This window comes from Nocardia bovistercoris (assembly GCF_015674855.1).
Classification (GTDB): domain Bacteria; phylum Actinomycetota; class Actinomycetes; order Mycobacteriales; family Mycobacteriaceae; genus Nocardia; species Nocardia bovistercoris.
In genome coordinates, this window is record NZ_JADMLG010000008.1 from 254,365 (window position 1) to 308,982 (window position 54,618).

Sequence of the window (54,618 nt, forward strand, 5' to 3'; positions counted from 1 at the left end):
GGCGGGTTCACCCCGTGGGGGGGGGGGGGCGGGGGGGGGTTGTTCCCCCCCCCCCCCCACACCCCCTCCCTGCTTTTCGTCTCTCGATTTCGTTGGTTGTTGCTTGTCGTCTCGGAAGGCATCGAGTTTTGATCACTGAATTTCTGACCGACCCGGTTCACCCGTCCGAGGTGGCGGGTTGGCTGTGGGCGCGGTGGCCGTGGGTGGTGCTGGCGACGGGGGTGTCGCTGTTGGTGAGTACGGGGGTGTCGGGGTGTGCGCGCGGGTGGCGGGCGCGTGAGGCGCGCGGGGCGGTGTGGCTGGATGTCTCGGTGCCGGCCACGGTGACCGCCGAGGCGGGCGCGGTGTTCGCCCGCCGCCTGGCCGGTGGCCTGCACCGTACCCGCCGTGTCGGTATCGGTGCCCGCCACCTCGCGCTCGAGTTCGTGGCGACCGGGGCGGGAACACGGGTCGGGGTGTGGATACCGCCACGGGAGAACCCCGCCCCGATCGCGGCGGCGATACGCGACGCCTGGCCCGGCGCGACGGTCACCACGACCACACCGCCCGCCCTGGCCGGGCGGGTGACGGCGGTGGAGATCACCGCCCGCAACGGGGCGTGGGCGACCTGGACCGACCCCCGCCCCGCCACCCGCGCTGGGACCGGGGGCAGGGGTGGCGCGGTGGTGTCCGATCCGCTGGCGGCGGTGTTGGAAGGGCTGGCCGATCACTCGACCGGACACACCGGGTTCACGCAACTGGTGCTGACCCCCTACCACCGCCGCACCGTGACCCGATTCCTCGGCAAGGCCCTGCTGTTCGGGGCGAGCGAGATACTCGCGATGGCGCGAATGCTGTTACGTGACAACGGCACCCGCGCTGTTCCCGTTCGCTCGGCCGTGCCGCCCTCGGCGGTACGGGAGGCCGGCGAGCGGGCGCAGAGAGTGAAGATGGCGACGGCTCCGCATTTCTCGGCCACGTTGCGGGTCGGGTTGGTCTCGAGGGCGCGGGTGGCCGGTGGGCGGGTGCTGGTGTCGGCGGTCGCGGGCGGGTTCGACGCCATCGCGGACTCACCCGATACCGGCGGACTACGCACCCGCCGTGTGCGTGACCGGTATCGGGTCTCGGCGCGGCGTCCGGGGCGCGGGTTCGTCGCCACGGTCGCGGAGGTGGCCGCGTTGTGGCATCTGCCCGCCGACGCGGCGCGGTTCGCGATACCGGTGGTGCGTGCCCGCACCCGCACCGCACGCCCCAGCGTCCCGCGCCTACACCACCCCGCCATACCCGCCGCACCGGCCGAGGTGGCGATATCGGACCCGGCGCCCACCGGTCCGGTCGCGTCGGGACCGGTGGGGGCGGGGCAGCCCGGTGCACACCTGTCGTTGCCGGATTTCGTGCGGCGTCCCGTCCGCGGAAGGTCACCGCGGCCTGTCCGTCGCACCTTCTTCCCGACCGATTTCCGGCCACGACCGTGAGGAGTCCCGCCATGCCCACACCACAGTCACAGCCCGTCCACGATGCCCGCACGCCGGATCGTCGGTTGCGGTTGGCGGCGGCGGGTTCGCCGCGACGACGAGCGCCGAAACCGCTCGGGATCGGTGCCGATGGCGCGATGCTCGGCCTGCCGGTCGAATCCGCCCGTCACCACCTACACGTCCCCGGGGTCACCGGGGCGGGGAAATCCACCTGGCTCGCCCACCTGGCCCTGGCCGAAGCGGCAGCCGGGCGCGGGGTGGTACTCATCGACTGCCAGGGCGACATGGCCGACAACGTCCTCGCGCGCCTACCGGCCGAGGCGGCGGACCGGTTGGTGGTGCTCGATCCCGCCGAACGGACAGCGCCCGCCGCCTGGAACGTGCTCGCCGCGACCGGACGCGACGGTCCGGAGGGACGCGAGTTCGCCGCCCGTACGGTGATCGGCACCTTCCGCAAGATCTACGCCCGCTGGTGGGGGCCGCGCATGGACGAGATGTTCGGCGCGGCGTGTCTGACCCTGGCCCGGCGTCCGGGGTCGACCCTGGCCGATGTCGTCTCGATCCTGACCGATCCGGGTTTCCACCGCCCGATCGTGGACCGCCACGGCGAGCCGGGCGGGTTCGCCGGCTTCTGGGCGGGGTTCCGGGACATGAGCCCACCGCAACGCCAGCAGTTGTGCGGGCCGGTGGTGTCGCGGCTTCGGGATGTCCTCTCGCACCGCTTCGCCGCCGATCTGCTCACCGCCCCGGCATCCACCTTCACCCTGTCGGAAATACTGGACGGAGGAATTCTGATCGCTCGGATACCGAAAGGTGAAATCGGGGAACACGGCGCGCAACTGGTCGGATCACTGCTGCTGTCCGGGCTGTGGCAGGCCACCACCCGCCGCGCCGCGATACCGGCCGAGGACCGCGCGGACGCGACCATAATCGTGGACGAATGCCACAATTTCCTGCACCTGCCCATCGGTATCGACCAGGTACTCGCCGAAGCACGCGGATACCGGCTGTCGCTGGTATTGGCCCACCAACACCTCGCCCAACTACCCCCCGACATTCGAGGCGCGGTCGACGCCAACGCCCGCAACAAAATCGTATTCACCGTATCCCCCGACGACGCGCGCGTACTCGCCCCGCATTTCGAACCCGCCTTCGACCATCACGACCTGAGAAACCGCGACGGATACGCCGCATCCGTGCGCATAATGGATGGAGGAATAGCGATAGAACCCTTCAGCATAACCACCCTGCCGTTACCGCAGGCGACGCCCGGAAATATCGAGAAGATGCGGACCGCCGCCCGCACCAGAGCCGGTCTCTCAACCCAGCAGCGCGGCGACCTGCGCCACCGCGCCGACCTCGCCGCCGCCCACCACCAACACCGCGACAGCGCCGACAGCGGTGGCTATTCGGTGTCCCGTCCGGTGTCCCACCCGGTAGCGCGCTCGGTGTCCCACCTAGAACGCGACACCCACCGGGACACCCCCACCGACGAGTTACCGCAGCTCAGGGGGTGGAAGTAGTGGTGATCCCCGAACCCCGACTGGCTTCTATAGCCACCCCCCGCACATCCACACGCGCCTACAGCCCCGCCGACGCGCTCACCGCCCAACACCGACTCACCGACAGGGACCTGCGGTTGCTGTCCCTGCTCGATACCCACCACGTCCTCACCAGCCCACAAATCGCCGCACTCCTGTTCGCCAGCGAGAACGTGGCGCGTAAAAGGCTTGCCAAGCTCACCACACGCGGAATCCTCGCCCGATTCCGCACCTGCCCCGGTCCCGGCTCCATTCCGTGGCGCTACACACTCGGCCCACTCGGCGCGATGATCACCGCCGCCGACAAAGGACAACCCACCCTCCCCACCCCCGCCAAAACACAGGAGAAAATGCTACGCCTTTCCCGATCACAGAAACTCGACCACCTACTCGGCGTGAACGAATTCTTCTCCCGGCTCGCACTACAAGCCAGAAATTCGAACGACTGTGCGCTGCGGGAATGGTGGAACGAACAAAGAACCACCGAATACTGTGCGCGCATCGTACGCCCCGACGGATACGGGAAATGGGAAGAAAACCAATGGACCGTTGAATTCTTCCTCGAATACGACAACGGAACCGAGAAAATACAGGACGTAGCCGACAAACTCGACCGATACCGCGAGCTGTCCCGCGCCGGACTCGCGAACCCGATCCTTTTCGTGTTCGCCCACCCCCGCCGACACACCCACTTCCGCCAACACCTCACCCCGCACCAAGCGGCGGGGGTGAACGTCGCCACCGCCACCACCGCCGACATCACCACGCACGGTCCCGCCGCCCGCATCTGGCAACCCACCAACACCCCCACCCGCCGCCGCCTGTCCCACCTCGCCCACCACCCCGCCACCCACCACCACACCGCCGCCCACCGCCCCGCCGCCTGACAGGAGCCGACCGCGATGCCCACACCCCGACCCCACCACCCCGCCGCCCCCGCCGACCTCGCCGCCCGCCGCAACCGACGTGAGGACTGGCTCACCACCGCCGAACTCGCCCACGAGTACAAGTTCAACGTCGGCACCCTGCGCTACTGGCGACACATCGGCTACGGGCCGGCCTCCTTCGCTCGAGGCCGCAACGTGGTCTACCGCCGCGCCGACGTCGAGGCATGGATCGCCGAACAGGAACAACACACCCGCCGAGGAGGCACCGCCACGGCAGCATAAGTATTGCCAGAGATTAGCATCTATTTCATGCAATAGTTTGGTAGGGTGGTGTCGTGCAGCAACAGAGCGAGCCGGACTGGTCCCGCATCGACTTCACGGCACTATCCTTCGACCAGCGCAAAGGGGTAGCCGAACACGTCAGTCGCGAGCGGAAAGCCCGCAACATCACACAGGAGGACCTCGCGCGCCTGGCCGGCGTTCCCGTCCGCACCATCGCGAACCTCGAGTCCGGCAAGGCCCCCCAGGCCGCGACGTTGCGCAAGCTCGCCGACGCGCTCGGTTCCGCCCCGCGCGGCAAACCCGACGACGACGCCGCATTGCGAATGTTCACCGACGTGACCGCACCCATGTATCTGCAACTGTCCGAGCGAGAACGCGCGAAAGCCTTGCGCGACATCGTGTTACTACTCGGCGCGGCCCTCGACAACGACCGAACCGACACCACCACCGGCCACCCCGAACAACCCTAGAAAACAAGTCGGCCCCCACCGGAGAACCCCGCTGTTAGCGCAGCGGGCGACGGGAGCCGACACCGCCCCAACCCACCAAGGAAAGAGCAGCATGAGCAACCCTAGTCCCGCCCCCGCCGCCGCGCGCCGTGTCCCCCCGATCCGGGCGTGCAAGTCCCAGAAACTCGGCAAAGACAAATGGCGCGGCAAATACCAGGACGGATCACGATTCTCCCCCCACACCAAGGAATTCCCCACCAAGAAAGCCGCCGACGACTGGGCAGGCAAACAAGTCGCCGCACTCGAGAACGGAACCCACGTCACCACCACCGCCGCGAAGAAGACACTCGGCCCCTGGTGCGACGAGTGGCTCGAGCTGCAAACCTGCAAGCTCAGCACCAAAAAACTCTACCGGTGGGCACTCAACGTCATACTCACCCACTTCGGAAAGGACACCCCCGTCTCGCAGATCCAGGAACGCCACCACAAAGCCTTTCTCATCCACCTCAGCGGCCGATACAAATTCGACACCGCGATCATGGTCAACAAGATCCTCGGCCGCGTACTCGGCGAAGCACACCGCAACGGACTCACCCCCACCTGCGTATGGTCACCATCCAACCGTGTCGCGGCCCCCGTCGCGTTCGACTACGACGACGAAGAACACGACACCGACGACCAGGCCAACCGCTACTACCCGACCACCGAACAGGTCTGGCAGATCTACGACACCATCGCGGAGCCCTACCGGGTCGCGGTCCTACTGGGCGCGTTCATCGGCCTACGCATCTCCGAAACCGCCGGAGCCCGGATCGAAGACATCCGCGACGACTCCGACGACGACAACCCCCTGCCCGTGTTCCACCCCAAACGGCAATGGATTCGCCCCGGCTGCCGCCCCACCCCCGACAAGGTATACGGACCCCTCAAAACCCCCGCCTGCCGCAAAACCGTTCCCGTACCCCCACCCATCGCGGACATGATCGGCGAACTGACCAGCGACCGCACCAGCGGGCAAATCGTCCTGCGCGAGGACGGACAACCCGCCACCCCCACCGACATCAACAACGCCATCACCGAAGCCGTCACAGCCATCGGCGGAGACCTGGCACGCCTACGGTTCCACGGCCTACGCCACTACCTCGCATCCATCGCGATAGCCAACGGCGAAGACATCGCGACCGTCTGTGACCGTATGCGACACAAGAACCCCACCATCACCCTCAAGACCTATACCCACCTGGTCAAAGCCGCCGAACGACGCGCCACCGACGCCATCGGACGCGAAGCCATGCGCGGCCGGAAAGCCACCCCGCTAGCCGTCGCGGCCTGACCACCGCAAAAATCGTAGGGAATCCGTAGAACCGAGGCCCTGTGACCAGCCAAACCGCTGGTCACAGGGCCTCACTCATTACCAAAACTCTTACCGACCCGTTTTGTTCGTTGCGTCGGGTTTGCTGTAGCGCCGCGCTCTGCGCGAGCCGCCGATCCGGGCCACTATCGTTGAAGCGACCCGCACGGTGCGGGTCGGTGTGCAGCCGGGAGGACGGGTCGTGACGAGCGAGTCGAGCGCCGGGAGTCGCGACAGAGGCAGACCCCGTGGCAGCGAGGTGGGGCTGCGTCAGTTCCTCGGCCAGCGTCGCGCTATCGAGTCCGGGCAGGAAAAGCCCCGATCCGGCGACCCAGCGGCACCGACCCGACCGATGCGACAGTCCCCACCTCGCCCCGACGCGATACCGAACCAGTCGTCCGACAGGCCCGCGGCCTTCGATCAGAACGCGGCCTTCGATCAGAACGCGGCCTTCGATCAGAACGCGGCCTTCGGCCGGAACGTCGCACCGGATCAGCGCACCGCGTCGAGTCGGTACGGCGCACCCGATCAGCGCGATGTACCGGCTCCGGACGTCGCGCCGGAGCAACGGACGCTCCCGACCCGACAGCCCGCGCCGGAGCGGTACATCGAGCCGAGCCGGTTCGATGCGTTCGGCAGGCGCTCGACGCCGGACCAGCACCATCCGTCCCCGGACCGACCCGGCATATCGAGCGGGCATGAGGCGCCGGGGCCGAATACCGCGCTGAACGGGCGTGGCGCACCGAGTCAGCCCGGTGCGCAGACCTGGGACGTGGCACCGGATCAGCGGTCGGCCACGGGTGGCGTACCGGTGCCGGAGCAGTATGCCGATCCGGACCGAAACGGTGCGCAAGGCCAGTACGGTGCGCCGGGTCAGCACCCGATGCCGCACCGGCACGACCCGTCGAGCGGGCACAGCACACAGGAGCGGAACACCGCGCCGCACCGGGCCGGTGCGCCGGGTCGAGCCGCTGCGCCGAATGAGCAGCTGCCCGCGAATCAGCCCACGGAGCCGGATCAGTACGCCGAGCCGGGCCGGTACGAAGCGTCCGGCCGACCGGCGCCGTCGAGCCACGACGGTGCGTCCGACCGGTCCGTCGCGCCTGATCAGGCCGGTGCGCAGGCTCGCGACGCGGCGCCGAGTCAGCACACGGCGCCGAGCCCCTACGACGCACCCACTGTTTTCACGCCGCTGACCAAGCAGGATGCCCCGGGTCGGGAAGTCGCGCCCGGCTCGCACGATGCGCCGACCGCGTACATGACGCCGAACCCGAACTTCGCGCCGAACCCGAACTTCGCGCCGAATTGGGATACCGCGCCGAATCGGGACACCGCGCCGGGGCAGCATGTGCCGCCGCATCGGAACAGCGCTTCGAATCCGGATTCCGCGACCTCCGCTCTGCCCGGCGGGGTCGCCTCGACACAGAATTCGCGTACCCAGCGTCCCGGCGTCCAACCGCCGCGCCCGCGCCCGCCGGTGCGCAGGCAGTCACCCGCCGCGCGCCCGCCCGAGCGGCCGTGGTGGAAATCACCGAACGTCACGCGCGCGGGGATCGTGGTCGGCGCGCTGCTCGCGGTGGGTGTGGTCGGCTATCTGGTCGACCGGGTCGTCAATTCGGGCGAGGTGCCGCGCGGCGTCGTGGTCGCGGGCATCGATATCGGCGGGATGGAACCGGCCGCCGCGGACGCGAAACTGCATGCCGCGCTCGGCAATCGGGCCGATGCCGAACTGCCGCTGCGCATCGGTGACGTGCGGGAGTCCGTCGTGCCCGCGCAGGCCGGACTCACCATCGACTGGGACGGCACCTGGCAGCGCGTCGGCGGCCAGCCCGCCAACCCGTTCACCCGGTTGGTCTCGCTGTTCGGCACCCGCGACGTGCCCGTGGTCTCCAAGATCGACGCCGCCGCGCTGGACCGGCAGCTCGCCGCATTGCACTCCCACGACATCGCCACCGTCGAGGGCATGATCCGTTTCGAGAACGCCAAACCCGTCGCGGTGCCGCCGGTGCCGGGCAGGCAGCTCGACACGGTCGCCGCGCGGGCCGTGCTGGTCGATTCCTGGGTGTTCGGCGCTGCGCTCGACCTGCCCGAGGTGCCCGCTCCGCTGACCGTGCGGCCGGAGTCGGTGGACCGGGCGCTGCGCGAGATCGCCCAGCCCGCCGTGAGCGCACCGGTGACCTTCGCGGGTAAAGGCGGCGCGGCCGTGCTCGACCCGGCGCAGATCGCCGCCGTCCTGTCCTTCGTCCCGGACGGGCAGGGCGGGCTCACCGTCACCTGGGACCAGAACGCCGCGGTCGCGTTGCTCGGACCGCAGGTGGCGAGCACCGAGGTCGAGCCGAAGGACGCGTCGTTCACCGTCGGCGGCGGCAAGGCCACCGTGGTGCCCGCGGTGATCGGCGACAAGATCAACTGGGCCAAATCCTTGGAGAAGCTGCCCGCGCTGCTGGTGGCGACGCAGGGCCGCACCACCGAGGCCGTCTACGAGAAGGTCGACCCGGCGCTCACCACCGAGGCCGCGCAGGCGCTCGGGATCGTGGAGCCGATGGGTTCGTTCACCACCGGCGGTTTCAGCGGTCCTTCCGGGGTGAACATCCGGGTGGTCGCGCAGAAGGTGAACGGCGCCTTGGTCCGTCCCGGTGACACGTTCTCGCTCAACGATTTCACCGGCCCGCGCGGCACCGCCGAGGGATACGTCGAATCCGGCATCATCGATCACGGCAGGCCGAGCACCGCGGTCGGCGGCGGGATCAGCCAGTTCGCCACGACCCTCTACAACGCCGCCTATTTCGCCGGTCTGGAGGACGCGGGCCATACCGAGCACAGCTATTACATTTCGCGGTATCCGGCCGCCCGCGAGGCCACCGTGTTCGACGGCGCGATCGATCTGAAGTTCCGCAACAACACCCAGGGCGGTCTCTACATCGAAACCATCGCCACGTCTTCGGATATCACCGTGCGCATCTGGGGCACGAAGACGGTCGAGGTCGAGTCGGTCACCGGTGACAAGACCAAGCCGACGGAGCCGAATACCATCACCCTGCCGAAGGGCAAGGACTGCATCGCAGCCGACGGCGGTCCCGGATTCACGATCTCCGACACGCGAATCATCAAGGACCGCAAGACCGGTCGCGAGGTTTCGAGGCACACCAGGACGGTTAAATACGACCCCATTCCGGTCGTGAAGTGCGAGGAATAGCTCCGCGCCTGCGCTGACCGTCGCGCCGCCGTGTCCGATTCTCGGAGATGTCCGCGGCGGAATGTGCGCCGGGTGCGTCCGCGGGGATGTTCACTTACTCGATGGTAACCGGCCGTGGCGTGGGATTCTCGCCTCGATCGAATTCGAGGCTTTCGCGTTACGTCTGAGTCGAGTGAATTTTATCTCAAAGTAGCGGGCAGATTGCCGATTAGGCGTGCGCGCCTTTGGTCGGATGCTCGACGCGGATCGAATTCAGCGACCGCCCGGTATGCTGCGCGGCGCGCTGTCGGGGTGGGCGAGTATGAAATCGCCGGTAGTGGTGAGTAAGTCGACGCCGTCGGCGGTCGCAAGGTATTCGCTTCGCGTCCGATAATTCGTCCGGAAACGTGCGCCTGTCGTCGCGGGGCAATTCTGCGGAATGCCCGACCTTTGTTGTGGGCCGCCGAGATTCGAATCCGCGGCGGAACTCGGCGCGTGGATCGCTCCGGTGGGCACGCCGCGACTGGGCGGCGCCTTCGGCGAAAACTGGGGCTGCCCTTGGTGACCCGTGCGCGCATGCGGTTCGGGGTGGCCGCAATAGCGAATGACAGGCAAACCGGTCGGATTGCTTTGCTACTTTGAAGTAGTAGGAAAGTTCGCATACCCGGCGCTCTTTGATCCCCCGGCGTCGGTGCCGTGCGATATAAATACCCTGATTCTGGGACGTGGGTCCGATTCTGCAACCCGGATCGACTTGCCCGATGGTGGGCAGAAGAGCTGAAGGGGAGCTGAGTAATGGAGACCATCGGTGCCGTTGTGGGGCAGGCCGCGATTCGGGATACGGGAGTCGCGTTGGTCTTGGGGGATTCCATCGGCAAGGCCGCCGAGCGTCGTTTGCTACACGGCGGCGCGACCATTTGCGACATCGTGCTCGCGTCATGGGCGCTCGGGGTCGATTCGGTGCAGGCCGTGGTCGACTATGCCGAGGTCGCGGTCGGATCGCCGCGGTAGGAGGCCGAGGGTGCGGGGCTGTCGGCCCCGCCGAATCCTCGGCGCTCATTGACCATCGTCGGACCGCGGCGAGGCGGGCGGCGTCCGCCGCGGCCGCCGCACGGGACTGACGCTCGCGGGGAATGTTCAGTCGTTCGGGCGCTCGATATCTCTGAGCGCCGAGCTGACGAACTCGCGCATGGGGATATCCAGTGCGCCGCATAAGGCGTGCAGCTGCTGCATGTCCGGCGAGCGCTCGCCGTTCTCGAAACGTTGGATCGTGCTGACGGCGAGGCCGGTCAGGTCGGCGAGCTGCTGCCGCGTGAGGTCGCGACGCGCCCGTGCGGCCCGCAGCTCGTTGCCGACTGCCCTGTTGATTGCCGTTGCCGTCTCTTTCGCGCCCATACGGACTATTCTGAGGTCCGAACGGCGTTGTGGCAAACGACTCGCCGCGCGTCCTGCGGTTTTGGCGCACATTTGCCACTGGGGGACGAATTCAATCTGTACGGAGTTGCAGCTAGTCCGTTTGGACCATAACCTGTTCCGCATGGAGCAGTTGGACAAGTTGGTCGCGGATGGAGTGCGCAGGGCTCTGGCCGAGACCGGATTAGATGTGAAAGACCTGGTCAGGGGCACGTCGATACCTCCTTCGGTGCTGCGGCAGCAGCTGGCCGCCGAGACTCCGTTCCTGCTGTCCGACCTCGTTCGAATCGCCGCCGCGCTCGGTCGCCGCACCATCGACCTGCTGCCCGACCTGGTGCGTGGGCAATGAGTCGGGGTCGCGGCACGAGTGCGGTTGCGTGGTCGGGTGATCGAGGTCTGGAAACATTCTGTGATACGAATCACCATTTGCGTTCGGACGGAACCGATGTGCTGAGCGACCGACCAGCAACCGACCGGACGGCGACGTTGGAGGAGTTCCGGCGCCACATCGGAGCCCGCGTCCGCTACGCGCCACCCGTGTCGGGACCTCTCGAATACGGATTCGTAGCCCGCGTCGACCACCGCATGGTCTACGTCGACTACGGCTATCCGAACCCGGTCTGGCCGCGACTCGGCAATGTCATCGCGACGCACCCGAGCAATCTGCGAATGGAATCCGCTGCACCACAGCAGGTTCCGAATCCGCGAATCGTCGCACCGGTGTTCTCCGACGCGCCCGCGTGCTGAAGACCCATCCTGTCGCGGTCCGCGCCGCCCATCGGCGCTGTACGAGGCGGGTTCGGGTACGAACGGGGAGTGCGCCTGTATACGATGCATCCGGTCCCGAAACGGACAACTTTCATTGGGGGAGTCCATGAAAAGCGAGTTGGAGTATCTGCTCGGGATCATGGACCTGGAGCTGGTCAACGACTGGTCGGCAATCGCATGGGATGTCGTCAACAGGCCCGGCGCGGACTTCGCCGAAATGTATCCGGACTTCTCGGACGAAGTGCGTGAACAGTTCGCCGAGGTCTTGGCGGCCGGGTCGCGCTTCGGCGTTACGGATGTTGGTGAGATCTGTATCACCGGTGTGTATTCGGTGTTGTCTTCGAGTATTCGTGTTGTCCGATCCGATGACTCGTGATGAGAGTCGTCAGAATCGTTGTCGGTGGGCGAATTAACATCCAGTTCCCCCGGTGTTCACCGTTGCTTCGTGGGTGGCAAATCTTGCGTGATAGACATGTCCGGGTCGGCTGACGATCGCCGCCGACCCGCGACTTTTCAAGGAAGTGTTATCTCCATGCGCATGATTCGCCTGTTCGGTACCGCGCTCGCGGCGGCCGGAATCGTTCTGTCCGGTGCTGCCGTGGCGTCCGCCGACGTGCCCGCCGCCGCGCCCGTCGAAATCGCCGACGGGTACCAGAACCCGTGGCTGGACGGTTTCGGCAACGGTTCGGGCAACCTGGTCCTCGGCATCGCGAAACTGTTCTCGACCGGTTCGGGCGATGTGAAGCCGCTGCCGACCGCCGCGCCGGTCGCCGACACCGGTTCCAGCGGCTGGGGCACCGGTTCGGCGAACCTGGGCACCGCCTTCCAGAACCTCTTCAACACCGGCTCGGGCAATGTGAAGCCGCTGCCCACCGCCGCCCCCTCCGACGTCGCGACCGACACCGGTTCCAGCGGCTGGGGCACCGGTTCGGCCAACCTCGGCACCGCGTTCCAGAACCTGCTCAACACCGGCTCGGGCAATGTGAAGCCGCTGCCGGTCGCCGACAACACCGGTTCCGCAGGCTGGGGCACCGGTTCGGCGAACCTCGGCACCGCGTTCCAGAACCTGCTCAACACCGGCTCGGGCAACGTGAAGCCGCTGCCGGTCGCCGACAACACCGGTTCCGCAGGCTGGGGCACCGGTTCGGCGAACCTCGGCACCGCGTTCCAGAACCTCTTCAACACCGGCTCGGGCAACGTGAAGCCGCTGCCCACCGCCGCTCCCGCCGACGGGTACCAGAACCCGTGGCTGGACGGTTTCGGTAATGGTTCGGGCAACCTGATCCTCGGTATCGCGAAGCTGTTCACCACCGGTTCCGGTGGTGTGAAGCCGCTGCCCTGAATCTGAGCCCGGCGGTTCGCGCTCGAATGATCCGAGCCTGACCCGCCGACAGCGCGGATTATCCAAGCGAACGAGAAACGGCCCGGAGTGATCCGGGCCGTTTCGTCGTTTCCGTCGCGAGGATTATCCCAGCGGTGTGCGCATGAGCACCACGTTGTACTGGGAGTGCACGGTGAGCAGGAAATACAGATCGCCGCCGGTCTGATAAGGGAAGATCATCGGCGCGTACGCGGTCGGCAGCGACGGCGCGTCGATGAGTACGCGCGGCGGACCCCACGGACCCTGCGGCGCGGACGCGGTGCGCAGCACCACCGAATTCGCCGGGTCGGTGGTGAGCATCACGTACTGCCCCAGATAGTCGTTCCACATCACCGAAAGCTCGGCGACGCCGTCGACCACCGGCGCGGAAACCTTGATATCGGGCTTCCATTCCTTGCCGTCCCAATACTCGTAGGTATCGAGATTCGCGATATCGGCCTCTTTGGTGCGGGAGACGAATCCGGGATTCGCGCGACCCGCGGGCGTGCCGTACCGGTATACGTAGCCGTCGGCCTTCACGAACGCGTTCTGCTGGAAGTTCTGCCAGCCGTCCACATTCGCGCGCCGGGTGTTCGGCAGTTGCGCCCAGCTCTGCCCGCCGTCACCGGAGACCGCGAGGGTGGAGAAATTGGTGGTCCATTTCCCGTGGTCGCCCCAGCCCTGCACCGACATCATGCTCATGTACTGGACACCGCCCACCGAGATGCCCGCGGTGGGAATGAAACTGATCTCGATTCCGGGAATCTTGGGGCTCGGCAGCGGATTCGGCACCACGCTGTCGAAGTAGATGCCCTTGGACGGATCCCTGGTGGTGCTGCGGAAAAGCACATTCGACGTCCACGCCCACATGCTGCCCGCGAGCAGATTGGGGAAGCCGAGGCCCGCGGTGTCGCCGAAGGCGGTGATCATGGCACCGCGACCGTCGTCCCACATGATGCCGAGGTCGGTGCCGAGGACGTTCATGTTCTGGGTTCGGTTCGGGCTGTCCATGCCCGTCATCTGGAATACGGCCTTGGTCGGCCCGGACAGCTGCGGCAGGCCGCGCCATCCGTTGAGGACCGGAATCGGGTTGACGTTGTTCGGGTCGGCGACGGCCGGTCCGGCAATCGCGATCGAGAGCGCCGCACCCACCGCACACGCTCTGACGAATGCCGACAGCGATCGTTTCATCCGGACGAATCCCTTCTGTGGCGCGCTGGTCTGCCGAACATTGTGCCCGGTTCGGGCCGGATCCGTGGCGGGGGGAGCTCGGTGTTTCGACCTATGACCGTATCCCGCGCTATGCCTTGGAACACATACGCGCGCGTCGGGTATGAGTGTGACGGGCCTAGACTACTTCGAGCGAGCTGGTGAGATTCCCCGGAATTCTCGCACTGGGCACGAGCGACGGTGGGTAGACGCGGTCGGGACCGAGGGTGAGTCGATGAATGACGGCAAGACGCTGCGGGCCTGGTGGCACGACCCGGTCGACTATCTCTGGCTGGTTCGCATGCTGGCCGAGCGGCGGGCGCTCGCGCCGTTGCGCATCCTGATCGGCGCGGGCGGCGCGGCCATCGCGATACTGGGCGCGGTCATCGCGGGCACGCCGATCGGCCCGCCCGGAGATCCCGGTGTCGCGTCCGCGTTCGGTGTGATCTCCGGTGTGCTGTGGACCTTGCGCTGGTGGCTGCGGCCGTGGCCGAGCAAAACCGAGTCGCTGTTGCTGATCGGGTTCGCCGACATCCTGTTCACCATCGAATTCCTGCAGGTTCCCGACCGTCTGTTCGGCGCGATGGGCGCCATGTTGCTCGTGGTGACCGGCAGCTACCTGTCCTTTTTCCACAGCGCGCGGGTGCTCGCGCTGCACACGGCGTGGTCGTTCCTCTCGGTGGTGCTGTTCTCGGCGCGGATCGTGACCTCGGGCGGCGATGTGCGCCTGGCGTTGGCGGTCGCGTTACTGCTGCTCGCGGGCGTGGTCGCGGCGCTGCCCGCCCTGCAATTCCTGTACTGGCTGTTGCGCACCGAGTCGCTGTCGGATCCGCTCACCGCCCTGTTGAACCGCCGCGGCCTCGAGATCCGGCTCCCGCACCTGGTGGCCCGCTATCCCGCGGTCAGCGTGATGACCCTCGACCTCGACCGCTTCAAGAGCGTCAACGACACCTGGGGACACCGGGTCGGCGACAGCGTCCTGGTGCGGACCGCACGACGGTTGCAGGACACGGCGGCCTCGACCGCGTTGGTCGCGCGCACCGGCGGCGAGGAGTTCGTGGTGGCCGCGCCCATCCCGGCCGCCGCCGCCCGCGCGGCGGCCGAACGCCTGCGCAGTGCGGTCGCCGCGACCACCGACACCGCGGTCGAGGTGACCGCGAGCGTCGGCGTCGCGGTGTTCGACGCGACGATCTGCCCCGAATGTCCGCGCCCGACACCGGAACGCTTGCTGCAATCGGCCGACGCCGCCATGTACCGGGCCAAGCAGTCCGGTGGGAATCTGGTCGAGGTCGACGAGTTGACACCGCCGCGTGATCATCATCATCCGGTGCCCGGATAGGCGATCCGGCTGTAGAGTGCTCGGTACTGGGTCCTCGAATGCCAACGGCCCCCGCGGGTATCGCACCTGCGGGGGCCGTTGTTTTGTCTACCTCGATAGACCGCCTATCAGAATGCCGCCTCGTCGAGTTCCATGATGTCGTTGTCGAGCGCGGACAGGACAGCGCGGGTGGCCGTCAACTCCGGCAGGATGTTGCGGGCGAAGAACTGCGCCACGGCGAGTTTGCCGTTGTAGAACGCCACATCCGAACCGGACGCGCCGCCGTCGAGCGCCTTGATCGCGACATCGGCCTGCCGCAGCAGCTGCCAGCCGATGAGCAGGTCGCCGACCGAGAGCAGGAAGCGCACCGAGCCGAGCCCGACCTTGTAGAGCTCGCTGGAATTCTCCTGCGCGCCCATCAGGTGACCGGTGAGGGTCGCGGCCATGGCCTGCACGTCCTCGAGCGCGGTGGCGAGCAGTTTGCGTTCGGCCTTGAGCCTGCCGTTGCCCGCCTCCGAGTCGATGAACTTCTGCACCTGACCGGCCACGTGCGCGAGCGCCACGCCGCGGTCGCGGGCGATCTTGCGGAAGAAGAAGTCCTGCGCCTGGATGGCGGTGGTGCCCTCGTAGAGGCTGTCGATCTTGGCGTCGCGGATGTACTGCTCGATCGGGTAGTCCTGCAGGAAGCCGGAGCCGCCGAAGGTCTGCAGCGATTCGGTGAGGTACTGGTAGGCGCGTTCGGAGCCGACGCCCTTGACGATCGGCAGCAGCAGGTCGTTGACCCGGAAAGCCAGGTCTTCGTCGGCGCCCGAGACCAGTTGCGCCACGTCGGAGTTCTGGTGCGCGGCGGTGTAGAGGTAGATCGCGCGCAGGCCCTCGGCGTAGGCCTTCTGGGTGATCAGCGAGCGGCGCACGTCGGGGTGGTGGGTGATGGTGACGCGCGGCGCGGTCTTGTCGGTCATCTGGGTGAGGTCGGCGCCTTGCACGCGGGTCTTGGCGTAGTCCAGCGCGTTCAGGTAACCGGTGGACAGCGTGGCGATGGCCTTGGTGCCGACCATCATGCGGGCGTTCTCGATGACGTCGAACATCTGCGCGATGCCGTTGTGCACCTCGCCGACCAGCCAGCCCTTTGCGGGGATGCCGTGGCCGCCGAAGGTGACCTCGCAGGTGGCCGAGACCTTGATGCCCATCTTGTGCTCGACGTTGGTGACGAATACGCCGTTGCGCTCACCGAGGGTGTCGGTCTCGAAGTCGTAGTGCCACTTCGGCACATAGAACAGCGAAAGGCCCTTGGTGCCTGGGCCCGCGCCCTCGGGACGCGCCAGTACCAGGTGCATGATGTTCTCGAACAGATCGTCGGAGTCGCCCGAGGTGATGAAGCGCTTGACGCCCTCGATGTGCCACGAGCCGTCGTCCTGTTTGATCGCCTTGGCGCGGCCCGCGCCCACGTCGGAGCCCGCGTCGGGCTCGGTGAGGACCATGGTGGCGCCCCAGTTGCGGTCGGCGATGGTCTGGGCCCACTTCTTCTGTTCGTCGGTGCCGTTGTCGTAGAACACCTGCGCGAAGCCCGCGCCCGCGGCGTACATCTGGGCGGGCGGGTTGGCGCCGAGGATCATTTCGCTCAGCGCCCAGCCGACGACGCTCGGGGCGCCGAGGCCGCCGAGCTCCTCGCGGACCGGTACCTTGGCCCAGCCGCCGTCCTCGAGCGCCCGGTAGGACTTCTTGAAGGATGCGGGCAGGGTGACGGTGTGGGTGTTCGGGTCGAAGGTCGGGGGGTTGCGGTCGCCGTCGGCGAAGGAGTCGGCCAGCGGGCCCTCGGCCAGGCGACGCACCTCGCTCAGCATCTCCTTGACGGTTTCGCTGTCCAGATCGCCGTAGGCGCCGGAATCCAGCAGCGAGCCGAGGCCGAGTACCTCGAAGAGGTTGAACTGCAGGTCGCGGACGTTGCTCTTGTAGTGACCCATGTCGGTACTCATCTCTCCATTGAGTGGGTGCGGTCGGTGTAGGTGCCGTTCCCGCCCGTTTTTCGTCTACCGGTGGCGGTCTCTGTCGCCGTATCGGTATTCCGCATACTACTCGCGGGTAACTTACTGACCATATTACCGGCCGGTAATGGGTCGGCAAAGAGGTGGCCGAGCATTGTGACGCGAAGTACATTTCGTGCCTTGACAAGGTGACTGCTCACAAGATCGACAGTCTCCCGTGCGCCGTTCCCGACCGCCGCCGCGGTGGCCGGGGCTACCGTGAGGTGTGCTGATCGAGACGAGTGCCGGACCGGCCGAGATCGACCTCGACAAACCGCGCGGCGCGCGATTCCTGCTGGTGCTGACCCACGGCTCCGGCGGCGGCGTCGACGCCAAGGACCTGCTCGCGGTCCGCGACCTCGCACTCGACATCGGCGGCGCCGTTGCCATGGTCACCCAGCCCTACCGGGTCGCCGGGCGGCGCGCGCCGGGATCGGCGGCCGTGCAGGACCTGGCCTGGCTCGAGATCGTCGCCGCCCTGCGCAGGAAGGCGCGCAAACCGCTGATCCAGGGCGGGCGCAGCAACGGCGCGCGAGTCGCCTGCCGCACCGCCCTCGCGGCGCGCGCCGTCGGCGTGCTCGCCCTTTCGTTCCCGCTGCATCCGCCCGGCAAGCCCGAGAAGTCGCGGCGCGCGGAACTGCTCGCGGCGGGCCGGGTCGAGGTCGTCGTGGTCAACGGGGCCAACGACCCGTTCGGCATCCCCGAATCCGCCGACGCCGCCGAGGTGGTGATCGTGCCGGGCCAGCCGCATTCGTTCCGATCCGGATTCGACACCATCACCGCCGCCGTCGAACCCTGGTTGCGCCGCTGGGCGCCGTGAGCCGGTTCAGAGCGGGGTGTCGTCCTCGTCGGGTCGATTCGCGACGACCAGCGCGTCGATGGCGTCGCGGCCCTCGGTGGAACGCAACAGCCGTTCGGCCAGACGGATGCGCAGCCGATCCGGTTCCGGCGCCAGGTCGGCGACGATGTCGTCCGGGGTGAACAGGATCGCCGGATCCTGCGGTCCGCCGTAGCCGTCGGTGAGATTGCGGGAATCGTGCCCGATCACGAACAGCGTGCCGCCGGGACTGAGCAGCTCGCTCACCCGGCGCAGCAGGGCGCGGCGCTCGGGTGCGGGCAGATGCAGGAACACCATCAGGATCAGTTCGTACCGCCCGGTGATCTCGGCGGCATCGGTGTCGGTGACGTCCGCGCACCGCCAGATGATCCGATTGCGCACCGACCGCGACAACCGCGTCGCCACGGTGCGCCCCTTGTCGATGGCGACCTGCGAGAAGTCCACCGCGTCCACCTGCCAGCCGTGGGTGGCCAGCCACAGCGCGTTGCGCCCCTCGCCGCAGGCCAAGTCCAGCGCCCTCGGTAGATCGGGCACCGGCCCGCCGGGAACGTCCGGGCGTAGCGGCGCGGTGCGCTCGAGCCCGTACACGTGTGCCACCACCGTGGCGTTGGGCGGTGCGCCCCAGATCAATTCACGCTGCGCGTACCGCGCGTCCCAATCGGCCGCGTCCATGCCGTCGAGTCTATTGACCGCCCGCCCACGATGGGGCCGCGACCGCCCCGACAGACGACGGGACCGGCGCTCGCGCATGGCGAACGCCGGTCCCGGACACGCGGCTCAGAGCGTGGTGCGCATCAGGACCACGTTGTACTGGCTGTGCACGGTCGTGAGGAAGTACAGGTCGCGGCCGGTCTGGTACGGGAAGATCGACGGCGCGTACGCGGTGGGCAGTTCGCGGGTGTCGATCAGCACCTCCGGCGGGCTCCACGGCCCCTCGGGGGCCGAGGCGCGGCGCATGACCACCGAGTTGAACGGATCGGTGGTCAGCGAGATGTACTGGCCGAGGTAGTTGTTGTACATCACCGACAGTTCGCCGACGCCCGCCATGATCGGCGTCGCGGCGTTCACATCACCCTTGTCCGACCACTTGTCGTGCGCCCAGTACTCGTACTCGCCGAGGTTCTGGACGTCGTGCTCGCGCACCCGCGCGATGAACGCCTCGTTGTTGCGCCCGGCCGGAGTGCCGTACTGGTATAGGTAACCGCCGCTCTTCAGGAACGCGCTCATCTGGAACTTCGCATTGCCGCCTTCGTTCGGGCGACGGGTGCCCTGCAGGTCGGCCCAGGTCTCACCGTTGTCGGCCGAGGCGGCGAGCCCGGAGTAGTTCGTGGTCCACTGGCCGACGTTGTCCCAGGACTGCACCGACATCATGCTCATGTACTGCACGCCGTCGACCGAGATGCCCGCGGTGGGAATGCGGCTGATCTCGATGAACGGGATCTTCGGGCTCGGCACCAGGTCGCGGGCCTGCCCGAAGATGTCGCGCACCACGCTGTCGAAGTAGATCCCGTTGGACGGGTCGGTGGTGTGGCTGCGGACCAGGATGTTGCTGCGCCAAGCCCACGTGCTGCCGACGAGCAGGTTGGGGAAGCCGATACCCGCGGTGTCACCGAAGGCGGTCAGCATCTCACCCCGCCCGTTGTCCCACATGATGCCGAGGTCGGTGCCGAGCACGTTGTAGTTCTGGGTGTTGTTCGGGCTGGCCATGCCGGTCACTTGGAAGACGGCCTTGGATCGCCCCGGCAGATTGGGGAGGCCGGTGGTGCCGTTGAGTACGGGGATGGGGTTGATCGCGTTCGGGTTCGCCGCGGCAGGGGTGGTCGCCGTGAGGAGCAAAACCGTGGCACCTGCCAGCGTCGACAGCAGGATGGAAGCGGTCTTGTTCAAGGTCTGAGGGCCCTCCGGTATCTCGCCGAAGAGAGCCCGATCCACGCCTCCCCTGATGTGCACCGGGCCACAATTCGACTGGCTGGCAAATCGCCGCTGATGCTAGCAGTCGAACGGTCGAATGTGGTGGCTTGCAACCCGAACCCAGCAGAATTGATAATCGATCCGAGGATTCGTTGTTACGAACACGGCCGGATCGCGGAATCAGGTCCCGCGTTCCATAGCCCGCGCGCGGCGCGGTGCGGAATGCCAGATCCCTTCGAATACGCGCTCGGCTGCCGCCACCACGTGCGGTTCGCAGGTGCGAGGCGGTCGGCTAGCCCGCGCCGCGGCCACCGGATCGCCGTTGACCTCGATAATCAGGCCGATGCGCGCCGCGTGTGCGGTGTAGACGGTGTCGTCGGTCGACGTCGACAGCAAGGCTCGGTCGGCCTCGAGGCGCCCGGGCAGAGTTATCGTGCCGCTCATATCCGACACCGGCCCGTATTCGTTTCCCAGCATCGAGAATTCGGTGGTCAGGAGCCCCGATCCGGATATCGGCGACCGCCCCGCCCCGAAGTCCGTCGCCATAGCAGCGACCATGTTTCCCCGCTATCACCGAAATACGAACACGCCCATTGGGTAGCTGTACCTTCGGGTCGCCCCATATCCCCGACAATCTCAGCCCACCGCACCCATTTGGCAGCCGTACATCCAGCTCGCGTCATCCCCGAAAACCCCAGCCCGACACCCATCGGACAGCCACACTCCACCCCGACGAACCCCCACCCCCGAGAGTGAGCACGAACCCATGCTGCCAGCCGGAATAGATCCACGAACCCCAGTGATCGTCGGCGCGGGCCAAATCGTCCACCACGCAACCGACCCCGCCCTACCAGGCCCGATCGAGCTGGCCGCCGAAGCCCTGCGCCACGCAAGCCTCGACAGCGGATCCACCGGCCTCCTACGCTCGGCCGACACGATCGCCGCCGTCGCACCGGTGAGCAGGCCATACCCCGACCTCGGCGCCCTCGTCGCCGCCCATCTCGCCATCACCCCGAAACGGACCATCCAATCGGTCCGCTTCGGCGGTGACGCGCCACAGCGCCTACTCAACCTGCTCGCCCAGTCCATAGCCAACGGCGAATCCGAGATCGCGCTGCTGGTCGGCGCCGAAGCCGTCGCCTCGGGAAACGCGGCGAGCAAGCGCGGCATCGTCGTCGACTGGCCCGTGCAAGCCGAACACGCCGCGCCGACCCAGCTCGTCGGTTCCGACCGAGGACCGAATTCCGACATGGAGACCGCCGCCGGACTCTGGGGCCCGGTGTACTTCTACGCGCTCATGGAAACCGCCCTGCGCGCCCGCCTCGGCCTCGGTGTCGACGCGCATCGGCGGCGGATCAGCGCGCTGTGGTCCCGGTTGTCCGAGGTCGCCGCGCACAACCCGTACGCATGGCAGCCCGTCGCGCACAGCACCGAAGACCTGCTCGAAATCTCACCCGGCAACCGGCGCGTGTCGAGCCCGTACACGAAACTGCTGGTCGCCAACCTCGCCGTCGACCAAGGTGCGGCCCTGATCCTGTGCAGCGCGGCCGCCGCCGACGCCGCCGCGGTGCCGAGGGACCGCTGGGTCTTCCCACACGGCGGCGCCACCGCCACCGACGAATGGCATGTCACCGAACGCGCCGATATGGGCGCGTCCCCCGCGATCCGCGCCGCGGGGTCCGCCGCCCTCGCCGCCGCGGGCATCGGCATAGACGACGTCGCCCACATCGACCTGTACTCCTGCTTCCCGGTAGCGGTGCAGGCCGCCGCCGAAGCATTCGGCCTCCCGATCGACGATCCCGGCCGATCACTGTCGCTGACCGGCGGACTCACTTTCGGCGGCGGACCGGGCAACAACTACAGCACGCACGCGATCGCCACCGCGACCGGCTTGCTGCGCGAACAGCCCGATAGCTACGGCCTCACCACCGCACTCGGCTGGTACATGACCAAACACGGCGTCGGCGTGTACTCCGCCCGACCGCCGCACCGTCTGTTCCGCGCCGTCGAAGTCGACCCCGAACCGGCGCGCCGCGAAACCGCACCCGACTACACGGGGCCGGGAACCGTCGAGGCCTACACCGTCGCCTACCGCAAGAACCGCGACCGCGGCGACGAACCGGAAGCGGCCGTCGTCAGTGTCCTGAACCCGGACGGCGCACGCATACTGGTCCGTGCCCGCGACACCGAAACGATCGCGGCATGCACCGAAGCGGACCCGCTCGGCGCCCGCGCCGACATCACCGCCCCCGATCGACTCGCCCTGAGCTGAGGAAGAGGACCCACAGATGACCGAACCCGTCCTGATCGAACGGCGCGACGCGATCACCGTCCTTACCGTGAACCGCCCCGAAGCGCGCAACGCGATCAACCTGGCGGCGGCGAAGGCCATCGAGTCCGCCGTCGACGAATTCGAGGCCGACGACAGCGCCCGTGTACTCGTATTGACCGGCGCGGGCGGAACTTTCAGCGCGGGCATGGATCTGGTGGCCGCTTCCAAGGGCGAGCTGCCGATGACCGAGCGACGCGGCCCGCTCGGCATCACCGCACGCCCACCGGTCAAACCGATGATCTCGGCCGTCGAAGGTTTCGCGCTCGCGGGCGGTTTCGAACTCGCCCTCTCCGGCGACCTGATCGTCGCCGCCGCCGACGCCAAGTTCGGCATCCCCGAAGCCAAACGCGGACTGGTCGCGGCGGGCGGCGGCGTCCTACGGCTGACCCAGCGCCTGCCGCGCCCGATCGTCGCCGAACTGGCTTTCACCGGAAACCGGATCAGCGCCGAACGCCTCTACCAACTCGGACTGGTCAACCGCGTGGTCGAACCCGGCGGCGCACTCGCCGCGGCACTCGACCTCGCAGCCGAAATCGTCGCCACCGCACCACTTTCAGCGGCGGCGAGCAAACGCATCATCGACGAGTCGCCGGATTGGTCGATGGCGGAAGGTTTCGCGAAACAGGGCGAGATCGCGCTGCCGGTGCTGGCATCCGAGGACGCCGCCGAAGGCGCTCTCGCCTTCGCCCAGAAGCGCGAACCACAGTGGCGAGGCCGCTGATTCGGCCGCACCTGCGACGATCGGCTGTAGGTACACCGGCCCGTATGTGGGACCGCTCGCCGGATAGGTCACCCTCGCGCCGCGACCCCCTTCGGCATTATCGTTGCGGCGCGTCCGCGTGGCGCGTGTCACTAGTGAGAGAAGAGGGATCAGGTTGCGGATCGTGCTCATCACCATGGCCATCGCCGCACTGCCGCTGGTCGCGGCCTGCGGTGACGACAAAGCGGACCAACCGCAGGTGACCGCCGCCGACCTGTCGCGGTCCCTGCAGGAGAAGGGCATCAAGGACGCGAACCTCGCCGACTGTGCCGCGAAAGTCTATGTGGACGAGGGTATTTCGCAGGCGGGTCTGCGTATCTTGCTGAAGAGCGACGACACGAAGGCCGTCGACCCGGAAACCCTCGGCATGAGCAAGCAGGACGCCGACCTCGCCCGCTCGGCGACCCGCAAGATCGCCGGAGCCTGTATCGGCAAGTCCTGAGGAAGCCGTGGTGACCGAGCGAACACCGGCTTCGGATCGCCCGGATTCGAATCGCGCTGCGCGCAAACCGTGAGCGTGCGCGGACCGGAGTCCATCGTGGGGTGATGACATCCACCGAGGCGAAATCCACCACAGACACGGAACTGGACCGGGTCTTCGGTCCGATCTTCGAGCGGATCGCAGCGGGCGCGGTCGCGCGGGAAATCGACAGGACGCTGGCCTACGAGGAGATCGGCCTGCTGCGTGCGGCCCGATTCGGCGCGCTGCGGCTACCGGTCGAGGACGGCGGCCACGGTGCGTCGGTCCGCCAACTGTTCCGCCTGCTGATCGACCTCGCCGCGGCCGAATCCAATCTGCCGCAGGCCCTGCGCGTGCATTTCGTCTTCGTGGAGGATCAGTTGCTCGCCGAACCGGGCCCGGCTCGGACGCAATGGTCGCGCGCGGTGAGCGAGGGCACGCTGGTCGGCAATGCGATCACCGAACCGGGTGTCGGCGCGGTGGATCGGTACCGGACCAGGCTCACCCGCGACGGCGACCGCTGGCTGCTCAACGGCACCAAGTACTACAGCACCGGATCGCTGTACGCCGACCACATCCTGGTGGCGGCCGACCGCGACGGCGAACGGCTCGGCGTCCTCGTCGATGCCCGTGCCGATGGCGTGCGTCAGCACGACGACTGGGACGGATTCGGCCAGCGGCTCACCGCGAGCGGCACCACCGAATTCACCGACGTTGTCGTCGCCGAGGAACAGATACTCGGACCCGGTTACGGTGTGCCCGGACCCACGTACGCCACCTCCTACCTGCAACTTTTCCAGCTCGCGGTGTTGGCGGGGATCGCGGCGCGCGCCGAGCGCGACACCAGGGAATGGGTCGCGGCGCGCACCCGCAGCTACACCCATGCCGCGGCCGGGCTGCCGCGCGCGGACCCGCTGGTCCAGCAGGTGATCGGACGGCTGTCGGCGGCGGCGTTCTCGGCGCGCGCCACAGTCCTCGCGGTCGCCGACCTGCTCGACGAGGTGCTGGGCGCGGGCGCGAAAGAAGCGGAGGCGCTGGTCGCGGTCGAACTCGCCGCGGCGCAGGCCCAACTCGCGGTGATCGACACCGTACTGCCCGCGACGAGCCTGCTCTTCGAGGTCGGCGGCGCGTCCATCGTGTCCGAACAGCTTCGGCTGGACCGGCATTGGCGCAACGCACGCACCATCTCGGTGCACAATCCGGCGATCCAGAAGGCGCGCGCCATCGGCGATCACCTGCTCAACGGAACCGAACTGCCTTTCGGATGGAGTGCCGGGGAGCGTTCGGCCACCGTGTCGCCGAGTTGAGGGGGCGCGGATACGTCCGAATGCGGTCGGGCGTATCCGCGTATCACTCGCTCAGGTCAGTGATTCCAGGTAAACGCGAGCGATTTGTTCCAGCCCTTGTCGATCCGTTTCATCGAAGCGCGCGGGATCCGGGCTGTCGATATCGAGCACCCCGACCAGTTCCCCCGCGCTGACCAGCGGGATCACGATCTCCGATCGGGAGTCGGCATCGCAGGCGATATGGCCGGGAAATTCGTGGACATCCGGTACCAGTTGGGTCTGCCGCGTCCGCGCCGCCGTACCGCACACGCCTTTGCCGAGCGCGATCCGCACGCACGCGGGTTTCCCCTGGAACGGGCCGACGACCAGTTCACTGCCGTCGTAGAAATAGAAACCGGCCCAGTTCAGCCGCGGCAATGCGTGGAAGAGCAGTGCGGAAAGGTTGGCGGCGTTGGCGATTCGGTCGTGCTCACCCGCCAGCAACGCTTCGGCCTGCGCGATGAGTTCCCGGTACTGCTCGGTCCGATCCCCGGACAGCGGTGCGACGGTGAAGGACATGCAGGCATGGTAGGGCTTCGCACCGTCGCGGACGTCCATCTACTCCGGGTGATCGCAACACTGCCCCCGCGAGCATCCCTCCAGCATCATGCGGTTATGACATCGCAGAATCCCGTATCACGTTCCACGCGGTCGGCCGCGATCGTCGGCGCCGGTCAGACCGGCGTCACCGCGGCCCTCGGATTGCTCGACGCAGGTTTCACGGTCACCCTCTACAGCGACCGCGATCAGCGTTCCCTGCGCGACGACGTGCCCGCCACCGGCACCGCACTCGAATTCGGCGTCACCCAGCAGGCCGAACTCGCCCTCGGCCTCGACACCTACACCGCGCGCGCCCCGCGTCACACCGGGCTGAGCGTGCGGATCGCCGGACCCGAGAACGCCGAATTGATCGCCTTCGACGGCGATTTCGACGGTTACGTCGGCGTGGCCGTCGACACCAGGCTCAAGGCCGACGAACGGCTCACCGCGTTCCAGGAGCGCGGCGGCGTCTTCGTGGTCGGGCAGGTCGGACTCGACCGCCTCGACGCCATCGCCGCCGAGAACGACCTCACCCTCGTCGCGACCGGACGCGGCGGACTGTCCGAACTGTTCCCCGTCGACGACGCGCGCACCGTCTACGACGCACCGCAGCGGTCGCTGCTGACGGTCACCGTCACCGGTCTCGGCTTCGGCCCCGACGTGTTCGCCCACCGCGGTCCGGCGGGCGGCGCGCACAGCGGATTCTCCATCTTCGCCGAGCACGGCGAAGCCTGGTGGGGACCGTACCTGCACAAGGACGCCGGACCGAGCTGGGCTTTCCTCGGTTGGGCGCGCCCCGGCGGCGAATGGGATCGCCGTTTCTCGGCCGCCGATTCCGCCGAGTCCGCGCACCGCGTCGTCACCGAGTTGTATCGCGACCACATCGACTGGGACCTGCCCGAGGTGTCGCGCACCGAGGTGATCGCCGACGATCCGCATTCCTGGTTGAAGGGCGCGGTCCGGCCGGTCGTCCGCGTCGGGGTCGGTCGCACGGCGAGCGGTCATGTCGTCGGCGCGCTCGGCGACACCGCCGTCGCCTACGACCCGATCGCCGGTCAGGGCGCGCAGAGCGGCCTCATCCAGGCGCAGCGCCTGGTCGCGGCCGCCGCCGTGCACGAAGGGGCCTTCGACGAGGCGTGGCTTTCGTCCCGCTACGCCGAATTCCTGGCCGCCCGATCGGACGCGGCGAGCCGGGCCACCCGCCTGTTCCTCAGCGATCCCGAACTCGGCCCCGTCGCCGAACAGTTCTTCGCCGCCGCGGCGGTCGACCCGCGTTTCGCGTCCGCGCTGGTCGGGCTGCTGCACGAGCCGCGCCCGATCCTCGGCATCGAGACCGCCGCCGACGCGGCCGCCTACATCACCCGCGTCACCGGGCAATCCGCCGCCGACCTGCTCGCCCGTTTCGAGCCCGCGGGTCGCTTCACACGTTCGGCCTACGCGGGCGCGCTCACCAGCGCCTGACCGCCGAACCCACCGGGATCGGATCGCACGGATTCAAACCCTCCTGCCGATCCGGTCCCGGTGTTGAAGTGGAACACAGACCGGGACCTATTGGAGTAGCTATGACCACCGAGCAGATCGCCGATCAGATCCGATTCGCCTACTGGGTGCCCAATGTGAGCGGCGGCCTGGTCACCAGCGATATCGAACAGCGGACCAGCTGGGATTTCGACTACAACAAGAAACTCGCGCAGACCGCCGAGCGCAACGGATTCGACTACGCGCTGTCCCAAGTGCGCTACACCGCCTCCTACGGCGCGGAATACCAGCACGAATCCACCTCGTTCAGCCTGGCCCTGCTCGGCGCCACCGAGCGGATAAAGGTGATCGCCGCGATCCACCCCGGACTGTGGCATCCGGCCGTGCTCGCCAAATTCGGCGCGACCGCCGATCATCTGTCCAACGGCCGGTTCGCCATCAATGTCGTCTCCGGTTGGTTCGCGGGCGAATTCAAGGCGCTGGGCGAACCGTGGCTCGAACACGACGAACGCTACCGGCGCAGCGCCGAATTCCTCGAGGTGATCCGCAAGATCTGGACCGAGGACGACGTGAACTACGGCGGCGATTTCTACCGCATCCGCGACTTCACCCTCAAGCCGAAACCGCTGAACACCCCGGAACGACCGAATCCCGAACTGTTCCAGGGCGGTAACTCCACCGCCGCGCGCCGCAACGGCGGCCGCCACGCCGACTGGTACTTCTCCAACGGCAAGGATTTCGACGGCGTCACCGAACAACTCGACGACCTGCGCACCGTGGCCCGCGAGAACGACCGCGAGGTGAAATTCGGGCTCAACGGCTTCATCATCGCCCGCGACACCGAACGCGAAGCCCGCGACACCCTGCGCGAGATCATCGAGAAGGCGAACAAGCCCGCGGTGGAGGGGTTCCGCGACGCCGTCCAGCAGGCCGGCGCCGCTACCGGCGACCGCAAGGGCATGTGGGCGGATTCCTCTTTCGAGGATCTCGTCCAATACAACGACGGATTCCGCACCCAGCTCATCGGCACGCCCGAACAGGTCGCCGAACGCATCGTCGCCTACAAGGAACTCGGCGTCGACCTGATCCTCGGCGGCTTCCTGCATTTCCAGGAGGAGATCGAATACTTCGGCGCGAAAGTGCTCCCGCTGGTGCGTGAACTGGAGGCCGCCCGCAAACCCGTGGCGGCGGTGCGCTGATGACCGCGGTCGCCGCCGACCGCGTCGAATCGGCCGAGCAGGCACTCCGGATCGCGCACGAGCTCGCCGCGGAATTCGCGGTCGGCGCGGCCGCGCGCGACCGTGACCGCACACTTCCGCACGCGGAAATCGACCGCTTGGCGGCCAGCGGCCTGCTCGCGATCACGGTGCCCGCCGCATTCGGCGGCGCCGACCTGCCCGCGTCGACGGTCGCCGACGTGGTGCGAATCCTGGCGGCGGCCGACCCGAATATCGCCCAGATCCCACACAGCCATTTCGTCTATCTGAATCTGCTGCGCCTGGCGGGCGACACCGCGCAACAGCGACGCTGGTTCGGTGCGGTTCTCGACGGCGCGCGGATCGCCAACGCGCAATCCGAACGGCGCGGCGCGACCGTGGCCGATATCGCCACCACCGTGCGGCCCGACGGCGCGGGTTTCCGCGTCGACGGCGCCAAGTACTACTGCACGGGGTCACTGTTCGCCGACCTGCTGGCCGTCCTGACCAGGCTCGATGATCCCGAAGGTCGTTCCGGGCTCGCCGCGGGGGAGTATGTGGCGTTCCTCCCGGCCGATGCGCCCGGCGTGCGGATCGTGGATGATTGGCAAGGTATGGGCCAGCGCACGACGGGGAGCGGAACGGTCGAATTCGACGCGGTGTCGGTCGACCGTGGTCAGCTGGTGCCGCGAGCCGCCGCCGTCGACGCGCCCGCCGGATACGGGGCGTTCGCGCAGCTACTGCACGCGGCGATAGATACCGGAATCGCGCGCGGAGCACTGACGGCGGCCGTGGGATTCGTGCGCGAATCGAGTCGGCCGTGGTTCGAAGCCGGTGTGGAACGCGCCATCGATGACCCGTTGACGATTCAGCGTTTCGGAGAGCTGGCTGTGCAGGTCACAGCGGCGGAGTCGACTCTGGCATCGGCAGGCCTCGCCGTCGACCGGGCGATAGGCGGCTATGCGCCATCGGAACCGGTCGCGGGCAGCGCGGTGGGCACGACACGTGGCGGCATGGACGCGCCTTCGGCGTCGGAGGAACTCCCGGACCGTCGTGCGGTGCGCGGCGGTAGTGATGCGTCGGGTGGTGGTCGGGCGATATCGATTTCAGCGGCATCCGCGCGGGCGGGCGTCGGTGGACCGGCGGACGGCATGAGGCCGGAGTCCGAATCGACAGCGGAAGGCGGAACGGTGCACGGTACTCGCGTCGCCGACTCGGTGCGGGTGGTCACCGAGAAATCGGCGTACGCTACGGGGGGCGCAGGCGTCGAGGGCGACACGCCCCGGACTCTCGACACGCACTCGGCCACCGCGTACGGGGTTTCCCACCCGACCGAACAGGCGTCGCTCGCTGTAGCCGCCGCGAAGATCCTCGCCGACCGCGCCGCCACCGAGGTCTCCTCCGCGTTGTTCGAGGTCAGCGGCACCCGCAGCGCGACCGCCGACCTCGACCATTTCTGGCGCAACGCCAGGACCCACACCCTGCACGATCCCGTCCGCTGGAAGTACCAGCATCTCGGTCGGTCGCTGCTGCACGGCACCCCGCCGCCGCGGCACGGAGTGTTCTGAAGCCAGATGCCGGAGAAGGAGAACGAATATGGCAGTGACGGTCGTCGTCGGCAATCCGAAACCCGCCTCGCGCACACTCGCCGCGGCCACCTTGGTCGCCGAGGGGTTGCGCCCCGACGAGACACCCGAGGTCATCGATCTGGTGACCCTCGGCCCCGGCCTGCTCGGCTGGGGTGATCCGGCCGTCACCGAGGCAGCGGGCAGGGTCGCCGCATCCGATCTCGTTGTCTTCGCCAGCCCCACCTTCAAGGCCACCTACACCGGCCTGCTGAAACTGTTCCTCGAGCAGTTCGACGGCGGCACCGGACTCGCGGGCGTCGTCGCCGTGCCACTGATGCTCGGCGCCGGACCGGCACACGCCCTCGCCCCCGACCTCCTGCTGAAGCCCGTCCTCGTCGAAATCGGCGCGACAGCGGCGCTTCCCGGCCTCTACCTCTCCGACCGCACCTTCCAGGAGGACGGCGCGATCACCGCCTACACCGAGCGCTGGCGTCCGGTCGCCGACGCACTACGCACCACCGAGAAGGCGACGAATCATGCATGAACTGTTCGAATTCCCCGCCGACGGCGACGGCCTGCGCCGCGCTTTCGCGAACTTCCCCAGCGGCGTGGTGGCTGTCTGCGCCGAAATAGACGGCACCCCTTACGGACTCGCCGTCAGCACGTTCGTCCCCGTCTCCCTCGACCCGCCCCTGGTCTCCTTCTGCGTCCAGAACTCCTCATCCACCTGGCCGCACCTCGAGCAGGCCGACCACCTCGGCCTCAGCCTGCTCGGCATCGAACAGCAAGCCGCCGCAAAGGCTTTGGGCGCACGCAACGGCGACCGTTTCCGCGAGTCCGAACTCCACCGCGGCACCGGCGACGCCGTATTCATCGACGGCGCCTCCGCCTGGATCGAAGGCGTGACCGAAGCGAAAGTGCCCGCGGGCGATCACACGGTCGTCATCCTGCGCATCAATCGCCTGGCGACCAGGGCCGACGTCGAGCCACTGGTGTTCCACGGCAGCAAGTTCCGTCGCCTGCACGTCAGCTGAGGCTCAGTCCCCGAACCGTGCGTACAGTTCCGGCAGGAATCCGGCGAGGTGGTTCATCTCCTGCCCGCAGTGCAGGAGCAGATCACGGGCGAGGTCGAGTCCGGGCAGCAGGTCACGCGGGTCCGCCGCCGCACCGCGCTGGATCGCCCGCGCCGCGTACACCGGATCGGGACCGTGCGCACCGTATCTCCCCAGGTAGAACCGACTACGCATCTCACACCCGCCGGGCACCGGCCGCACCTGGTGTGCCAACCACCCCAGGTCGACCGGCGCCACACTGCTCCCGACCCGCCCGAAGATCACGGCCTGCCCGTCGGGCACCGTGAACCCGTGCGCGACCGGGTCGCGAAACCCGATCGCCAACTGCTGCAACCGCGCCCCGATGTACTCGTCGACGAACGAGACCTTCCCGACATACCCCGCCGAATCCCGCTGATCCACCGCGATTTCCGCGAACATATGCGCATCCGGATGCCACAGCTTGTACCGCGCCGATTCCACGAGATGCCACCCGAACCACCACTCCCACATCCGCGCACTCACCCCCGGCATCGGGGTGTGCACCGCAACCCACACCTCCCCGGAAGTCTTCTGCCCATACCCGGTTTCGACCACCGAATACCCGTCAGGCGCGAGATCTCTTACCAGCGCCCTGAATTCGGGAATCAGATCCGAAGCAACAGGCGCCCCCGAATACGCATCGATCACCGACGCCCGCGCGGGCACGGTCCGCTCCGCCATGAACCCCGCATACGGCTTCCCCCAATCCTCCACCGAATAACCCGGATACCGAACATTCCCCCCGCTCGCATCCCCCCGAGCGATCCCCCCGCCCACCCCCACCGCGACCCCCGTCGCCATTCCCAACGCCATCAACTGTCTGCGACTGACGTTCACACGTTCCATACGCCGAGACTAGTTCAGCGACCCCCACCCGCATCACCCCTCGGCCTCGTGCACACCATCCACACACCCCCGCCGACCGCCGATGGAACGATCCCACCGGCGATCGGCATCCGCATCAGGACCGGATCATCACCCGACACCCAGATCGATGCCGAACATCACCGCCAACCACCTGGTGAACACTTGAAGACCAACTCCGAGATCGGTTCCGAAGGAACCCATAATAACCATCTCCTCGTCAATGGATTCTTTTCATCTCCCCGACTCACCGGCCGACTACCTCACCCACCCCAACCCAATCAGGAATTCCCGATCCAATTTCAGAAACCCCTAAGCACGACTTTCGCCCGACCCTGCCCTGGATCGCATAAGACCAGCTAGAGTCCATGTTCCGGCCGCTGTAGCGGTCCCGATAGCGAGATATTTCCGGTGTCTACTACAACATCGGACCATCCCCTCGACCCGTTACAATTATTTCCCCAGACTTTGGCCACCGAAATCGCAAGCAGCCTATCGACGCCCACTTCCGCGCAATCACTCGATTTCACCTACCCGATTCAAAGTCGGGTTGCCGCCATCCTTCAACGGTCGCCCGCGCCCCGCCGCGGTGGTTCCGAAGGGATCGCCGTGGCTGTCGGAGGGTGAATGAGTAAACTCGCCGCAGTGGCGCCACGGGCCAGCTGGCCGAAGGCTGTACCGATGGCCACACTTTTGGCCACAGTGGCGATGAGAGTATGGGTTCGAATCCCGCGAAGATGCTGGTCAGAGCTGGTAATTCGTGGAGCCGATGACGGGAATCGAACCCGCGCTGTCTGCTTGGGAAACAAAAGTGTAGGGTCAATCTACCTGGGGTTTTGCTGAAAAACCGCAGGTCAGCATCATTCTCATTGGTGCTGATTGGTGCCCGTTTGGGTGGCTTGGCTACACCAACGGCTACACCAGTCAAAAAGTGCGTGACGCTGGCACCGCTGCGCACTGAAGAACCACACGCCCGCCGCCACGGGCAGCCGAAAGGAACCAACCGATGAGTGACGTCGTGCGCGGAGCAGGAAAGCCCTACAAAGAGACCCGCGTCATCAAGAAGAAGAACCGGCAAACCGGCGAAATCGCCAAGACCACGAAAGTGCTCTGGTGCATCGCCATCGAACTCGACCCGCTGCCCAACGCCGACCGGAACCGCAAAGTCATCCGACGAAGCAGCCGCAACGCAGTCATCAAGGCGAAGAACGACTTTCTCAACGATGTCGCCGCAGGGGTCCCGGTCAAGCGGTCGTCGATGACCGTCGAACAGTGGCTCACGTACTGGCTCCCGCAAATCGCCAAGCCCCGGATGCGGCCCGGACCGTACGGCTCGTACCGGTCGATGGTGAAGTGCAACATCACTCCCCACATCGGCACGAAGAAGCTGACCAAGCTGGAACCGAAGGACATCCGGCACATGCTGAAGGAGATCCGCGCGGCGGGCCTCAGCCCGCGCACCGCACAGGTCGCCTACAACGTGCTGCACATCGCGATGGACGATGCGCGGAGAGAACCCGGCCTCGGTGTGCACGGCAATGTCGTCGAGCTGGTCAACAAGCCCCGCGTTGCGAAAGCCAACAGCCAGGACGCCGCAGCGAAGGCACTGCCGACGGGACGCGGCCGGAAACAGCGCAGCCGTGCCGCGCTGACCTCCGAACAGGCGCGGAAGGTGATTCGGGTCGCGCTCGACAAGCGTGACCCGCTCGCGGTCCGCTGGGCGTTGGCCCTGCTGACCGGCGCTCGGCAGGGCGAATGCCTCGGAATCACCCGAGACCACGTGAACCTCGATACGGGGACCATCGACCTCTCTTGGGCGCTGCAACGCGTGCCGCTGAAGCGAAAGAAGGGGGAACCACTGCCGGAGCAGGACGTCTACGCGGTCGAGGACTACGACATCGAACCCGGCTTCGAGATTCGACCGGTCTATCGCGGAATCGCACTGGTGCGACCGAAGACCGACACCTCGAAGCGAGCGATCCCGCTTCCGGCGCCACTGCTGTTGTTGCTCACCGCGCATCTGAACGCGTTGCCGCCGACCCGCTGCGGGCTGCTGTTCGTCGACGAGGAAGGTCGACCGTTGAGCCCGGAGCGTGACCGCCGCGAATGGGCGCAAGCTCTCGCCAACGCTGGAGCGCCGGACATCGTGTTGCACGCGGCCCGGCACACAACCGCCACCCTCCTGCTTGAGGCGAACGTTCCGGAGGACGTACGGATGGCGATCATGGGGCACAGTTCCGCGGCTGCGCAACGGTTGTACGCGCACGCCGATACCGGTGTGAAGCGCGCCGGGCTCGCCGCGCTGAACGATCTGCTGCCGGTACAGGAAGGCCCGTCGGAGTTGGCCGCGTAGTCGAGCGGCAGTTGATTCCTTCCGTTGCGGTGGAAGGGATCAACTGCCGTCACTGACGATTCAGCTTGCCAATAGGAGTGGCGTCGCTCTCGGTGGCTCTGCCGCGACGTCGGCGGAAATCGCACACCGTAGCGGCCTGCGTTCGAGGTGCGGCCATCTGATGCGGCGGTCGAGTGCGCGGACCTCGTTCCACTCCCAAGCGGATAGGTTGCGCATCCGCTTGGCGAGTGAAGACACGGTCACGTCGAGATGTTTGGCGAGGAGTTCCGCGTCGTCGCCGACGTTGGTGAGCGCCGAGATAAGTTCAGGCAGGGGAATGGTTCGTCGCGTCGCCAGGCGGGACGCGGCGATTTCTTGGCTTCGGGCCTCGCCGCTGTGCACGGGCAAGCCTGCCTCGTGATCGAGGTCGACGTGGGCGAGCATGTGCGCGAGGGTGACTCGACGCTGTCTTTCATCGAGGTGGGCAGCGAGCAGCACCACCCCTTCGTTGGTGATCCACCATCCGTCGGCCCCGCTACGGATAGGTGAAGTGCCGACCAAGATGCCTCGTTGCACTGCGTCGACGAACGGGTCGTAGCTCACTGCTTTCCTCGAATTCCCCTAGTGCTCACGCTTCCCCTTGTTTGCGAACGGAAACGTTCTACACGGAGGCTAACCGGTGGCGAACGAATGTCCAGTGCTGGCCTCAAAATTAGGGGAAAACTCTCCTGCGTATAACCGAAAGTCACAGCTAAGCTGTCTTCGACTCTTCCCGCAGAAACGCGATGTACGACCGAACCTTGTCGACGTCCTCGCTGCTCAGGCCGGATACGTCAATCGCCTCGTGGCCCAGGTCGGCCGGTACCTCTGGCACCGCGTCGGGCGCGAACCCTGCTTCGACGAGCAGTTCGGCCTGATTCATCCGCAGCGCCGACGCCACGCGGGCGATGGTGTCCGGCGTCGTCTGTACCGGGAAGTCCTCCCCCCGGATTCTCTCGACACCGGATTCGAGATGCCGCCAGCGGGTTTCGGAAATGCCTGCGGCCTTCGCTGCTGCGCGTTTCGAGAGACGCTGCACAGTGCGGGCCTCTTCGATGCGCCGTCCAAGCGCCCACTGATCCTCTTGCATGACTATCGATTCTCCCTGTGCAGTGTTGCGAAGTAAAGACGCCCTACCGCGATCGGTATTGACCAATTGTGCCTACTTACACGGCTGCAATCCTCATTTGCCCAGATTGTCCCCTATTGAACTTCGCACGCACTGCGCGTAGTGTTCAGATGGTCACAACATGTGAACACGCCCGCCGCCACGGGTCGCCGGAAGGAACCAACCGATGCCAACAGTCACGTCCGAAATCGCGCCCACCACATCGCGGATGAAAGCCGAGCAGCCGCCCGTCCCCCTGCGCGACAAAATGGCGCTCACGGTGCAGGAAGTCGCCGACATGTGCGGCTTCAACTACTACTTCGTCCACGAGCAAATCAAGCTCGGACGGCTCGCTGCTGTAGCGCCGGGGGGCAACAAGCGCAGCAAGCGCGTGCGCCCGGCCGACGTCGACGAGTGGCTGAAGGCGTCCCCGTGGGAACCGGAAGCCTGACCGACGGTCAGCACGTCGGGGGAAAAGGAAGCGGCCGACACCTCTCCGCCAAGAGTCGGTGCCGGCCTGTGCACCAGAAAGGAACCAACCAAACCAATGCGCAACAACCATAGCACCCTCGAAAAGGCCCTGACCGCCCTCGAGACCGCCGCCAACGTCGATCCCACCTGGCGCGCTGTGCCGCACTGGGACCTCAACCGCTCCAGCTCCGGCTACCGGGTGACCGTGTGGGTACCGGCCGAGTATGCCGGGCTCCCCGAAGTGACATCCGTCGACAACGACGGATTCCCAGGGGTGACCGCGTGGCTTCAAGCCGAGCGGCCCGACGCGCTCGCGGCCATCAATGCCATGCTCGACGAACTCGCCGACGCTGCCGCCGCCGTCACCGCGAAGTCGGTCGCGGCATGAGCACCCCGCACCGACCTATGTCGTCGACCAGAGCGCATCTCCTGATCGCAGCGCTCGGCACCTTCGCCACGGTGTTCCTACTCGGCATCATCTACCTCGCTCGGGTCGGAGTGATCGCGTGACCACAGTCGAAATCCTCACCCCCGGTGTCGGAGCGTGGACGCGCCTCATCACCGCATCGAAGATCCCCGGCCTGTTCAACGCGTCGAAGTACTCGAGCCCGGTCAAGGAGTTTCATCTCCTGCGCGGTGAGATCGACCCTGACGGCACGAACGATGCGATCGAACGCGGACAGGATTTCGAGCCGATCATCATCGCGCGGTTCTTCCGCCGACATCCCGAGTTGGAGCGGCTGCCGTCCGCGTCGATATCGCGGCCCGGACTTGAATCCTGGGCCGCTGCGACCCCCGACGCAATCGCGCGTCACCGCGAAACTGGCGAGGTCTTCACGGTGGAGGCGAAGACCGACGGGCGCGGCGACTACCAGTGGGGACCGAACGGTTCCGCCGAGATACCGATGGGCTACTACCTGCAAAAACAGTGGCAGTTGCATCACCGTGGGGTGCGTCGCGGGTACGTCATCTGCCTCGGGCCGTTCTACGTCGAGACCGAACACATCATCACCTATGACGCGGGCCTCGCGTCCGACGTCGTCGAATTCGCGTACAAGTTCTGGCGCAACGCGATGGACCCCGACGGCGTCCCTCCCGACGTAGACGGCCACATCGAGACGTACAACGCGATCCGACGCGCTCACCCGGAAATCGACCGAGGCCAGCACGAGGATTGGCCGGTGTCGTTCGACCTGGCGCGCGAATTCGAGGCGGCAGTGGCCGGACTCGACGCAGCGGAGGAACGCCTCAACCTGGCGCGGTCGAGCCTTCTCCGCGTCATGGGCCGCGCCCGACGCGCCATCGTCGGTCACGGGAAGAACAAGCAGGTCGTCGCGACGCGTCAGCCGACGAAGAACGGCGCAGCCGCGCTCTACAAATTCCGCAAGCCGATCGACTGGACAGCCGCCGCGCTGCCGCCCGTCGAGGAGCCCGCGAAGTCCTGACCGCCGCCACGGTCACCCGGCCGCGCACCGACCGCCATCGGTGCGCGGCCATCGAATCGAAAGGAACCAACCATGTCCAAGCTGAAGACGCGTAAACCCACCGGAGCCGTGCCGTGGCCGCTGATCCTCGTCGAGGGCGGCGAGAAGGCTGGCAAATCTTGGGCCGCAGCAGAATTCACCGCTGACGACCGACTCGGCCAGTCGTACTGGCTCGACCTCGGCGAAGGTGCGGCCGACGAGTACGCCGCGATCGAAGGGGCCGACTACCTCGTCATCGAGCACGACGGCACCTATCGGTCGATCCTCGAACAGGTACAGGCTGTGCACGCCGAAGCGAAGCGCTCCAACGACGCGGGAGAGAAGCCGGTCGTTCTCGTCGTCGACAGCATGACCAACGAGTGGGACCAGTTGAAGGACTGGGCGACCGAGCGCGCGCGAGAATCCAAACGAGGACGGAAGGAACTCGCGGCCGACCCGAACGCCGAGGTCAAGCCCGCTGGGAACCTGTGGAACGACTCGAACGCACGCCACTACAGGATCATGAATCTGCTGATGCAGTTCCCCGGCATCGTCATCATGACCGCGCGCGGCAAAGAGGTTGCCGTCATCGGCTCGGACGGCAACCCCGTCGCCGGACAGCGGGACTGGAAGGTCGAAGGCCACAAGAACCTCGGCTACGACTCGTCGGCATGGGTGAGGCTCAGCCGTACCGACGTACCGCAGATCGTCGGCGTCCGGTCGGTGCACGCGGGCATCCGCCCTGGTGTCGACAAGGTCCGCAAGGCCCCGAACTTCACGCTCTCCTGGCTGATATTCGATGTGCTCAAATGCGATCCGGCAACGGCGAAGGTGCGTGACCTCCGACCGCTGGACGCGACCCCGGAAGCGGTCGCAGCGGCGCCAGAGCATTACGACGACGAACACACGCCGCCGTCGGTCGCTGACCGGGCACGCGCGCAGGTCGCCGCGCAAACGCTGGAGACGCGTCTGCGGGCCGAGTTGAGTACCGCGAACTCCCGCGACGAACTCACACGGATATGGAAAGCCGCGGGCGACCTGCCTGACCCGAAATGCGGCGAGTTGCGCGCCGACGTCGAGCGGACCGTGGCCGACATCGAGCGGAACGACGCCGCCCCGACCGAATCGGCGGAAGCCGACGCCGCGTGAGCGACAGCACGACCGTAGGTGACCGCAGCGGCGTCAACCGCTGCGGCACCGATGCCGGATACCACCGGCACCGCAGGCATGGCGAGACGCCGTGCCTGGCGTGCCGGGGCGCACACAGCACCGCGACCCGAAACCGTCGGAGGGCGGCGCGTGTCGCCGACATTGGCCGCATGGTGAACGTCCCCGCGCAGATCCTCACCCGGCTCTACCTGAACAGCACGGTCGACACCCAGGAAGCCACCGAGGAAGTGCTCGGCACCGACTTCATGGCCGAGCTGGTCGACGAATTCGACCGGAGAACCGCATGACCCGCCTCCACGGCGAGCCCGCCGAAACACCGCTGTGGGCCTACGCCGAGAACCCGCGCGCCTACGACGCCGCCGAACGCGGCGAGCTACCCGCCGAAGCTCTCAGCCCGTGCGACCGTCGGCTCCTGGTGCGCCAGTTCGTAGCCGACGGAATGACCGATATCGCCATATCGCAGATCACCCGATGGACGCTGTACACGACAGCGCGTATCCGCGAGTCGATCGGTCTGGAACAGAACCAGCCGCCCAGGAGGGCCGCATGACCCGAAACGACTCCCGACCGTTCATCACGATCACGGTCGACATGCCCAGGCACCCGAAGTTCGCCGCCCTCACCAAGGGCCAGAAGTTCCTCATCGTCGAAGCCTGGTGCCACTGCGGCGAATACCTCACCGATGGTGTCGTCGACCCGTCCACGTGGCGCGGTCTGGCGACCAAACGCGACCGCGACGCCGTCCTCCGCGCGGGTGTCGCGGTCGAGTTCAAGAAGGGCGAAATCGTCGAGATTCCATCCGAATTCCGGCCGGATGCCGACCGGATTCGGACGGAGTACGAGTCGAACACAGGCAGAACCTTGCCGACAGATTGCGTGCTTTTTCTGGGCTATCTCGACCATCAATCGAAGCGGTCCGATGTGGAGGCGATGCGTGAAAAGCGCAGGTCAGCGGGTCAGAAGGGTGGTCAGGCGAAGGCGCGCAACGCGAGCAAACCGGGTGACAACGGGGTAGCAAGTGCTACAGCACGCGGCAACCAAAACGGTGGCAAATCCGTACCAGAAAAAGAAGTAGAAGGAGAAGTACTTACTGACGTAAGTACTTCAAAGACTCCATCGACCGCTCCGCAGCCGACGGCCAACGCCAACCCGCCCGGCTTCGTCGAATTCTGGGCTGCCTACCCGCGCCGTACCGACAAAGGCGGAGCCCGCAAGGCGTACGCGAAGGCCACTGCCCGCACCGACCCCGCAGCGATCCTCGAAGGCGCGCGCCGATTCGCGGCCGACCCGAACCTCCCCGAACCGCAGTACATCCCACACGCCGCGACATGGCTCAACGGCGAACGCTGGACCGATGAACCGCTACCGCCCCGATACCGGCCCAACGCCGCGCCCGGCCCGCAGCGACCGAACCGGCTCACACCGGCCGAAATCAAGTTCGCGGAAGCCGAAGCGCTGAAGGACGATCCAGACCCGCGCATCCTCGCGGCTGCCGGTATCCCGATGCCGGACAGAGGAATTCGCGAACTCAACGTGTGGGACTCCGTGCCCGCGATCGAGGCATCATGAGCTACGAAATCTGGTACAGCCGCCCGCCGTCGATGCACGTCTCCTACGACTGCGGCGGCATGTCCTGCGGGTCGAACACCGACGAGCACGACGGCGACAGCTTCGTGTGCTCCGACTGCGGAACGTCATGGTCGGACATCGACGTCGACGGCGAGCTGTTCGAGACCTGTTCGGGCGAAGTGCCGGAGGGTGGTCCGGTCAACCCGGACGAGTGGCCCGTCAAGCCGGGACCGCGACGATGACTCCCGACGAAGTGCTGATCCTGCTTCAGGTCGCGCAGTCGTACGACTCGCGGAACATCGACCGGTTGATGCAGTCCGCGTGGCTGGACGCGGCGACTCGGATGCGGTGGCAGCGGGACGCCGCGCTGGAGGCGGTTCGGTCGCACTACGCGACGTCGACGGAGCGGATCATGCCCGCGCATGTGACCGGGCTGATTCGGGCGGCTCGGCCGGTGGCGTTCGCTCCGCAGTATCGGTCCGCGTTGACGTCCGCGCCGCCCGCGTCGCCGGAAGGGCGTTCGGCGGCGCGGGCGTTGTTCGCCTCTGGACGCCGAACGCAGGAACCCCGGATTGGGGGCCTGCGTCGACGTAGGCGTACGGAACCGTTGCCGGACGGGGTAGAGGTGGGGCCGGAGCCGCAGCGGGCGTTTGTGGGCGATCTCTGCCAGGTGCTTGACGCGAAGAGGTCTGATCAGTGAAGCGTGAGGGCTATATCGACCCCGGCTACTGAGAAAGAGGAGCTGGGGGAGTAGGCGTCGGCTGGCTGCGGCCTGGAGCGCTGGCGACTGCCATCGCGGCCCCAATTAGACCAACACCAGTCACAGCGAGCACAAGCGGCAGGTTGGAGTTGCGAGGCAGGTACGCCGTGGCCGACGCTATGTAGCAGGTATCAGGATTGCGGGGGCTCTCGCAGACCCGGTTTGTGTCGATATATATCGTCTTGACATATGTATGGGAGTCTTTGGAAGCGCGACTGATGGAGTCATCGCGCCAGTTGTAGTCGGCGAGCCCTGACCAGATGGCTGCGATCAACGCCGCTATACCGGCGATGAGGAACACGGCGTAGAGAAATCGAGCGGCTGAACTCATGGCCGGTGATCGTAGCGGCAGCTGGTTGCCTGGGGGAGATTTGTTGGGTCACAGCCAACAACAGGACAATGACGTACCTGCGCAGCGAGTTTCGTTCAACGCCTTAGAAACTCGTAGGTCGCCCTGAACAAGGGGTTCTTTGTGACGCTAAATGATATGTAGCGCAAATAAATTCGAGTATGTCGGCATCATCCCTGGATGCTTTGAACTTGGCCGAACGGTGGCCGGATTCAGAAATCCGGTTCGTCGGGGTGCAGGAACAGCCATGCGTAGAACCGCACCTTACAGTCGTGGCCGTGCGTCTTGTGGATTTCGGCTAGCTGCTCGGCCCGGCCGAGGCGGTACACGCCTAACTGATTGCTCGGGGTGGCGAAGCAGAACATCGGCCGGAGTTCGCAGTTGGTGTCGGTGTCAGGGCAGGCGGCGTCGACCCATGTCGCCGTTCCGCCTCTGCCGTCCGAAGTTGTTCCGCCGTACCAGGTTCCGTTCCAGAAGTCCTCTGTGAACGTCATGCCGCTCCCCTTGTCCGTCAGCGCCGCCGCGACGAATACCGCCGCGTCGGCGAATCGTCGTCCTGATCCGGAACCAGAAGCGCGGTAGTCCGGCCACGGGTCACGAACTGTCTACGCGGAACCGCCGCCCGGTCGTCTTCGAGTTCGGCACCGACCCATCGGCACGGAACGCCCGCGTTCGTACTGTGCCCGCCGATCCGGCCCGCCGAGACCGGAGCCAGCGTCGTACACGCCGCACGATCCGGGCAACGCACATGCGTCAGCGTGCCGCGAGGACGCCCGTCCTCCGTGCGGAACGTCCGACAGGACGTCACCGTCACCCGTCGCCGCTTTGTCATCGCTGACCCTCCCGGCTTCGCCCGGTAATGTGCTCGCGCTCTACCGCGTCCCATATCTCGCCGAGAGTGGGGTGGAGCCTGCGCGCGGTCGCCAGGTCCGCGCCGCGTCGGAAGATGAGTTCGTGCCCGATGCCTCCCGTTTGAGGCTGCGGCCCCGGCGCGAATCCGCAGTAGGTCAGCGTCATCACCACGTGGCGCACCACAGGTTCCTCGTCCTCGAGGTGCCAGAACGCCATCACGCCGTCGTCGTCGCCTGCGCGAGTGAGCCGAAGGTCGGCCGCATCCGTCAGCATCAGTACCCTCCGTTGCTGTGCCGCTGGTCTTGGCGTGGCTGGTCCCAGCGCCGCCCGTCGCGGTGTGGTTCCTCCTGCCGAGCCGGGGCGTGGGTCAGCACCGGTCGTAGCGTCGGTGTCGGCCACAGCGTCGCGGGCGGTCGTCGCCGCGCCATCGGTCGTTGCTGTTGACGCATTACCGGCCGCTGCGGGGCCACTGGCCGCTGCTGGGCTATCGGCCGATGTGCCACCGGTCGAGCCACTACCGGTGGTCTCGGTGGCTCCTGCGCGACGCGCGTTTTGATGTCGTCGACAGTCGGGCCGGACCGCTTCGGCGGCCAGAACACAACCCACAGAGTCACTACGACAGGCACGCCCACCGCGACCGTGTACCCGCTGGCGATGGCCCAGTCGAAGCCGGTCACCGCAGGGTCTCCGGCAGTTCGGAGGCTCGTGTCTGCCCGCCCGAAGGGCGGTACTGCCAACTACCCGCGCGGCTGTGCAGATCGGCGATGCCCCGCACTGCCGCCCCCGCTTCGTGCACGTGCTCGAGGCTTTCGACGACGACCGCGTGCGCGCGTCGGAGCCCGATCGTTTCGAGTAGCCGGAACACCCAGCCGGGCTCGACTGGATCGAACGTGAATACTTCGATGATCGTCAGATCGTGTCTCTCGGCGATGTGGTCGAGCACCGGCCGCACCGCGTCGACATCCTCGGCCAGTTCCACACTGACCACTCCAATAGCCTTCACGACGTGCGCCTCCAATTCGATTGAGAGGCACCCGCCGTCGAGGACACCCAACCCGCTCGGGCCGTCCCGGTGAGGGGCGAGCGGAACACCGGATGAAGGGACGGTGCGGTTGTCGACCCGACGGCGGGGCCTCATCCCAGACTCTCGGCAGTTCCCGCTACTAACCAGCGCGCGAAACACACACTGTCGATACGATTTCGAGACGGATTCTGTCGGGCGAGGTCAGGGGGATAGATGATCGTCACGAAGTGGACAGCGATCGAAGTTCGGGCTCTGCGTGTCGCCGCTCTCCGTCTGACTCGTGAAGAGTGGAGCGAGCGTCTGGGTTGGGCTGCGGCGACGATTCAGAAGTGGGAAGGCGGCGGTAAGCGCGAGGTTCGCGGTGAGCGCGCTGACTCGTTGGACACCGCACTGGCGGAACTCACGCCGGAGCAGTTCCATCGGTTCAGTGCGGCGGTGAGCGAAGCGCGCTTGGCGCAAGGCGTGCACCCTGGAGGTACGGTCACCGTGCCGGGGGCAGACGAGGAGGAAGACATGCGCCGTCGCACATTCGGCACCCTCGCCGTAGCTGCCGCCGCGACGACTCTCGCCCCGTCGCGTATCGGCCTCGAGGACGTTGACCGACTTGAGACGATCGTCGCTGACCTCGGCAGCGACGCGCAGCGGTCCGGAGGCGCGACTCTGGTCAGCCGCGCAGTGAACATGCTGGACGAAGGCGTCGCCCTGGTGGAAGGCGGCACATTCGATGCAGTCACAGGCCGCCGACTCATGTCCGCTGTCGGCAACCTTGCGTCACAGGCTGGATGGTTCGCCTACGACAACCGACAACCCGCCCTCGCCCGCCGCTGTTTCAGCGAAGCCATATCGCTGGCAGCCACCGCCGACGATGACGCGCTGATGGCGCGCGCGTGCGTCACTGCCGCGCTGCAACCGATACAGGCGGGGTCCGCGTCGCGCGCCCTGACCCTGGTCGGCCGCGCTGCTGACGCGATGCGTCGACAGCCACCGTCCCGCATCCACGCGTTGATCGCGGTTCGAGAAGCGTCCGCACTCAGCGCACTCGGCGACCGCGACGGATTCAGCCGAGCTATCGCTACGGCATGGCGGGAGCTGGAGCGCGCCGAGAACTTCGAGCCGGTCGAAGCCTGTCCGCAGTGGTTGAGGTTCGTCACTGCGCAGGAAATCCGGGGACATGAAGCCCGCGGCTGCACTGACGTCGGCAAGCATCGGACCGCGCTCGGCCTGTACGAAGTAGCGTTGACCGAGCACGCCAGCCCGGCCAATGTTGCGAACACACGGGCCTGGGCCGCGTCTGCGCGAGCCGACGTCGGAGACCTGGATGGCGCACTCGCAGGCGCACTGCCGGTTGTGAAGCAACTGGAATCCGAAGTGACGTCCCCCCGAACCCTGATGGTGCTTTCACCAGTGCGGAAGGCGTTGCGGGAGCTGCCCGCCGCGTCCGTTTTCTGTGCGCGGTTCGACGCGCTCAACGCCAAAGGAGTGACCACGTGATCGAGGAGTTCCGCCGCTACAACAACGTCGAGGCCCGTGAGATACGAGACGTGGTGATGGACGTCTTCACCCGGTCGTACGTCGAGCAGACGGCGACGGGTGACCCGTTCCGGTCGCGCGAGGCATTCGGGGAGCGGTTCGACGCCTACACGCGCGGGTCCGGATTCGACCTCGTGGTCGGCTACATCTCTGGCGCCGCTGTCGGTCAGTCGTGGGGTTGGCCGTTGGGACCGGACTCCGCATGGTGGGGCGGTCTCCAGCTCGACGACGCGGCCGAAGACCAAGCCGCGTTCGTCGCCGAGGACGGGGCGCGGACATTCGCGCTCAGCGAAATCATGGTGGACGTCGATCACGCGGGGCAAGGGTACGCCCACGCGTTGCACGACGAGTTGCTGAAGGCGCGCACCGAGCAACGGGGGACGTTGCTGGTGAAGCCCGACAACGAGCGAGCCTATGGCGCATATCGGCGTTGGGGTTGGTCGCGGGTTGGGACGCTCACGCCGGGCTGGGATCACGCACCTACGTTCGATGTGCTGATTCGGCCACTGGGGTAGGGCTCCACCAGCGCGGCGGCAGACCTGCGGATAGTCCGCAGTGGGTGCGTAGTGGGCGTTGTAGTGTTGACACTGTGCGTAGTGACGCGTAGTGTTGTCTCCAGCAACACCGACAGTGCCGAAACATCCCGGCCGCCAACGGGATACGCCGAAAGGAACCAGCCAATGACCAGCCGCCGCGTCCATGTTTTCCAATCGACCACCCAGGCAATCGGCGCGATCGGAAGCGGCGACGATATCCGCGACGGCGACATCCTGATCGTCCCCGCCGAACAAGTCGCCGGATGGCTGATGGGAACAACCCCCGTCGCGGTCACCGACAACAACGGCGAATTCGACCACGTCACAGAAGAATTCGCATTCAACGATCCGACGTACGTCGACATGTTCTACGCCGCGACGGAAGCGCTCGACGACCACCAGGCCAACTGATCCCATCCACCTGCTACGCGGGTCGCCGCCACGGCCCGCGCAGCACGCACCACCAAGGAACCAACCACCATGACCATTCACGTATTCGCCACCAGCGCCGAGGCATACGACGCGAGCCAGTGCCACGATGACATCGTCGACGGTGACATCCTCCTCGTCCCGTCCGAGGAAATCGCCGGATGGCTCAGCGGAGCGTGGCCGATCGCCGTCACCTGCGAACACGGCGAGTTCCATCAGCTCAACGTGGCCTACGCGATCGAACACGAATCGCTCGGACCGGACACCCGCGCGGTCATCGACCGCAAGACGGAGGAGGCCATCGGAGCCCTCGCCGCCCACAACGCGGTCGAAGCCCTGCGCGCCGAACGCGCGAAGGAGGACGAAGCGCACGCCATCAACACGGCGCGCGTCGTCGCCTGACCGTCCCGCCTGCGCGGACCGCCGCCACGGTCCGCGCAGTGCGCCCGAAAGGAACCAACCACTATGAGCGCCAACGAATCCGCGCGCCGCCGCCGTAGGGCGGCGCTGCGCAGCGACGCCGACCGGCCCGCCCTGCCGTTGATGTTCAACGTCGACGACGAAGGCCACGAATACCCGGCCGACCTGCTCGACCTCGCCGAGCGGCCCGCGCAGTGAGCGCGCCGCGAACCATCCGGGAACGCGAACTCGTTATGTGCGACCGATGCAACGGCCTCGGATGGGGCTGCCGGGAGTGCAACGGCAAGGGCGAATTCATGGCCTGGATCACCGCCGAAATCACCGACGACTGAACACCGTTCCGCTGACCGCCGCCACGGTCCGAATCACGAAAGGAACCAACCGAAATGACGACGTTCCACCCCGGCGACACTGTTCGCATCGGCAACGGGCACGTGCTCTACGACGTGTCGGAACCGCATTGGCAGACGTGCGCCGCCGAGGGCCGCGTGGACATCTGGTCACACAAGACGGGCAAGCATCGCGAAGTCGATCCCCGGCGTCTGGCCTTGGTCGAGCGCGGAGAGCAGGGCAAGGCTGCCGACGTCGAGGCGCAGCGCGCGGCCGACGCGGTTGCCGAACAGGCCCGGATCGAGCGACGGAACGACAACCGGCCCGCGCTCAACAGGGCGAGACCTCCGGCCAGGGCTGGACTCGGCACGCCACGCCCGGCGTTCGTCGACGCCGAATCGGAACCTTTGCCGATCCGCGTGACCGCTGAAATCTTGCCCGGCAAAGTCGATCTCAGCGCCACGGCTGGATTTACCAACGCCGACCGCGCGACCCGATACGCGCTCGACCTCGTGACGTCCGGCGACTACAGCTCCGGCGATGTGTGGCTCACCGACGGCACCGGCCGACACCGGATTACCCCCAGCACGAATCGCGAACGCTGACCGCCGCCACGGTCACCTGAAAGGAACCAACCGCAATGTCTCTCACCATCCGCCACACCGCCGAAACCGGAACCCTGCTCGATGGCACCGGTCGCGGTGACGGCACCTACGAAGTCATGACCGAAGTTCGTAAGCGCGTCGGCCACTGGAAGTGGTTCCGCAGCATGGGACAGTGGGGCCTCGTGTCGTCGCGGGACCGGCAGCCCAAGGACTACTGCATCAACGCCGCAGCGGAAGCCCTGCGCGCCGCAGGATTCACCGTTGCCCTTGAGATCGACCGTGCCCACCGGCCCGCCGCCGAGGCTGAAGCCGACCGCGCCGCCCGCCAGGAGGACCGCGTCGACGCGCTCGACGCGAAGGCCGACCGCCGCGCCGCGAAGGCGACTGCCGCCGACGAGGCCAGCCGCCGCGCCCACGAATCCCTGCCCGAGTGGGGCGAGCCCGTGAAGATCGGCCATCACTCCGAGAATCGGCATCGCCGCAGTCTCGAGCGTGCCTGGAATGCGATGGGCCGCTCTGTAGAAGCGCACCGCGACGCCGACGTAGCCGCTCAGCGCGCCGAGGCTGCCCGCCACACCACCGACTACCGGCACAGCCCCGTCACGGTCGCGAACCGGATCGACAAGTTCGAGGCCGAGCAACGCGGCGACCAACGCATCTTGGACGGAGGGGAGCGAGGCCGCCCGCCGTACGTGACCATCGACAAGCCCGCGTCGGGCGCGTACCGCGAGAAGGTCATTGCGCGGATGGCTCAGCGCGCCGACGAGATCCAGCACTGGAAAGACGTCCGCGCCGCGCAGATCGCCGACGGTTTGACGTTGGGACTCACCAAGGCCGACGTCGCGAAGGGCGACGCCGTCAAGGTGCGCGGCGAGTGGTACCGCGTCGTTCGCGCCAACGCGAAGACCGTCACCGTCGAATCCCGGTTCATCGCCGGTCACAACGGCACCGTGCCGTATCAGGAGATCAGCGCGCATCGCAAAGCCGCCGATCCCACCGAGGCGAAAGCGTAACCAGCGCAACCTATCCGCCGTGCGCGTCGTCCGCCAGCGACGCGCACGGCGTCACCGGAAGGAACCAACCCCTATGAACATTCGCGCCAACCTCGCCCGCTACTACCGCAGGATCGCCCCGGCCGCGCCCCCTGCCGCCCCACAGCCGCCCGAACACGCAGCCGCGGACAATCGCCCCGACTTCGCGCCGCTGAAGGCAGTGCGTGACGAAGACGGCCACATCCGACTCAAATCCGGTCAGCTGATCGCACTCGAGCCCGTCACCCGCGAGTACATCCAGCACTTGCACGACCACTCGGTCTATCCCGACTTCCGTGCCGAGTACCGCGCCGCCCTCGACCTGCTCGACCGCGAAACCACCGACCGTGCCTGACACCGCCCTCCTCGCACAAGTGCGCGCCATCTGGAACGTCAAATGCCCGCGATGCCACGCCGCCATCCGCCAGGTCTGCGCCACCCGCGACGGAGCCCCCTGGTTCCACGCCGCCCGCGTCCGCGCCGCAGGAAACCCGCAGCCGCACAACACGAGACAGGAGAACGACGATGCATGAGCCGCACCGCGCCGGACACGGAACCGCCGCCTGCTACCGCACCGGGTGCCCGCGCCCCGAATGCCGGGAAGCGGTACGTGTCTACACCGCCGAACTCCGCGCACGCCGATTCGCTCTGCGCGTGACCGGCACCAACGGAAAGCCCTACGCGGCAACCGATCTGAAGGGCCGCGCCCTGCCGCACGGCCTGTCCACCTACCGCGAGTGGGGATGTCGATGCGACGTGTGCGGCGAAGCGTCGACCGCCGCGACCGCCGCATACCGGCAAACCCGCCGCGCCGCAGCCTGACCCAGAAGTACCCAACCGAAGGAGACACATCCATGTCCGGAGACACCATCATCACAGTCATTGGCAATCTCACAGCAGACCCCGAATTGAAGTTCACGCCCGCAGGCGTAGCGGTCGCGAACTTCACCGTCGCGTCGACCCCGCGTGTGTTCAACAAGAACACGAACGAGTGGGAAGACGGCGACGCCCTGTTCCTCCGCTGCAACATCTGGAGAGAGCCCGCCGAGAACGTCGCAGAGTCGCTGACCAGGGGATCGAGGGTAATCGTCAGCGGGCGACTGAAGCAACGCAGCTACGAAACCCGCGAAGGCGAGAAGCGCACCGTCGTAGAACTCGAGGTCGACGAGATCGGCCCCAGCTTGAGGTACGCGACGGCGAAAGTAAACAAGGCCAACCGGAGCGGTGGCGGTGGCGGATCGTTCGGGAATCCCCGCAGCAACCAGCGGACTGCGCAGGATGGCGACCCCTGGGGCTCCGCGCCGAGCGGCAATGGTCGCGCCGAGGACGAACCGCCGTTCTGACCGACCACGCGTCGGGACTGCGCACCGGAGCCCCGGCGCACCCCGCCCAGAAGGAGACCGAAGTGGAAGACACCCCCGACAAGCGGGCGGCGCACATCGAACGCGTCGAACTCGACCGCCAGATCGAAGAACTCACCGCGAAGTTGGTTGCCGACAAACCGATGTCGACCATCACCGAGCACCACGACGGACTGATGGCCCTGCACAAGCTGCAACGTGAGCGCCGTGCCGCGTTCCGCCGCGAGAACGGGTACCCCCCGTAATCCACGCCCGCCCCAGCCAGAAACCCGCAGAGCGTCAACGCCTGCGGGTTTCTGGCATCATCGGCCGGATGATCCGAACCGCTGCCGTCGTTGCCCTCTCTGTCCTCCTGGCGGGCGCGGCAGGATGCTCCACCGACGACACCGCTGCCCCGACGACGTCGACCACGACGAGCCCGCAGGGCACGGTTGTACCGCTGACACTTCCTGAGCCGCCCGCGCACACTTTCGAGGTAGTCGGCAAGAACGTCCGCGTGAAGACCAGCAGCGCCGATCCCGACGGCCTGCTGTCCATCTACTCGAAAGTGACAACCGACCTGCGCGCCACTCTCGCGCCGGGCGGCTACTGGATGCAGATCGACTGCACGGCCAACGGTGCACGACTCGCGAACGGGCACATCGGAATCGGTCAGCTCGGCGTTGCGCAGGTCGGCGACCTCGGCAAATTCGACGGCGTGACCGGCGCGACCTGCCCGTAGTCCGTAGGACGGACGCCGTCCCCGCTCGTGCTCGCGAAATGCAAGCGGGCAAACCGGGTTCACGCGTGTGACTCCACACTCCGCAAATGTCGGACGGCAGTCCTACATTTCCCTGGTGCACGATACGAAATCACAGGGTGGGACCAACGGGAGAAGCCCCGTTGCAGAAGTCGCCGCGCTCGGCGGTAGCGGCAACAGCGGCCGACGCCGCGTAGTAGTTGCTGCCGACGGGCGATACGTCGATTGGTTGAAGGCACAGGGGGAAGGTCAGGTCTTCGCGTCGGAAGTAGACGCTTCGCTGTGGCAGAAGTTCGGCGACCAGTATTGGACGTTCGGGTCCAACGGCTGGTGGACAGCCGAAGACCTCGCGCTGCGAGGGCCGTTCAAGAAGTTCGGACCACTACCCGCCTGACGACCGACCCACCGGGCCGCGCCGCCGCCAGCCCACTACCGCCAGTCACCGAGGAACGGAGACCCGCACATGCCAACAGGAAGTCTCGACAGCCTCGCCAGACCGGCCGGTACCGCCGCTGACGGAGGCGCGGCCACACGCCCGCTCCCCGATATCGCCCGCGCACTCAGATCGACGACCCAGCCGCGCCGCTGCATCGTCGGCCGATGGCTCGACGGACTGAACACGACCGACCGCGCCGAGATCGACGAGTGGCTGGCGAGCGGCGGTCGGAAATCGTCCGTCGTCCGCGTCGCCAGGTCGCGCGGCTACAGCGGATCACCGTCGATGTGGTACTCACACACCAACTCTGGCTGCTCTTGCCCGGTGTCGGCCGCGTGAGCCTCGCCGACGAACTCGCCGCCGATGCCGCGACCACCGTCAAAGAACCAGCCTTCACCCCCCGCGTCGAATTCGACGGCCGCACAGGCTTCATCGACAGTTCGCCACGTCGCGCCGCCGACGATCCGCCGCTGTTCGCCGACCTGCTCGCACACCACCAGCTCGGCGACGGATTGCGAATCGACCCCACACGACCAGTCCGCATCAGCCGATGGCAGGCGTTCAACGGCGACTGGCTCGCATCGAACCGGTTCTACGTCATCGCCGAAGAGGCCGAACCCAGCCCAGCCGCATCGCTCGTCGACCTGATCGCTACCCGCCGAGGACAGCCGCGGAGTTCGGTCGAGCCCGGCCCGGCCGCATTCAACTTCCAGGCCAGCGACTTGCAGATAGGCAAGATCGACAACGGCGGCTCCGAACGCATCATCGCCCGATACCTCGAAGCAGTCGAACGTGCGCACGACCTGTATCAGCGGGCACGCCGAAATGAACCAATCGACATCGTCCACCTGCTCTATCCGGGCGACTGCGTCGAAGGCAACCAATCGCAGTCCGGTCGAACCATGTGGCGCACAGACCTCACGGTCACTGAGCAGGTCGAAGTGTTCCAACACCTCATCTACGTCGCGGTCGACGCATTCGCGGCTGACGCCGCGTCGATCCTCGTCGACGTGGTCAACGGAAACCACGACGAATCGCAGCGATTTCAGACGACGCGGCCCGGCGACGGGTGGGCGACGCACGCCGCGCGCAGCGTCGCGCAAGGATTGACGCGCAACGTCGACGCATACGGGCACGTCGAGATACGCACCCCGGAGCCGGAACGTGGCTACATGACGGTCCCCGTTGGTGACACGACTTTCGTAGTGGCGCACGGCCATCAGTGGCGACGCGGCAAGGCGATGGACTGGTGGTCCGATCAGACGTTCCACGGGCAGGGACCGGGCGGTGCTGACGTCCTGGCGCACGGCCACTATCACACGTACGAACTGGAGACGACGCGGACACGGACGCGTATCCAGTCGTCGACGCTCGACGGTGGCAGCAACTACTACCGAGAGCGTCACGGGTCGGAGTCGCGTCGCGGCGCGTTGACGTACCTGACGCGTGCGGGTGACGTGCAGGGCGTTTCGCTCGTGTAGCAACGTCACTGCGTCGGTGCGTCATCGACGCACAGCGACACGTGCGACACAGACGCAATGGTTGCGTAGTGCGTGCGTAGTGGCAGATCATTGCGGGCGTGATCGACGACGCACCATGCCGGGGTGACTGGCGATTCATTCGACCCGCCGACGCAGCCGAAGCCGCCGCGTTCTGCCGTAGCGAATGCCCCGCAAGGTGCGTCGTCGAATGCGCCCACCTCGCCCTGAGCGCCGGAACCACCACCGACGCACCGACCGTCGCACTCCCCGCGTCAGGCGTCGTCGCCGCAGGAATCATCTGCCGAGGTGACGCAGCGACCACGAAAGCGCTACGCGCAGTGATCGCCTCACACCAGACGCCGCAGACGCGCCCCAAATGCATCGGCTGCCACCGAACTCTCGTCGCACCAGACGCGCCCGTCGGCGACGGCGAAGCGCGTCACGCCGCACACGGATTGTGTCGCGGCTGCTACAGCGCCACCGGCCGCGCCGGAGGAATCCCGCGCGCAACCCGACCTACCGAATGCGTCGATTGCCACCGCCCCCTCGTCAGCCGCCGCGCCCGCAGCCCTATCCCGGACGGATACGCCCGCTGCCACTCCCGTGGCCGCTGCACCACCTGCCAGACCAGAGACCGACGGAAGAAGCCCGCATGACCATCGCGCCGAGCCAGCTCGACTGGAGGCACGTCGGCCAGACCCTCGTATACACCGACAAAGGCCGCTCCCGCCGCGCCTCGATCACCGGCATCGAACAGAAGCAGACGCACACCGTCGCCTACGTCAACACCGCGTCAGGCAAGGGCGTCGTCTTCCTGCCGCCCGACGCGCCGATCACCCTCGAACCCTGAGCGGAGACCCGATGGACAACCCACGCGCCGTGCTGCCGCTGCCGTACACCCGGCCACCGCTGCACGCGAACAAGACCGCCGCCTCCCGTGAAGCAAAGCTCGGAGAGGCCCGGATACGCCGCGACATCCGCGCGAAGGTCGTCGCTGCCGCCACTCTCGCCCACCTGCCGCGCGGAGTGGATCACGTCGTCGTCGAACTTCACTGGCAACCCGAATTCCAGCGCGCCCGCGACACCGACAACCTCATGCCGACGCTCAAACCGATCGCCGACGCGCTCACCCCGACCAAGCCGGGCCGCAAACTCCGGCGCGGCGGACGCGGTCCCGACATCCTCGGCTACGGCATGGTCCGCGACGACACCCCGCGATGGATGACCAAGCCGGAGGCCGTCATCCACGACCCCGTGCCCGGAGAGCCCGGCCGCGTGTGGGTCGAACTCGACTGGACCTCTGGCGCCGCTGCCGAGACGGGTGATCCCGCGTGATCCGCGTGCTTCTCCGCGCCATCGGTCTGTCGCTGCGCATCGAGATCGTCCGCGATCCGCTCGCCATCCTCGCGTCCGACTGGCCCGCCCAAACGGGCGAGTACGTCGACCCTGACGCCGTCGACGAGACCGACGACACCGACCCCTGTGATTGCCAGTAACCCGAGAGGAACCCGACCGTGGCTGACCAGACCATCGTCCACCTGACCGCCGACGAGATTCGCGGACACGTCGAATCCATGCTGAGCCAACATCCGGACGGCGCGCTGAAGGACATGATTCGCAACCAGATGGAGGCCCGCCTGGCGGACTTCCCCGACGGCGTCGCCGTACCGATGGCCGTTCCGAACCCCGGTGTCCAAACCGAGTCGCCCACCGCGCCCGAGGCTGCCGACGAGGGTCCGGCCCGCGCTGCCGCACCCACAGGTCAACCGTCCGCAACCACGGACACCGAAGCGCAAGCCGCGCCGCGTCCGCGCACGGTGTTGGAGGAAGCCGCGGCGCTGGTCGAGGGCGAACGCGAAGACCAGTACGGGCACCCGGCCAAGTCGTTCCAGCGGATCGGCGAACTGTGGACCGCGTACCTCGGTGTCTACGTGTCCGCGCTCGACGTCGCGAACCTGATGATCCTGCTGAAGGTTTCGCGGACCAAGGACACCTTTCACCGTGACTCGTACGTCGACATCGGTGGCTACGCGCGTAGCGCCGAAAGGATCGCGGCATGACCGAGGTCGCGGTCAAGGATCTGACGCAGTACCCCGGCAATGCCCGGCGCGGCGACGTCCCGCTGATCGCCGAGAGCTTGAAGGCCAACGGCCAGTACCGGCCGATCGTTGTCCAGAAGTCCACCGGTTACGTTCTGGCCGGTAATCACACGTTGCAGGCCGCCGCGTCCCTCGGATGGAAACAGATCGATGTGCACTACGTCGACGTCGACGACGAGACCGCTCGCCGAATCGTGCTCGCCGACAACCGGACCGGCGACAAAGGCGGCTACGACGTCGCCGACCTGCTCGCGCTGCTGGAGGAGTTGCCGGACCTCGAAGGCACCGGCTACACGGACGCTGACCTCGCTGACTTGGTCGCTGCGGCCGACGCAGTCGGCGACGGCGACGACGACAACGAGCCCGCTCCGCCGTCGGCGGTCATCTCCTACAACCTGATATTCGATGACGAGGACCAGCAAGAGACGTGGTTCGAGTTCCTGAAGTGGTTGAAGCGCACCTACTCGGACAAGGACACGATCGCCGACCGGCTGACCGAATACCTCGAAGCGACCGCAGGGGATCGGGCCTGATGCCACGTGTGCAGGGATTCATCGACGTCGACGTCTACACCGAGGCGCGACGTCGAATGCACCACATCTACGACCTGTTCGACACGGTCATGGTCGCCTTTTCCGGCGGCAAGGATTCGTTGGTCGCGCTGCACCTGGCGCGCGAGGTCGCGGTAGAGCGCGGCGACGATCGACCGATCAAGGTGATTTTCCGCGACGAGGAACTGATACCGGATCAGGTGATCGACTTCGTCGACGAGTACCGGCGTCGCGACTGGATCGACATGCGTTGGTACTGCGTGCCGCTGGATTCGACGAAATACATCCTCGGTCAGTCGATTCGCTACATCCAGTGGGACCCGTCGCGGGAGCAC

General features: G+C 66.9%; 69 protein-coding genes (1 of these 69 only partly in view). 55 read left to right on the plus strand and 14 right to left on the minus strand.

The features are described from left to right. Window positions 1-128 precede the first annotated feature (128 nt). The 8 genes from IT779_RS20860 to IT779_RS20895 all read left to right on the plus strand — a co-directional run bounded on the left by IT779_RS20860 (window position 129) and on the right by IT779_RS20895 (window position 10,150). Window positions 129-1,454, plus strand: coding sequence for a hypothetical protein (locus IT779_RS20860; protein ID WP_196151040.1), 1,326 nt, complete (start codon window positions 129-131; stop codon window positions 1,452-1,454). Window positions 1,455-1,465: 11 nt separating this feature from the next. Continuing rightward, window positions 1,466-2,977 carry a type IV secretory system conjugative DNA transfer family protein gene (locus tag IT779_RS20865; RefSeq protein ID WP_196151041.1) on the plus strand — a complete coding sequence of 504 codons (1,512 nt, stop codon included), beginning with the start codon at window positions 1,466-1,468 and terminating at the stop codon, window positions 2,975-2,977. Window positions 2,978-2,979: 2 nt separating this feature from the next. Continuing rightward, window positions 2,980-3,882 carry a replication-relaxation family protein gene (locus tag IT779_RS38545; RefSeq protein WP_196151042.1) on the plus strand — a complete coding sequence of 301 codons (903 nt, stop codon included), beginning with the start codon at window positions 2,980-2,982 and terminating at the stop codon, window positions 3,880-3,882. A 15-nt stretch (window positions 3,883-3,897) separates the two neighbouring features. After that, window positions 3,898-4,164, plus strand: coding sequence for a helix-turn-helix transcriptional regulator (locus tag IT779_RS20875; RefSeq protein ID WP_196151043.1), 267 nt, complete (start codon window positions 3,898-3,900; stop codon window positions 4,162-4,164). A gap of 53 nt (window positions 4,165-4,217) precedes the next feature. Continuing rightward, window positions 4,218-4,634, plus strand: a complete 417-nt coding sequence (locus IT779_RS20880; RefSeq protein ID WP_196151044.1) for a helix-turn-helix domain-containing protein — start codon at window positions 4,218-4,220, stop codon at window positions 4,632-4,634. 91 nt (window positions 4,635-4,725) lie between these two features. Continuing rightward, entirely contained in the window at window positions 4,726-5,946 is a 1,221-nt protein-coding gene (locus IT779_RS20885) for a tyrosine-type recombinase/integrase (RefSeq protein WP_196151045.1), read from the plus strand. Between the two features lie 370 nt (window positions 5,947-6,316). Continuing rightward, on the plus strand, window positions 6,317-9,160 hold the full coding sequence (locus IT779_RS20890) for a VanW family protein (protein ID WP_232541925.1): 2,844 nt from the start codon (window positions 6,317-6,319) through the stop codon (window positions 9,158-9,160). Window positions 9,161-9,934: 774 nt separating this feature from the next. After that, on the plus strand, window positions 9,935-10,150 hold the full coding sequence (locus IT779_RS20895; protein ID WP_196151046.1) for a hypothetical protein: 216 nt from the start codon (window positions 9,935-9,937) through the stop codon (window positions 10,148-10,150). Window positions 10,151-10,276: 126 nt separating this feature from the next. Here the strand turns inward: IT779_RS20895 and IT779_RS20900 are convergent, their stop codons facing one another. Then, window positions 10,277-10,534, minus strand: a complete 258-nt coding sequence (locus IT779_RS20900; RefSeq protein WP_196151047.1) for a helix-turn-helix domain-containing protein — start codon at window positions 10,532-10,534, stop codon at window positions 10,277-10,279. A 142-nt stretch (window positions 10,535-10,676) separates the two neighbouring features. Between IT779_RS20900 and IT779_RS20905 the strand changes: the two genes are divergently transcribed. The 4 genes from IT779_RS20905 (at window position 10,677) to IT779_RS20920 (ending at window position 12,662) form a co-directional block, all read left to right on the plus strand. Continuing rightward, the gene (locus tag IT779_RS20905) at window positions 10,677-10,901 is read left to right on the plus strand and encodes a hypothetical protein (RefSeq protein ID WP_196151048.1); all 225 of its coding nucleotides are present in this window, start codon (window positions 10,677-10,679) and stop codon (window positions 10,899-10,901) included. 188 nt (window positions 10,902-11,089) lie between these two features. Next, window positions 11,090-11,299 carry a hypothetical protein gene (locus IT779_RS20910; protein WP_196151049.1) on the plus strand — a complete coding sequence of 70 codons (210 nt, stop codon included), beginning with the start codon at window positions 11,090-11,092 and terminating at the stop codon, window positions 11,297-11,299. A 160-nt stretch (window positions 11,300-11,459) separates the two neighbouring features. Then, entirely contained in the window at window positions 11,460-11,696 is a 237-nt protein-coding gene (locus IT779_RS20915) for a hypothetical protein (RefSeq protein ID WP_196151050.1), read from the plus strand. 18 nt (window positions 11,697-11,714) lie between these two features. Beyond that, on the plus strand, window positions 11,715-12,662 hold the full coding sequence (locus IT779_RS20920) for a hypothetical protein (protein ID WP_196151051.1): 948 nt from the start codon (window positions 11,715-11,717) through the stop codon (window positions 12,660-12,662). A 123-nt stretch (window positions 12,663-12,785) separates the two neighbouring features. Here the strand turns inward: IT779_RS20920 and IT779_RS20925 are convergent, their stop codons facing one another. After that, window positions 12,786-13,871, minus strand: a complete 1,086-nt coding sequence (locus tag IT779_RS20925; protein ID WP_196151052.1) for a DUF4185 domain-containing protein — start codon at window positions 13,869-13,871, stop codon at window positions 12,786-12,788. A 253-nt stretch (window positions 13,872-14,124) separates the two neighbouring features. On the opposite strand from IT779_RS20925, the gene IT779_RS20930 reads away from it, so the two are divergent. Next, the gene (locus IT779_RS20930; RefSeq protein ID WP_196151053.1) at window positions 14,125-15,228 is read left to right on the plus strand and encodes a GGDEF domain-containing protein; all 1,104 of its coding nucleotides are present in this window, start codon (window positions 14,125-14,127) and stop codon (window positions 15,226-15,228) included. A 107-nt stretch (window positions 15,229-15,335) separates the two neighbouring features. On the opposite strand, the gene IT779_RS20935 is transcribed toward IT779_RS20930, so the two are convergent. Further along, window positions 15,336-17,171, minus strand: a complete 1,836-nt coding sequence (locus IT779_RS20935; protein WP_196151201.1) for an acyl-CoA dehydrogenase — start codon at window positions 17,169-17,171, stop codon at window positions 15,336-15,338. Window positions 17,172-17,457: 286 nt separating this feature from the next. On the opposite strand from IT779_RS20935, the gene IT779_RS20940 reads away from it, so the two are divergent. Continuing rightward, a complete protein-coding gene (locus IT779_RS20940) occupies window positions 17,458-18,051 on the plus strand; it encodes an alpha/beta hydrolase family protein (protein ID WP_196151054.1) in 594 nt (197 codons plus the stop codon). Between the two features lie 6 nt (window positions 18,052-18,057). Here the strand turns inward: IT779_RS20940 and IT779_RS20945 are convergent, their stop codons facing one another. From IT779_RS20945 to IT779_RS20955, 3 genes are all read right to left on the minus strand, one after another. Further along, window positions 18,058-18,741 (minus strand): class I SAM-dependent methyltransferase, encoded by a 684-nt coding sequence (locus tag IT779_RS20945; RefSeq protein ID WP_196151055.1) that lies wholly within the window; start codon window positions 18,739-18,741, stop codon window positions 18,058-18,060. Window positions 18,742-18,846: 105 nt separating this feature from the next. Further along, window positions 18,847-19,956, minus strand: a complete 1,110-nt coding sequence (locus IT779_RS20950) for a DUF4185 domain-containing protein (protein ID WP_196151202.1) — start codon at window positions 19,954-19,956, stop codon at window positions 18,847-18,849. Between the two features lie 204 nt (window positions 19,957-20,160). Beyond that, entirely contained in the window at window positions 20,161-20,424 is a 264-nt protein-coding gene (locus IT779_RS20955) for a hypothetical protein (RefSeq protein ID WP_196151056.1), read from the minus strand. Between the two features lie 355 nt (window positions 20,425-20,779). On the opposite strand from IT779_RS20955, the gene IT779_RS20960 reads away from it, so the two are divergent. The 4 genes from IT779_RS20960 (at window position 20,780) to IT779_RS20975 (ending at window position 24,839) form a co-directional block, all read left to right on the plus strand. After that, window positions 20,780-22,252 carry a thiolase C-terminal domain-containing protein gene (locus IT779_RS20960; protein ID WP_332838891.1) on the plus strand — a complete coding sequence of 491 codons (1,473 nt, stop codon included), beginning with the start codon at window positions 20,780-20,782 and terminating at the stop codon, window positions 22,250-22,252. 16 nt (window positions 22,253-22,268) lie between these two features. Beyond that, window positions 22,269-23,033 (plus strand): crotonase/enoyl-CoA hydratase family protein, encoded by a 765-nt coding sequence (locus IT779_RS20965; protein ID WP_196151058.1) that lies wholly within the window; start codon window positions 22,269-22,271, stop codon window positions 23,031-23,033. Window positions 23,034-23,196: 163 nt separating this feature from the next. Further along, a complete protein-coding gene (locus tag IT779_RS20970; RefSeq protein WP_332838892.1) occupies window positions 23,197-23,514 on the plus strand; it encodes a hypothetical protein in 318 nt (105 codons plus the stop codon). Window positions 23,515-23,618: 104 nt separating this feature from the next. Further along, window positions 23,619-24,839 (plus strand): acyl-CoA dehydrogenase family protein, encoded by a 1,221-nt coding sequence (locus IT779_RS20975; protein ID WP_196151060.1) that lies wholly within the window; start codon window positions 23,619-23,621, stop codon window positions 24,837-24,839. 51 nt (window positions 24,840-24,890) lie between these two features. On the opposite strand, the gene IT779_RS20980 is transcribed toward IT779_RS20975, so the two are convergent. Beyond that, window positions 24,891-25,376: a GAF domain-containing protein gene (locus IT779_RS20980; RefSeq protein ID WP_196151061.1), complete on the minus strand. Its 486-nt coding sequence runs from the start codon at window positions 25,374-25,376 to the stop codon at window positions 24,891-24,893. A gap of 96 nt (window positions 25,377-25,472) precedes the next feature. On the opposite strand from IT779_RS20980, the gene IT779_RS20985 reads away from it, so the two are divergent. From IT779_RS20985 to IT779_RS21010, 5 genes are all read left to right on the plus strand, one after another. Beyond that, window positions 25,473-26,858, plus strand: coding sequence for a styrene monooxygenase/indole monooxygenase family protein (locus IT779_RS20985; RefSeq protein ID WP_196151062.1), 1,386 nt, complete (start codon window positions 25,473-25,475; stop codon window positions 26,856-26,858). 101 nt (window positions 26,859-26,959) lie between these two features. Further along, window positions 26,960-28,075 (plus strand): dimethylsulfone monooxygenase SfnG, encoded by a 1,116-nt coding sequence (gene sfnG / locus IT779_RS20990; protein WP_196151063.1) that lies wholly within the window; start codon window positions 26,960-26,962, stop codon window positions 28,073-28,075. Beyond that, window positions 28,075-29,640, plus strand: a complete 1,566-nt coding sequence (locus tag IT779_RS37895; RefSeq protein WP_232541926.1) for an acyl-CoA dehydrogenase family protein — start codon at window positions 28,075-28,077, stop codon at window positions 29,638-29,640. Before sfnG ends, IT779_RS37895 begins: the two co-directional genes overlap by 1 nt. Window positions 29,641-29,668: 28 nt before the next feature. After that, on the plus strand, window positions 29,669-30,184 hold the full coding sequence (locus IT779_RS21005; RefSeq protein WP_196151064.1) for an NADPH-dependent FMN reductase: 516 nt from the start codon (window positions 29,669-29,671) through the stop codon (window positions 30,182-30,184). Beyond that, a complete protein-coding gene (locus tag IT779_RS21010; RefSeq protein WP_196151065.1) occupies window positions 30,177-30,674 on the plus strand; it encodes a flavin reductase family protein in 498 nt (165 codons plus the stop codon). Before IT779_RS21005 ends, IT779_RS21010 begins: the two co-directional genes overlap by 8 nt. Before the next feature lie 3 nt (window positions 30,675-30,677). On the opposite strand, the gene IT779_RS21015 is transcribed toward IT779_RS21010, so the two are convergent. Continuing rightward, complete coding sequence (locus IT779_RS21015; RefSeq protein ID WP_232541927.1) at window positions 30,678-31,415, minus strand: DAPG hydrolase family protein; 738 nt, start codon at window positions 31,413-31,415, stop codon at window positions 30,678-30,680. A gap of 1,189 nt (window positions 31,416-32,604) precedes the next feature. Here IT779_RS21015 and IT779_RS21020 point away from each other — a divergent pair. Further along, window positions 32,605-33,951 carry a tyrosine-type recombinase/integrase gene (locus tag IT779_RS21020; RefSeq protein WP_196151066.1) on the plus strand — a complete coding sequence of 449 codons (1,347 nt, stop codon included), beginning with the start codon at window positions 32,605-32,607 and terminating at the stop codon, window positions 33,949-33,951. A gap of 60 nt (window positions 33,952-34,011) precedes the next feature. On the opposite strand, the gene IT779_RS21025 is transcribed toward IT779_RS21020, so the two are convergent. Continuing rightward, the gene (locus tag IT779_RS21025; RefSeq protein ID WP_196151067.1) at window positions 34,012-34,533 is read right to left on the minus strand and encodes an ImmA/IrrE family metallo-endopeptidase; all 522 of its coding nucleotides are present in this window, start codon (window positions 34,531-34,533) and stop codon (window positions 34,012-34,014) included. Window positions 34,534-34,681: 148 nt separating this feature from the next. Then, window positions 34,682-35,059 carry a helix-turn-helix domain-containing protein gene (locus IT779_RS21030; RefSeq protein ID WP_196151068.1) on the minus strand — a complete coding sequence of 126 codons (378 nt, stop codon included), beginning with the start codon at window positions 35,057-35,059 and terminating at the stop codon, window positions 34,682-34,684. A 205-nt stretch (window positions 35,060-35,264) separates the two neighbouring features. On the opposite strand from IT779_RS21030, the gene IT779_RS21035 reads away from it, so the two are divergent. From IT779_RS21035 to IT779_RS21075, 10 genes are all read left to right on the plus strand, one after another. Next, window positions 35,265-35,528 (plus strand): helix-turn-helix domain-containing protein, encoded by a 264-nt coding sequence (locus tag IT779_RS21035; RefSeq protein ID WP_196151069.1) that lies wholly within the window; start codon window positions 35,265-35,267, stop codon window positions 35,526-35,528. A 96-nt stretch (window positions 35,529-35,624) separates the two neighbouring features. Further along, window positions 35,625-35,936, plus strand: a complete 312-nt coding sequence (locus IT779_RS21040; RefSeq protein ID WP_196151070.1) for a hypothetical protein — start codon at window positions 35,625-35,627, stop codon at window positions 35,934-35,936. Further along, window positions 35,933-36,058, plus strand: coding sequence for a hypothetical protein (locus IT779_RS38550; RefSeq protein ID WP_269781618.1), 126 nt, complete (start codon window positions 35,933-35,935; stop codon window positions 36,056-36,058). Before IT779_RS21040 ends, IT779_RS38550 begins: the two co-directional genes overlap by 4 nt. After that, window positions 36,055-36,993 carry a YqaJ viral recombinase family protein gene (locus IT779_RS21045; RefSeq protein WP_196151071.1) on the plus strand — a complete coding sequence of 313 codons (939 nt, stop codon included), beginning with the start codon at window positions 36,055-36,057 and terminating at the stop codon, window positions 36,991-36,993. The genes IT779_RS38550 and IT779_RS21045 overlap by 4 nt, the downstream gene beginning before the upstream one ends. 72 nt (window positions 36,994-37,065) lie before the next feature. Then, entirely contained in the window at window positions 37,066-38,160 is a 1,095-nt protein-coding gene (locus tag IT779_RS21050) for a DEAD/DEAH box helicase family protein (protein WP_196151072.1), read from the plus strand. Between the two features lie 170 nt (window positions 38,161-38,330). Then, a complete protein-coding gene (locus IT779_RS21055; protein WP_196151073.1) occupies window positions 38,331-38,468 on the plus strand; it encodes a hypothetical protein in 138 nt (45 codons plus the stop codon). Further along, window positions 38,465-38,731 (plus strand): hypothetical protein, encoded by a 267-nt coding sequence (locus IT779_RS21060; protein ID WP_196151074.1) that lies wholly within the window; start codon window positions 38,465-38,467, stop codon window positions 38,729-38,731. The genes IT779_RS21055 and IT779_RS21060 overlap by 4 nt, the downstream gene beginning before the upstream one ends. Next, a complete protein-coding gene (locus IT779_RS21065) occupies window positions 38,728-39,750 on the plus strand; it encodes a hypothetical protein (RefSeq protein ID WP_196151075.1) in 1,023 nt (340 codons plus the stop codon). Before IT779_RS21060 ends, IT779_RS21065 begins: the two co-directional genes overlap by 4 nt. Continuing rightward, window positions 39,747-39,992 carry a hypothetical protein gene (locus IT779_RS21070; protein ID WP_196151076.1) on the plus strand — a complete coding sequence of 82 codons (246 nt, stop codon included), beginning with the start codon at window positions 39,747-39,749 and terminating at the stop codon, window positions 39,990-39,992. Before IT779_RS21065 ends, IT779_RS21070 begins: the two co-directional genes overlap by 4 nt. Continuing rightward, window positions 39,989-40,450, plus strand: a complete 462-nt coding sequence (locus IT779_RS21075) for a hypothetical protein (protein ID WP_196151077.1) — start codon at window positions 39,989-39,991, stop codon at window positions 40,448-40,450. The genes IT779_RS21070 and IT779_RS21075 overlap by 4 nt, the downstream gene beginning before the upstream one ends. A gap of 621 nt (window positions 40,451-41,071) precedes the next feature. On the opposite strand, the gene IT779_RS21080 is transcribed toward IT779_RS21075, so the two are convergent. The 3 genes from IT779_RS21080 to IT779_RS21090 all read right to left on the minus strand — a co-directional run bounded on the left by IT779_RS21080 (window position 41,072) and on the right by IT779_RS21090 (window position 42,714). Next, the gene (locus tag IT779_RS21080) at window positions 41,072-41,353 is read right to left on the minus strand and encodes a hypothetical protein (RefSeq protein WP_196151078.1); all 282 of its coding nucleotides are present in this window, start codon (window positions 41,351-41,353) and stop codon (window positions 41,072-41,074) included. 334 nt (window positions 41,354-41,687) lie between these two features. Further along, window positions 41,688-41,984: a hypothetical protein gene (locus IT779_RS21085; RefSeq protein ID WP_196151079.1), complete on the minus strand. Its 297-nt coding sequence runs from the start codon at window positions 41,982-41,984 to the stop codon at window positions 41,688-41,690. A gap of 400 nt (window positions 41,985-42,384) precedes the next feature. Then, on the minus strand, window positions 42,385-42,714 hold the full coding sequence (locus IT779_RS21090) for a hypothetical protein (RefSeq protein ID WP_196151080.1): 330 nt from the start codon (window positions 42,712-42,714) through the stop codon (window positions 42,385-42,387). A 234-nt stretch (window positions 42,715-42,948) separates the two neighbouring features. On the opposite strand from IT779_RS21090, the gene IT779_RS21095 reads away from it, so the two are divergent. The 14 genes from IT779_RS21095 (at window position 42,949) to IT779_RS21155 (ending at window position 50,110) form a co-directional block, all read left to right on the plus strand. Next, window positions 42,949-44,226 (plus strand): helix-turn-helix domain-containing protein, encoded by a 1,278-nt coding sequence (locus IT779_RS21095; RefSeq protein WP_196151081.1) that lies wholly within the window; start codon window positions 42,949-42,951, stop codon window positions 44,224-44,226. Then, window positions 44,223-44,780: a GNAT family N-acetyltransferase gene (locus tag IT779_RS21100; RefSeq protein ID WP_332838893.1), complete on the plus strand. Its 558-nt coding sequence runs from the start codon at window positions 44,223-44,225 to the stop codon at window positions 44,778-44,780. Before IT779_RS21095 ends, IT779_RS21100 begins: the two co-directional genes overlap by 4 nt. Before the next feature lie 51 nt (window positions 44,781-44,831). Then, the gene (locus tag IT779_RS21105) at window positions 44,832-45,212 is read left to right on the plus strand and encodes a hypothetical protein (RefSeq protein WP_196151082.1); all 381 of its coding nucleotides are present in this window, start codon (window positions 44,832-44,834) and stop codon (window positions 45,210-45,212) included. A gap of 69 nt (window positions 45,213-45,281) precedes the next feature. Then, window positions 45,282-45,632 carry a hypothetical protein gene (locus IT779_RS21110; RefSeq protein WP_196151083.1) on the plus strand — a complete coding sequence of 117 codons (351 nt, stop codon included), beginning with the start codon at window positions 45,282-45,284 and terminating at the stop codon, window positions 45,630-45,632. A 63-nt stretch (window positions 45,633-45,695) separates the two neighbouring features. Next, window positions 45,696-45,848 carry a hypothetical protein gene (locus tag IT779_RS21115; RefSeq protein WP_196151084.1) on the plus strand — a complete coding sequence of 51 codons (153 nt, stop codon included), beginning with the start codon at window positions 45,696-45,698 and terminating at the stop codon, window positions 45,846-45,848. A gap of 188 nt (window positions 45,849-46,036) precedes the next feature. Then, window positions 46,037-46,585: a hypothetical protein gene (locus tag IT779_RS21120; protein WP_196151085.1), complete on the plus strand. Its 549-nt coding sequence runs from the start codon at window positions 46,037-46,039 to the stop codon at window positions 46,583-46,585. Between the two features lie 35 nt (window positions 46,586-46,620). Further along, the gene (locus IT779_RS21125; protein WP_196151086.1) at window positions 46,621-47,598 is read left to right on the plus strand and encodes a DUF3560 domain-containing protein; all 978 of its coding nucleotides are present in this window, start codon (window positions 46,621-46,623) and stop codon (window positions 47,596-47,598) included. Window positions 47,599-47,671: 73 nt separating this feature from the next. Beyond that, window positions 47,672-47,971: a hypothetical protein gene (locus tag IT779_RS21130; protein WP_196151087.1), complete on the plus strand. Its 300-nt coding sequence runs from the start codon at window positions 47,672-47,674 to the stop codon at window positions 47,969-47,971. Window positions 47,972-47,990: 19 nt separating this feature from the next. After that, window positions 47,991-48,149 carry a zinc finger domain-containing protein gene (locus IT779_RS39160; protein ID WP_456299694.1) on the plus strand — a complete coding sequence of 53 codons (159 nt, stop codon included), beginning with the start codon at window positions 47,991-47,993 and terminating at the stop codon, window positions 48,147-48,149. After that, on the plus strand, window positions 48,142-48,438 hold the full coding sequence (locus IT779_RS21135; RefSeq protein ID WP_196151088.1) for a hypothetical protein: 297 nt from the start codon (window positions 48,142-48,144) through the stop codon (window positions 48,436-48,438). The genes IT779_RS39160 and IT779_RS21135 overlap by 8 nt, the downstream gene beginning before the upstream one ends. Window positions 48,439-48,470: 32 nt before the next feature. Further along, entirely contained in the window at window positions 48,471-48,959 is a 489-nt protein-coding gene (locus tag IT779_RS21140) for a single-stranded DNA-binding protein (RefSeq protein WP_196151089.1), read from the plus strand. Window positions 48,960-49,021: 62 nt separating this feature from the next. Further along, entirely contained in the window at window positions 49,022-49,222 is a 201-nt protein-coding gene (locus IT779_RS21145; RefSeq protein WP_196151090.1) for a hypothetical protein, read from the plus strand. A 68-nt stretch (window positions 49,223-49,290) separates the two neighbouring features. Next, a complete protein-coding gene (locus tag IT779_RS21150) occupies window positions 49,291-49,698 on the plus strand; it encodes a hypothetical protein (protein WP_196151091.1) in 408 nt (135 codons plus the stop codon). Between the two features lie 247 nt (window positions 49,699-49,945). After that, window positions 49,946-50,110 carry a hypothetical protein gene (locus IT779_RS21155; protein WP_196151092.1) on the plus strand — a complete coding sequence of 55 codons (165 nt, stop codon included), beginning with the start codon at window positions 49,946-49,948 and terminating at the stop codon, window positions 50,108-50,110. Window positions 50,111-50,418: 308 nt separating this feature from the next. On the opposite strand, the gene IT779_RS21160 is transcribed toward IT779_RS21155, so the two are convergent. After that, the gene (locus IT779_RS21160; RefSeq protein WP_196151093.1) at window positions 50,419-50,646 is read right to left on the minus strand and encodes a hypothetical protein; all 228 of its coding nucleotides are present in this window, start codon (window positions 50,644-50,646) and stop codon (window positions 50,419-50,421) included. A gap of 18 nt (window positions 50,647-50,664) precedes the next feature. Between IT779_RS21160 and IT779_RS21165 the strand changes: the two genes are divergently transcribed. The 7 genes from IT779_RS21165 to IT779_RS21195 all read left to right on the plus strand — a co-directional run. Continuing rightward, a complete protein-coding gene (locus IT779_RS21165) occupies window positions 50,665-51,633 on the plus strand; it encodes a hypothetical protein (protein WP_196151094.1) in 969 nt (322 codons plus the stop codon). Window positions 51,634-52,285: 652 nt separating this feature from the next. Then, window positions 52,286-52,483: a hypothetical protein gene (locus IT779_RS21170; RefSeq protein ID WP_196151095.1), complete on the plus strand. Its 198-nt coding sequence runs from the start codon at window positions 52,286-52,288 to the stop codon at window positions 52,481-52,483. A gap of 11 nt (window positions 52,484-52,494) precedes the next feature. Then, window positions 52,495-52,968, plus strand: coding sequence for a hypothetical protein (locus IT779_RS21175; RefSeq protein WP_196151096.1), 474 nt, complete (start codon window positions 52,495-52,497; stop codon window positions 52,966-52,968). Further along, window positions 52,965-53,129, plus strand: a complete 165-nt coding sequence (locus tag IT779_RS21180; protein WP_196151097.1) for a hypothetical protein — start codon at window positions 52,965-52,967, stop codon at window positions 53,127-53,129. Before IT779_RS21175 ends, IT779_RS21180 begins: the two co-directional genes overlap by 4 nt. An 18-nt stretch (window positions 53,130-53,147) precedes the next feature. Beyond that, on the plus strand, window positions 53,148-53,693 hold the full coding sequence (locus tag IT779_RS37205) for a DUF6378 domain-containing protein (RefSeq protein ID WP_198428735.1): 546 nt from the start codon (window positions 53,148-53,150) through the stop codon (window positions 53,691-53,693). After that, window positions 53,690-54,265 carry a ParB N-terminal domain-containing protein gene (locus IT779_RS21190; protein WP_196151098.1) on the plus strand — a complete coding sequence of 192 codons (576 nt, stop codon included), beginning with the start codon at window positions 53,690-53,692 and terminating at the stop codon, window positions 54,263-54,265. The genes IT779_RS37205 and IT779_RS21190 overlap by 4 nt, the downstream gene beginning before the upstream one ends. Continuing rightward, window positions 54,265-54,618: the start of a phosphoadenosine phosphosulfate reductase domain-containing protein gene (locus tag IT779_RS21195; RefSeq protein ID WP_196151099.1), read on the plus strand. Its footprint extends 726 nt past the window's final position; only the first 354 of its 1,080 coding nucleotides appear in the window; the start codon lies at window positions 54,265-54,267; its stop codon lies off the right edge, out of view. Before IT779_RS21190 ends, IT779_RS21195 begins: the two co-directional genes overlap by 1 nt.

Coding starts and splice junctions, on each gene's coding strand:
- IT779_RS20865 (WP_196151041.1), top strand. CDS start 1,466: ATGCCCACACCACAGTCACAGCCCGTCCACGATGCCCGCACGCCGGAT.
- IT779_RS20875 (WP_196151043.1), top strand. CDS start 3,898: ATGCCCACACCCCGACCCCACCACCCCGCCGCCCCCGCCGACCTCGCC.
- IT779_RS20885 (WP_196151045.1), top strand. CDS start 4,726: ATGAGCAACCCTAGTCCCGCCCCCGCCGCCGCGCGCCGTGTCCCCCCG.
- IT779_RS20890 (WP_232541925.1), top strand. CDS start 6,317: ATGCGACAGTCCCCACCTCGCCCCGACGCGATACCGAACCAGTCGTCC.
- IT779_RS20895 (WP_196151046.1), top strand. CDS start 9,935: ATGGAGACCATCGGTGCCGTTGTGGGGCAGGCCGCGATTCGGGATACG.
- IT779_RS20900 (WP_196151047.1), bottom strand. CDS start 10,534: ATGGGCGCGAAAGAGACGGCAACGGCAATCAACAGGGCAGTCGGCAAC.
- IT779_RS20905 (WP_196151048.1), top strand. CDS start 10,677: ATGGAGCAGTTGGACAAGTTGGTCGCGGATGGAGTGCGCAGGGCTCTG.
- IT779_RS20915 (WP_196151050.1), top strand. CDS start 11,460: ATGGACCTGGAGCTGGTCAACGACTGGTCGGCAATCGCATGGGATGTC.
- IT779_RS20925 (WP_196151052.1), bottom strand. CDS start 13,871: ATGAAACGATCGCTGTCGGCATTCGTCAGAGCGTGTGCGGTGGGTGCG.
- IT779_RS20930 (WP_196151053.1), top strand. CDS start 14,125: ATGAATGACGGCAAGACGCTGCGGGCCTGGTGGCACGACCCGGTCGAC.
- IT779_RS20935 (WP_196151201.1), bottom strand. CDS start 17,171: ATGGGTCACTACAAGAGCAACGTCCGCGACCTGCAGTTCAACCTCTTC.
- IT779_RS20945 (WP_196151055.1), bottom strand. CDS start 18,741: ATGGACGCGGCCGATTGGGACGCGCGGTACGCGCAGCGTGAATTGATC.
- IT779_RS20955 (WP_196151056.1), bottom strand. CDS start 20,424: ATGAGCGGCACGATAACTCTGCCCGGGCGCCTCGAGGCCGACCGAGCC.
- IT779_RS20965 (WP_196151058.1), top strand. CDS start 22,269: ATGACCGAACCCGTCCTGATCGAACGGCGCGACGCGATCACCGTCCTT.
- IT779_RS20975 (WP_196151060.1), top strand. CDS start 23,619: ATGACATCCACCGAGGCGAAATCCACCACAGACACGGAACTGGACCGG.
- IT779_RS20980 (WP_196151061.1), bottom strand. CDS start 25,376: ATGTCCTTCACCGTCGCACCGCTGTCCGGGGATCGGACCGAGCAGTAC.
- IT779_RS20985 (WP_196151062.1), top strand. CDS start 25,473: ATGACATCGCAGAATCCCGTATCACGTTCCACGCGGTCGGCCGCGATC.
- sfnG (WP_196151063.1), top strand. CDS start 26,960: ATGACCACCGAGCAGATCGCCGATCAGATCCGATTCGCCTACTGGGTG.
- IT779_RS37895 (WP_232541926.1), top strand. CDS start 28,075: ATGACCGCGGTCGCCGCCGACCGCGTCGAATCGGCCGAGCAGGCACTC.
- IT779_RS21005 (WP_196151064.1), top strand. CDS start 29,669: ATGGCAGTGACGGTCGTCGTCGGCAATCCGAAACCCGCCTCGCGCACA.
- IT779_RS21010 (WP_196151065.1), top strand. CDS start 30,177: ATGCATGAACTGTTCGAATTCCCCGCCGACGGCGACGGCCTGCGCCGC.
- IT779_RS21015 (WP_232541927.1), bottom strand. CDS start 31,415: ATGGCGGAGCGGACCGTGCCCGCGCGGGCGTCGGTGATCGATGCGTAT.
- IT779_RS21020 (WP_196151066.1), top strand. CDS start 32,605: ATGAGTGACGTCGTGCGCGGAGCAGGAAAGCCCTACAAAGAGACCCGC.
- IT779_RS21030 (WP_196151068.1), bottom strand. CDS start 35,059: ATGCAAGAGGATCAGTGGGCGCTTGGACGGCGCATCGAAGAGGCCCGC.
- IT779_RS21035 (WP_196151069.1), top strand. CDS start 35,265: ATGCCAACAGTCACGTCCGAAATCGCGCCCACCACATCGCGGATGAAA.
- IT779_RS21040 (WP_196151070.1), top strand. CDS start 35,625: ATGCGCAACAACCATAGCACCCTCGAAAAGGCCCTGACCGCCCTCGAG.
- IT779_RS38550 (WP_269781618.1), top strand. CDS start 35,933: ATGAGCACCCCGCACCGACCTATGTCGTCGACCAGAGCGCATCTCCTG.
- IT779_RS21050 (WP_196151072.1), top strand. CDS start 37,066: ATGTCCAAGCTGAAGACGCGTAAACCCACCGGAGCCGTGCCGTGGCCG.
- IT779_RS21055 (WP_196151073.1), top strand. CDS start 38,331: ATGGTGAACGTCCCCGCGCAGATCCTCACCCGGCTCTACCTGAACAGC.
- IT779_RS21060 (WP_196151074.1), top strand. CDS start 38,465: ATGACCCGCCTCCACGGCGAGCCCGCCGAAACACCGCTGTGGGCCTAC.
- IT779_RS21065 (WP_196151075.1), top strand. CDS start 38,728: ATGACCCGAAACGACTCCCGACCGTTCATCACGATCACGGTCGACATG.
- IT779_RS21070 (WP_196151076.1), top strand. CDS start 39,747: ATGAGCTACGAAATCTGGTACAGCCGCCCGCCGTCGATGCACGTCTCC.
- IT779_RS21075 (WP_196151077.1), top strand. CDS start 39,989: ATGACTCCCGACGAAGTGCTGATCCTGCTTCAGGTCGCGCAGTCGTAC.
- IT779_RS21080 (WP_196151078.1), bottom strand. CDS start 41,353: ATGACGTTCACAGAGGACTTCTGGAACGGAACCTGGTACGGCGGAACA.
- IT779_RS21085 (WP_196151079.1), bottom strand. CDS start 41,984: ATGCTGACGGATGCGGCCGACCTTCGGCTCACTCGCGCAGGCGACGAC.
- IT779_RS21095 (WP_196151081.1), top strand. CDS start 42,949: ATGATCGTCACGAAGTGGACAGCGATCGAAGTTCGGGCTCTGCGTGTC.
- IT779_RS21110 (WP_196151083.1), top strand. CDS start 45,282: ATGACCATTCACGTATTCGCCACCAGCGCCGAGGCATACGACGCGAGC.
- IT779_RS21115 (WP_196151084.1), top strand. CDS start 45,696: ATGAGCGCCAACGAATCCGCGCGCCGCCGCCGTAGGGCGGCGCTGCGC.
- IT779_RS21120 (WP_196151085.1), top strand. CDS start 46,037: ATGACGACGTTCCACCCCGGCGACACTGTTCGCATCGGCAACGGGCAC.
- IT779_RS21125 (WP_196151086.1), top strand. CDS start 46,621: ATGTCTCTCACCATCCGCCACACCGCCGAAACCGGAACCCTGCTCGAT.
- IT779_RS21130 (WP_196151087.1), top strand. CDS start 47,672: ATGAACATTCGCGCCAACCTCGCCCGCTACTACCGCAGGATCGCCCCG.
- IT779_RS21135 (WP_196151088.1), top strand. CDS start 48,142: ATGCATGAGCCGCACCGCGCCGGACACGGAACCGCCGCCTGCTACCGC.
- IT779_RS21140 (WP_196151089.1), top strand. CDS start 48,471: ATGTCCGGAGACACCATCATCACAGTCATTGGCAATCTCACAGCAGAC.
- IT779_RS21150 (WP_196151091.1), top strand. CDS start 49,291: ATGATCCGAACCGCTGCCGTCGTTGCCCTCTCTGTCCTCCTGGCGGGC.
- IT779_RS21170 (WP_196151095.1), top strand. CDS start 52,286: ATGACCATCGCGCCGAGCCAGCTCGACTGGAGGCACGTCGGCCAGACC.
- IT779_RS21175 (WP_196151096.1), top strand. CDS start 52,495: ATGGACAACCCACGCGCCGTGCTGCCGCTGCCGTACACCCGGCCACCG.
- IT779_RS21190 (WP_196151098.1), top strand. CDS start 53,690: ATGACCGAGGTCGCGGTCAAGGATCTGACGCAGTACCCCGGCAATGCC.